The sequence below is a fragment of the Paenibacillus marchantiophytorum genome (genome assembly GCF_014640555.1).
GTDB lineage: Bacteria > Bacillota > Bacilli > Paenibacillales > NBRC-103111 > Paenibacillus_E > Paenibacillus_E marchantiophytorum.
In genome coordinates this window covers 57,672-115,342 of record NZ_BMHE01000011.1, presented here as the reverse complement: position 1 = coordinate 115,342, position 57,671 = coordinate 57,672, and the positions used below count along the sequence as shown (strand labels likewise).

54 protein-coding genes and 2 pseudogenes (2 of these 56 cut by a window edge) are annotated in these 57,671 nt (G+C 46.6%); 46 read left to right on the top strand and 10 right to left on the bottom strand.

Annotated features, from left to right (window positions below):
- The 20 genes and pseudogenes from IEY34_RS13405 to IEY34_RS13310 form a co-directional block, all read left to right on the top strand.
- Positions 1-1,511, top strand: partial view of a peptidase C14 gene (locus tag IEY34_RS13405; RefSeq protein WP_189012309.1) — the 3' portion only. The gene continues 901 nt to the left of window position 1, outside the view; only the last 1,511 of its 2,412 coding nucleotides appear in the window; the start codon falls outside the window, past its left edge; its stop codon occupies positions 1,509-1,511.
- Between the two features lie 121 nt (positions 1,512-1,632).
- Positions 1,633-3,012, top strand: a complete 1,380-nt coding sequence (locus IEY34_RS13400) for an extracellular solute-binding protein (protein WP_189012307.1) — start codon at positions 1,633-1,635, stop codon at positions 3,010-3,012.
- Positions 3,013-3,052: 40 nt separating this feature from the next.
- Entirely contained in the window at positions 3,053-3,265 is a 213-nt protein-coding gene (tatA, locus tag IEY34_RS13395) for a twin-arginine translocase TatA/TatE family subunit (RefSeq protein ID WP_189012305.1), read from the top strand.
- Between the two features lie 249 nt (positions 3,266-3,514).
- Positions 3,515-4,804, top strand: coding sequence for an aspartate aminotransferase family protein (locus IEY34_RS13390; protein WP_189012303.1), 1,290 nt, complete (start codon positions 3,515-3,517; stop codon positions 4,802-4,804).
- Positions 4,805-4,828: 24 nt separating this feature from the next.
- Entirely contained in the window at positions 4,829-5,734 is a 906-nt protein-coding gene (locus IEY34_RS13385; protein ID WP_189012301.1) for a fumarylacetoacetate hydrolase family protein, read from the top strand.
- A gap of 166 nt (positions 5,735-5,900) precedes the next feature.
- A pseudogene (locus IEY34_RS38120) lies at positions 5,901-6,252 on the top strand (transposase zinc-binding domain-containing protein); the annotation flags it as partial.
- 1,331 nt (positions 6,253-7,583) lie between these two features.
- Positions 7,584-8,456, top strand: a complete 873-nt coding sequence (locus IEY34_RS13375) for a PHP domain-containing protein (RefSeq protein WP_189012297.1) — start codon at positions 7,584-7,586, stop codon at positions 8,454-8,456.
- Positions 8,453-9,085: a DapH/DapD/GlmU-related protein gene (locus IEY34_RS13370; RefSeq protein WP_189012295.1), complete on the top strand. Its 633-nt coding sequence runs from the start codon at positions 8,453-8,455 to the stop codon at positions 9,083-9,085. The genes IEY34_RS13375 and IEY34_RS13370 overlap by 4 nt, the downstream gene beginning before the upstream one ends.
- Before the next feature lie 23 nt (positions 9,086-9,108).
- Positions 9,109-9,810, top strand: a complete 702-nt coding sequence (locus IEY34_RS13365; protein WP_189012293.1) for a GntR family transcriptional regulator — start codon at positions 9,109-9,111, stop codon at positions 9,808-9,810.
- 91 nt (positions 9,811-9,901) lie between these two features.
- A complete protein-coding gene (gene phnG, locus IEY34_RS13360; protein WP_189012291.1) occupies positions 9,902-10,327 on the top strand; it encodes a phosphonate C-P lyase system protein PhnG in 426 nt (141 codons plus the stop codon).
- A 14-nt stretch (positions 10,328-10,341) separates the two neighbouring features.
- A complete protein-coding gene (gene phnH / locus IEY34_RS13355; protein ID WP_189012289.1) occupies positions 10,342-10,938 on the top strand; it encodes a phosphonate C-P lyase system protein PhnH in 597 nt (198 codons plus the stop codon).
- Positions 10,939-12,060: a carbon-phosphorus lyase complex subunit PhnI gene (locus IEY34_RS13350; RefSeq protein ID WP_189012287.1), complete on the top strand. Its 1,122-nt coding sequence runs from the start codon at positions 10,939-10,941 to the stop codon at positions 12,058-12,060. It abuts the gene before it with no gap.
- 5 nt (positions 12,061-12,065) lie between these two features.
- Positions 12,066-12,908 (top strand): alpha-D-ribose 1-methylphosphonate 5-phosphate C-P-lyase PhnJ, encoded by an 843-nt coding sequence (locus IEY34_RS13345; protein ID WP_189012284.1) that lies wholly within the window; start codon positions 12,066-12,068, stop codon positions 12,906-12,908.
- A gap of 14 nt (positions 12,909-12,922) precedes the next feature.
- Positions 12,923-13,768 carry an ATP-binding cassette domain-containing protein gene (locus IEY34_RS13340; RefSeq protein ID WP_189012282.1) on the top strand — a complete coding sequence of 282 codons (846 nt, stop codon included), beginning with the start codon at positions 12,923-12,925 and terminating at the stop codon, positions 13,766-13,768.
- A 25-nt stretch (positions 13,769-13,793) separates the two neighbouring features.
- Positions 13,794-14,975 carry a phosphonate metabolism protein PhnM gene (gene phnM, locus IEY34_RS13335; protein WP_189012280.1) on the top strand — a complete coding sequence of 394 codons (1,182 nt, stop codon included), beginning with the start codon at positions 13,794-13,796 and terminating at the stop codon, positions 14,973-14,975.
- A 13-nt stretch (positions 14,976-14,988) separates the two neighbouring features.
- Positions 14,989-15,714 (top strand): phosphonate C-P lyase system protein PhnL, encoded by a 726-nt coding sequence (locus IEY34_RS13330; protein ID WP_189012277.1) that lies wholly within the window; start codon positions 14,989-14,991, stop codon positions 15,712-15,714.
- Positions 15,715-16,773 (top strand): PhnD/SsuA/transferrin family substrate-binding protein, encoded by a 1,059-nt coding sequence (locus tag IEY34_RS13325; RefSeq protein ID WP_189012275.1) that lies wholly within the window; start codon positions 15,715-15,717, stop codon positions 16,771-16,773.
- A gap of 51 nt (positions 16,774-16,824) precedes the next feature.
- Positions 16,825-17,613: a phosphonate ABC transporter ATP-binding protein gene (phnC, locus tag IEY34_RS13320; RefSeq protein ID WP_189012273.1), complete on the top strand. Its 789-nt coding sequence runs from the start codon at positions 16,825-16,827 to the stop codon at positions 17,611-17,613.
- Positions 17,603-18,388 (top strand): PhnE/PtxC family ABC transporter permease, encoded by a 786-nt coding sequence (locus IEY34_RS13315; protein ID WP_189012271.1) that lies wholly within the window; start codon positions 17,603-17,605, stop codon positions 18,386-18,388. The genes phnC and IEY34_RS13315 overlap by 11 nt, the downstream gene beginning before the upstream one ends.
- 1 nt (position 18,389) lies before the next feature.
- Entirely contained in the window at positions 18,390-19,259 is an 870-nt protein-coding gene (locus IEY34_RS13310; RefSeq protein ID WP_189012269.1) for a PhnE/PtxC family ABC transporter permease, read from the top strand.
- Positions 19,260-19,284: 25 nt separating this feature from the next.
- Here the strand turns inward: IEY34_RS13310 and IEY34_RS13305 are convergent, their stop codons facing one another.
- On the bottom strand, positions 19,285-20,202 hold the full coding sequence (locus IEY34_RS13305) for a helix-turn-helix transcriptional regulator (RefSeq protein WP_189012267.1): 918 nt from the start codon (positions 20,200-20,202) through the stop codon (positions 19,285-19,287).
- Between the two features lie 182 nt (positions 20,203-20,384).
- On the opposite strand from IEY34_RS13305, the gene IEY34_RS13300 reads away from it, so the two are divergent.
- A complete protein-coding gene (locus tag IEY34_RS13300; RefSeq protein ID WP_189012265.1) occupies positions 20,385-21,407 on the top strand; it encodes a glycoside hydrolase family protein in 1,023 nt (340 codons plus the stop codon).
- A gap of 468 nt (positions 21,408-21,875) precedes the next feature.
- Here the strand turns inward: IEY34_RS13300 and IEY34_RS13295 are convergent, their stop codons facing one another.
- Positions 21,876-22,715 (bottom strand): TrmB family transcriptional regulator, encoded by an 840-nt coding sequence (locus tag IEY34_RS13295; protein ID WP_189012263.1) that lies wholly within the window; start codon positions 22,713-22,715, stop codon positions 21,876-21,878.
- Between the two features lie 168 nt (positions 22,716-22,883).
- Between IEY34_RS13295 and IEY34_RS13290 the strand changes: the two genes are divergently transcribed.
- The 8 genes from IEY34_RS13290 (at position 22,884) to IEY34_RS37845 (ending at position 28,437) form a co-directional block, all read left to right on the top strand.
- The gene (locus IEY34_RS13290) at positions 22,884-23,795 is read left to right on the top strand and encodes a DMT family transporter (RefSeq protein ID WP_189012261.1); all 912 of its coding nucleotides are present in this window, start codon (positions 22,884-22,886) and stop codon (positions 23,793-23,795) included.
- A gap of 293 nt (positions 23,796-24,088) precedes the next feature.
- Positions 24,089-24,214, top strand: coding sequence for a hypothetical protein (locus IEY34_RS37295; protein ID WP_268240127.1), 126 nt, complete (start codon positions 24,089-24,091; stop codon positions 24,212-24,214).
- A 53-nt stretch (positions 24,215-24,267) separates the two neighbouring features.
- Complete coding sequence (locus tag IEY34_RS13285) at positions 24,268-25,083, top strand: nucleotidyltransferase domain-containing protein (RefSeq protein WP_189012259.1); 816 nt, start codon at positions 24,268-24,270, stop codon at positions 25,081-25,083.
- 34 nt (positions 25,084-25,117) lie between these two features.
- Positions 25,118-26,077, top strand: a complete 960-nt coding sequence (locus tag IEY34_RS13280; protein WP_229757635.1) for a D-2-hydroxyacid dehydrogenase family protein — start codon at positions 25,118-25,120, stop codon at positions 26,075-26,077.
- 111 nt (positions 26,078-26,188) lie between these two features.
- On the top strand, positions 26,189-26,509 hold the full coding sequence (locus IEY34_RS13275; RefSeq protein ID WP_189012257.1) for an ArsR/SmtB family transcription factor: 321 nt from the start codon (positions 26,189-26,191) through the stop codon (positions 26,507-26,509).
- Positions 26,502-26,945: an SRPBCC family protein gene (locus IEY34_RS13270; RefSeq protein WP_189012255.1), complete on the top strand. Its 444-nt coding sequence runs from the start codon at positions 26,502-26,504 to the stop codon at positions 26,943-26,945. The genes IEY34_RS13275 and IEY34_RS13270 overlap by 8 nt, the downstream gene beginning before the upstream one ends.
- Before the next feature lie 548 nt (positions 26,946-27,493).
- The gene (locus tag IEY34_RS37850) at positions 27,494-27,775 is read left to right on the top strand and encodes an acyltransferase family protein (RefSeq protein ID WP_189012253.1); all 282 of its coding nucleotides are present in this window, start codon (positions 27,494-27,496) and stop codon (positions 27,773-27,775) included.
- Between the two features lie 2 nt (positions 27,776-27,777).
- Entirely contained in the window at positions 27,778-28,437 is a 660-nt protein-coding gene (locus IEY34_RS37845; RefSeq protein ID WP_373291243.1) for an acyltransferase family protein, read from the top strand.
- Positions 28,438-28,559: 122 nt separating this feature from the next.
- Here IEY34_RS37845 and IEY34_RS13260 read toward each other — a convergent pair whose 3' ends face one another.
- Complete coding sequence (locus IEY34_RS13260) at positions 28,560-30,878, bottom strand: beta-propeller domain-containing protein (protein WP_189012251.1); 2,319 nt, start codon at positions 30,876-30,878, stop codon at positions 28,560-28,562.
- A 921-nt stretch (positions 30,879-31,799) separates the two neighbouring features.
- Between IEY34_RS13260 and IEY34_RS13255 the strand changes: the two genes are divergently transcribed.
- Positions 31,800-32,906, top strand: a complete 1,107-nt coding sequence (locus IEY34_RS13255) for a diguanylate cyclase (protein ID WP_189012249.1) — start codon at positions 31,800-31,802, stop codon at positions 32,904-32,906.
- A 21-nt stretch (positions 32,907-32,927) separates the two neighbouring features.
- Here the strand turns inward: IEY34_RS13255 and yicI are convergent, their stop codons facing one another.
- Positions 32,928-35,249, bottom strand: coding sequence for an alpha-xylosidase (yicI, locus tag IEY34_RS13250; protein WP_189012244.1), 2,322 nt, complete (start codon positions 35,247-35,249; stop codon positions 32,928-32,930).
- Between the two features lie 130 nt (positions 35,250-35,379).
- Between yicI and IEY34_RS13245 the strand changes: the two genes are divergently transcribed.
- Complete coding sequence (locus IEY34_RS13245; RefSeq protein ID WP_189012241.1) at positions 35,380-36,285, top strand: AraC family transcriptional regulator; 906 nt, start codon at positions 35,380-35,382, stop codon at positions 36,283-36,285.
- A 37-nt stretch (positions 36,286-36,322) separates the two neighbouring features.
- On the opposite strand, the gene IEY34_RS13240 is transcribed toward IEY34_RS13245, so the two are convergent.
- From IEY34_RS13240 to cccB, 3 genes are all read right to left on the bottom strand, one after another.
- Entirely contained in the window at positions 36,323-37,402 is a 1,080-nt protein-coding gene (locus tag IEY34_RS13240) for a DUF418 domain-containing protein (protein ID WP_189012240.1), read from the bottom strand.
- A complete protein-coding gene (locus IEY34_RS13235) occupies positions 37,399-37,986 on the bottom strand; it encodes a TetR/AcrR family transcriptional regulator (RefSeq protein ID WP_189012239.1) in 588 nt (195 codons plus the stop codon). The genes IEY34_RS13240 and IEY34_RS13235 overlap by 4 nt, the downstream gene beginning before the upstream one ends.
- A gap of 374 nt (positions 37,987-38,360) precedes the next feature.
- A complete protein-coding gene (gene cccB, locus IEY34_RS13230) occupies positions 38,361-38,723 on the bottom strand; it encodes a cytochrome c551 (RefSeq protein WP_189012238.1) in 363 nt (120 codons plus the stop codon).
- 155 nt (positions 38,724-38,878) lie between these two features.
- On the opposite strand from cccB, the gene IEY34_RS13225 reads away from it, so the two are divergent.
- The 10 genes and pseudogenes from IEY34_RS13225 (at position 38,879) to IEY34_RS13180 (ending at position 48,232) form a co-directional block, all read left to right on the top strand.
- Positions 38,879-39,649, top strand: a complete 771-nt coding sequence (locus tag IEY34_RS13225) for a gluconate 2-dehydrogenase subunit 3 family protein (protein ID WP_189012236.1) — start codon at positions 38,879-38,881, stop codon at positions 39,647-39,649.
- A 32-nt stretch (positions 39,650-39,681) separates the two neighbouring features.
- On the top strand, positions 39,682-41,403 hold the full coding sequence (locus IEY34_RS13220) for a GMC family oxidoreductase (RefSeq protein WP_189012234.1): 1,722 nt from the start codon (positions 39,682-39,684) through the stop codon (positions 41,401-41,403).
- Positions 41,404-41,444: 41 nt separating this feature from the next.
- Positions 41,445-42,173 (top strand): twin-arginine translocase subunit TatC, encoded by a 729-nt coding sequence (tatC, locus tag IEY34_RS13215; RefSeq protein WP_189012232.1) that lies wholly within the window; start codon positions 41,445-41,447, stop codon positions 42,171-42,173.
- A gap of 34 nt (positions 42,174-42,207) precedes the next feature.
- Positions 42,208-42,405: a twin-arginine translocase TatA/TatE family subunit gene (tatA, locus tag IEY34_RS13210; protein ID WP_189012230.1), complete on the top strand. Its 198-nt coding sequence runs from the start codon at positions 42,208-42,210 to the stop codon at positions 42,403-42,405.
- A gap of 480 nt (positions 42,406-42,885) precedes the next feature.
- Positions 42,886-43,368 carry a hypothetical protein gene (locus IEY34_RS13205; RefSeq protein WP_189012227.1) on the top strand — a complete coding sequence of 161 codons (483 nt, stop codon included), beginning with the start codon at positions 42,886-42,888 and terminating at the stop codon, positions 43,366-43,368.
- 61 nt (positions 43,369-43,429) lie between these two features.
- A complete protein-coding gene (locus IEY34_RS13200; protein ID WP_189012225.1) occupies positions 43,430-44,167 on the top strand; it encodes a class I SAM-dependent methyltransferase in 738 nt (245 codons plus the stop codon).
- 188 nt (positions 44,168-44,355) lie between these two features.
- Positions 44,356-46,422 carry a methyl-accepting chemotaxis protein gene (locus IEY34_RS13195; RefSeq protein WP_229757633.1) on the top strand — a complete coding sequence of 689 codons (2,067 nt, stop codon included), beginning with the start codon at positions 44,356-44,358 and terminating at the stop codon, positions 46,420-46,422.
- A 236-nt stretch (positions 46,423-46,658) separates the two neighbouring features.
- Complete coding sequence (locus IEY34_RS13190; RefSeq protein WP_189012223.1) at positions 46,659-47,093, top strand: hypothetical protein; 435 nt, start codon at positions 46,659-46,661, stop codon at positions 47,091-47,093.
- A 147-nt stretch (positions 47,094-47,240) separates the two neighbouring features.
- A pseudogene (locus IEY34_RS13185) lies at positions 47,241-47,411 on the top strand (aspartate/glutamate racemase family protein); the annotation flags it as partial.
- A gap of 401 nt (positions 47,412-47,812) precedes the next feature.
- A complete protein-coding gene (locus tag IEY34_RS13180) occupies positions 47,813-48,232 on the top strand; it encodes a NucA/NucB deoxyribonuclease domain-containing protein (RefSeq protein WP_189012419.1) in 420 nt (139 codons plus the stop codon).
- 20 nt (positions 48,233-48,252) lie between these two features.
- Here IEY34_RS13180 and IEY34_RS13175 read toward each other — a convergent pair whose 3' ends face one another.
- Entirely contained in the window at positions 48,253-49,119 is an 867-nt protein-coding gene (locus IEY34_RS13175; RefSeq protein ID WP_189012221.1) for a phytanoyl-CoA dioxygenase family protein, read from the bottom strand.
- 129 nt (positions 49,120-49,248) lie between these two features.
- Between IEY34_RS13175 and IEY34_RS13170 the strand changes: the two genes are divergently transcribed.
- Entirely contained in the window at positions 49,249-50,112 is an 864-nt protein-coding gene (locus IEY34_RS13170; protein ID WP_189012219.1) for an AraC family transcriptional regulator, read from the top strand.
- A 10-nt stretch (positions 50,113-50,122) separates the two neighbouring features.
- On the opposite strand, the gene IEY34_RS13165 is transcribed toward IEY34_RS13170, so the two are convergent.
- Positions 50,123-51,019 carry an AraC family transcriptional regulator gene (locus IEY34_RS13165; protein ID WP_189012218.1) on the bottom strand — a complete coding sequence of 299 codons (897 nt, stop codon included), beginning with the start codon at positions 51,017-51,019 and terminating at the stop codon, positions 50,123-50,125.
- A 155-nt stretch (positions 51,020-51,174) separates the two neighbouring features.
- On the opposite strand from IEY34_RS13165, the gene IEY34_RS13160 reads away from it, so the two are divergent.
- From IEY34_RS13160 to IEY34_RS13145, 4 genes are all read left to right on the top strand, one after another.
- Complete coding sequence (locus tag IEY34_RS13160; RefSeq protein ID WP_189012217.1) at positions 51,175-52,020, top strand: sugar phosphate isomerase/epimerase family protein; 846 nt, start codon at positions 51,175-51,177, stop codon at positions 52,018-52,020.
- Positions 52,021-52,030: 10 nt separating this feature from the next.
- Positions 52,031-53,032, top strand: a complete 1,002-nt coding sequence (locus tag IEY34_RS13155) for a hydroxyacid dehydrogenase (RefSeq protein ID WP_189012216.1) — start codon at positions 52,031-52,033, stop codon at positions 53,030-53,032.
- Between the two features lie 186 nt (positions 53,033-53,218).
- Complete coding sequence (locus IEY34_RS13150; protein ID WP_189012215.1) at positions 53,219-54,757, top strand: sulfatase family protein; 1,539 nt, start codon at positions 53,219-53,221, stop codon at positions 54,755-54,757.
- Between the two features lie 6 nt (positions 54,758-54,763).
- Positions 54,764-55,612, top strand: coding sequence for an AraC family transcriptional regulator (locus tag IEY34_RS13145; RefSeq protein WP_189012214.1), 849 nt, complete (start codon positions 54,764-54,766; stop codon positions 55,610-55,612).
- A 399-nt stretch (positions 55,613-56,011) separates the two neighbouring features.
- Here the strand turns inward: IEY34_RS13145 and shc are convergent, their stop codons facing one another.
- A protein-coding gene (gene shc / locus IEY34_RS13140) for a squalene--hopene cyclase (RefSeq protein ID WP_189012213.1) crosses the window boundary here: on the bottom strand, positions 56,012-57,671 show its 3' portion. 284 nt of this gene lie beyond the right edge of the window; the window shows 1,660 of its 1,944 coding nt (coding positions 285-1,944); its start codon lies off the right edge, out of view — the gene reads right to left on this strand; the stop codon is at positions 56,012-56,014.

Genomic DNA, 57,671 nt, shown 5'->3' with positions numbered 1-57,671 from the left:
TAACGGAAATTTGCGATGCCACGCATGTTCGGTTCAATTACAAGTTGGGCTGGCTGCTTGCCAAGGGACGGCTGATTACTTACAAAAAAGTTAACCCTGCTTGCCGCTGCCACGTTCGCAATATGCATTTTATCGGCATACCGGTGCCTCCCAATGGTACAAGTGTTAGACCGTTCCCCACATGGGATCAGATAGGATCGAATCCAGTTGCCTACGAGTTCGCCGTCGAATGCGACGCATCGGGGATTAAGGCGACCAAGGTGTTCTGGCCAGTCGTCATGCGGAGATACAACACTCATTACGTGACGGAGCGCTGCCAATTGATGAACCCGGAAGAACGCGACTGGGGCGGTACCGGCTATTTGACGCAACAGCTCAACGTGCTGTACGGGCATGTCAGGGACTGCAATACGAGCAACGCTCGGCATTTGAACGATTTTACATGTGCAGCCTATAGTCTGGTGGAAAATTGTCACGGTGACGGCGACGAATACGGCCCGTTCGTTACCCATGGGCAATATGAGCACGATCTGACTTATCTGAACAACTCAGGACTGCTGTCGTTCGCGAACAGCGGCACGACTTGGGGAGACAGCGCCAAGCGGGTGACGGTGAAGAAGCATATCGCTTCCCGGATCGTCGCGAGCAAGCGCTTAACGGATCTGACGCTTGAGGATTGTCATGCGGTCGTAACGTATACGAAACCTGGTGTGAAGATGGCCAATTCCGGTTCCTTCTGGGTCAATATGGATGGGTTGCAAATGCGAGGCTGCACGGCGGAAGAGATGGTTACGATTTCGAAGGGCTCGTCTCGCGGAAAAAGGAGAAACATCATCGACAGCTGTTCCTTCGGCATGCTCAAGGGATACGAAATCGCCCGTCCGATCCGTACGGGAACGACGCAGGTAGGGTATACGCCAAGCAATGGGGAATTGACGATACTTAACAGCGAATTCTATAACATCGAAGACGTCAACCTCGGGAGCATCAATAAGCTGACGCTTGTTAATACGTGGTTCAAGGGGCTGCCTCAGACGGGTGGTACGGTTAGGGTAGGAACCCGTGAAATCATCATGCAGGGCGGCGGGCTCGTGGATTGCTGCTTCTTGTTCACGGGCGCTTGGGATAAAGTGGGCGATGTGAATAACGCCAAGAATAAGCCGGATCAGTCGATTACGATCGATGGCGGAGCAGTATTCAGCGGGACCAATAGCGAGCGAGCGTTCTTGAAGAGCGTAGACCCGACTAACGTGATGACTTGGAACTTCGGAAACTTGACGAGTAGCGCTGCCGATGTGAATATGGCGCATTTCCATATGCAGGACGGCGTGAACAAATGGAAAGCGATCGGTTCCCGTTTTATTGGAGGGAAGTATGTGACGGAAACTAACGCAGGCAGCGGGACTTACTTCTTGATGGCGTCTTGTGTGGAAGAAGGGGTTAACCGGACAGCGCTTCCGCCAGAAAGTGATACGGTGAAGCATACTGCTGGAAATTTTTTGTTTTCCTAATCCCAAGTACATTGACAGGTAATGGTGGAACATGGCTATAATAAAATTAGCAATGCAGATGCAGGAAGGGACTGTTGCTTCCTGATCTTGACAGTGTATCGGATGGAAATGAGGTCTAACGATGGAAGAACGGACAATACGCAAGACGTCCCGTGAACGGTTAAGCGAACTCGTCAGTACGCTGCGGGAAGACATATTGACAGGAAAGCGGGCGGTGGGGGAATATCTGCCTTCTGAGAAGACGTTCGCTGCGCAATTCTTTTTGAGCAACCAATCTGTGCGCAAAGGGCTCGAAGTTCTTGTCGCAGAAGGGTTGATTGAGAAAATACCGCGCGTCGGCACCAAGGTTGTCGGTCCACCGGACGGCGCCTTCGTTACTGTGAAGCTAGGCTTCCATAGCTCCGTAACTGGCGAAGCCGATTTGCACAGGCTGCTCGCCATCTTTCAAAAGGAAAACCCGCATATTCGGGTACAAGCTGTGCCTACCTCCAGCAACAATTACGGTTATATCAGCGAGTACTTGTCCAGCGGCCTGCTTGACGTGGTGATGATGAACTTCAAGAATTTTCAGGAATGCGCGGAAAATGGAGACGAAGGACTGCTGGAGCCGATGGAACGGAATCCAGAGCTGTATGCGTTCTTGTCAGATGCCTTTCAGGTGGAGGGCCGCCAGCTTGTGCAGCCGTTCATTTTCTCCCCACTCATTCTGTGCTATAACCGTGAGCATTTTCAAGCGGCGAATTTGTCCGAACCGGATAGCAGTTGGCAATGGAAGGACTTGATCGAATATTCGTCAAAGCTGGCCATTCCAAATGAACGGCTTGGTTTTCATTGCGACTTGTATTCATCTAATCGTTGGCCTTTACTGCTGTTGCAAACCGGTAAAAAGTTCGAGAGGCATGAAGACGGTCGGCTTAAACTTGCCGGAACGCCGATGATGGATGCGCTTCGCTACTGCGGGGAGATGAAACACAGTATTCCCTCCCTGTCAGAAGGGATTACGACAGGCGAATCGGAACTGCTCTTGGCTAAGGGCAAAGCGTCGATGATTATGACCAGTTATTTTTACTTGAACTATTTGCTCGGTGAGCGGCTGTCCTTTGACGTCGCGCCTGTGCCGCACTTCGGCACGCCGATGACCATGCTGCTTAACACGGGGCTTGCTGTCAACCGTCAGTCGAACGTCAAAGACGCCGCCGTCAAGCTGGTCGAATTTCTAACGAGCACGAAAGCGCAGCTATTCGTTCGGCAGCATACCTATAGTCTTCCTGCCAGAAAATCAGCCGCTGAATGGGTTGGGGAAGAAAAGCGGTACCTGCCTTCCCGATTTTCGCTGTTTCGCGAAACGATTCCGGGTTTTAGATATTTCACGGATTTGGCCATTAGTGCAAGAGAGTTGTCCGAGATTAACCAGGAATTGAAGATGTATTGGGCAGGTTTGGAAACGGAAGAGGCTTTGTGCGCGCAAATCGAGGAGCGCCTTACGCTTAGTACAACATAAATAGCAGCTATTTGAACCGTAACCAAGAGGGGGAAGTTAGGTGCCGCATTTTAGTGCTTCAACCATTCTGTTATTGCTTATAACGGCTCTTGTCTTGTTCGGGCCCAGCAAACTGCCGGAATTAGGTCGGGCGTTCGGCAAGACCTTGAAGGAATTTAAAAACGGAACCAAGGAATTACTGGGGCCTGATGATCCGCAATCACAGGCACAGCCTCGCAAGGAGTCTTCTGCTGACGATGTCAACAGGCGTTAATTAGCTTTTGAATCATGCAAGAGCATAGATCGTTTTCACGAAGGCAAAGGATGCCGGATGATTACGATCTTTTTTTTGGCTATAAGTTCAGTGTGATTCAATTAATATATGGAATGTTGTTCTATATATTGTTTTTAATATTAAAATACAGTTGAAATAAAGATATATAAGCGATATAATAACCGTAAATGAAATTCAGTATATTGAACTTTAGTTAACCAATTGATTTATTTTCGGGAGGGTCAACACATGTCCAAAAATGCAGAACTCTATGAAGAATCGAAGCTTTATTCGCCAGGCGGCGTGCATACGTCCATTCGCAACGTAAACCCCATGAAAGTCTTCACCAAAGGAGAGGGCGCTTACATTTATGATGCGGAAGGGAACAAGTACATTGACTATCAAGGTGCTTTTGGGCCTATCATTCTTGGTCATAGCCATCCTTATGTGAATAAAAAGGTCATTGAAGCGATTGAACGAACCGATTTGTACGGTGTTGGCTGTACGGATCTGGAAGTTGAACTGGCTCGTAAGATTTGCCAGCATGTTCCTTCATCCGAGCAAGTGCTTTTTTGCAATTCGGGATCTGAGGCTACGTATCATGCGATTCGCTTAACACGCGCGATTACTGGGCGCAACAAGCTGATTAAATTTCAAGGCTGCTACCACGGCTGGCATGATTATGTCGCTCGCAACATGCTTAGCTCTTGGGACATGATTGGCAAACGCGATCCAGGTTCGGCTGGCATGCTGGACGAAGCCATAGATAACACGCTGGTCTGCACCTTTAATGATCTTGATGATGTGGAAAGGACTTTCCGTGAGAATAAAGGGCAAATTGCTTCTTTAATCGTGGAGCCGATTCCGCACAACATCGGTTGTGTGATGCCGCAGCCTGGCTTCCTGGAAGGACTCCGTGAGCTATGCACGGCGCATGGAGCGCTGCTTATCTTTGATGAAGTGATCACTGGCTTCCGTCATGATATCGGGGGTTTCCAGAAGGTGGCAGGGGTAACGCCTGATTTGACAACGATGGGGAAAGCGATGGCAAACGGCTACCCTATTGCCGCAGTAGCAGGTAAACGTGACTACATGCAGCGTTTCAATACGTATCCGGGCGGAGACGTCTGGTTTGCGGGAACCTACAATGGTCATGCCGTAGGCACGTCCGCCTCTATCGCAACGCTTGAGCTCATGGAGAATGAACCGGTGCATGAGCACATTTTCCGCTTGGGCGAGAAGATGCGCTCCGGCATTCGTGGCATCCACGAGCGGCTGGGCATCGAGGCGTTTGTAGCAGGCTTCGGTTCGGTGTGGACGACGTATTTCATGACAAGCGAACCTAAAAACTACTCGGATTTGCAGCAAAATGATGCGGAGCTGTATGTAGCTTATCGGAAGAGACTTATCGAAAAAGGCATTTACAAGATGCCGATGAACATTAAGCGCAATCATATCAGTTATAGTCATACGGATCAGGATGTTGACACAACACTGGACATCATTGAATCTGTCTTGAAAGAGCTAATCAGCAAATAAGCGATAGTTAGGAGTATTTTGACTATGAAATTACTAACATTTATGCTGGATGGGACCTACCGTTTAGGTGTGAAAAAGGAGCAGGGCGTGCTTGACGTCTTGGCAGCACTCTCCGCTGTGCCTTCCGAAAAAGCAATACCGACTACCATTCAGGAAGTGATTGCCGGGGGTGCTGGAGCGTTAAATGATCTCCGGAATTACACCAATCAGGTGGTCGCCTCGGTAAACGACAAAACCGCATATGTAAGGGAGGAGTCGACTTTGGATCTTGGTCCTTGTGTCACGCACCCGAATAAAATCATTTGCGTAGGACTTAATTATCGCAGGCATGCGGAGGAAACGGGCGCTCCAATCCCGCAGTATCCGATTCTGTTCAATAAATTCAACAATACTATTACAGGCCATGGTGATGACATTCCGTTGCCGAAGGTTTCGGAGAAAGTAGATTATGAGGCAGAATTAGCAATTGTCATTGGTAGAACAGCCAAATCAATTTCCAAGGATGAAGCGTTGGACTATGTTTTAGGCTACTGCAACGCCAATGATCTGTCTGCTCGTGATTTGCAGGTGAGAACACAGCAATGGCTGCTGGGCAAATCTTGCGATAAATTCGCGCCGATCGGCCCATATCTGGTAACGGCAGATGAAATAGCTAATCCCAATGATCTTGAAATTAAGACCTATGTGAATGGAGAAGTGCGGCAGCAGTCGAACACTTCGGACATGATTTTCCATTGTGATGAGATTGTCAGCTACATATCCCAGCATATGACGCTCGTACCTGGCGATATCATTCTAACAGGAACTCCTGAAGGCGTAGTATTGGGATATCCACCTGATAAGCAAGTGTATCTCAAGGATGGGGATATCGTGTCGATTGAAATTGAAAAGCTCGGAACCTTGACGAATCGGATGGTTTCGGAGTCATAGGTGCCTGATTGTCCCTCATAGCAATCTCGCGCGTAATGCCATTCACAGGGGAGCTTAAGATTCAGCTTCGCAAATAGTTAAAGAACCTAGCCTGCGGGCTAGGTTTTTCGTGTGCCAGAAAGTATAAGTTTTGGGTGGATTTAAGGGATTCTCCCTTTTTAGTTTTATGGCACATTTAGAATATGAAACAGGACATCCTGCACCGAATTTTTTTGATGAGAATCGGTACTGAGAAGACTTTAAAAGCAAGCATGGCAAAAAGATACGTCCCGTAGTGCTGAAATTAATCCGGAAATTTCCGGATTGTGGAGACTCGAAAAAAGGGATTAAGCTGCTCGGATGTGAAGGGTTTCATGATCTTAAGGTGGTGCCTTTTTGGTGCAAGGGGTGTTTCTGCATGATGTGTTCATGCGCAGAAACGGAAGAGTGGAGCCCGGGTCTTGTCTGAGGACGTATGTCAAGTCAACCATCGACAGGTTATCTTGATAATCGACGTAGGTCTAAGAGATATGTTTTTGGGTTGGGGTGAGTGAAGCTTGCCCAGAATTTAAATGTTGGAGATTGACGCCAGTCTCCAGGCTTGGGTTGTAGGCGGCCCCATCACGATGGAATGGTTCGATGCGACAAGATGATGATGATGAGATGAGATGAGATGAGATGACGAGACGAGATGAGATGAGATGAGATGAGATGAGATGAGATGAGATGAGATGAGATGATGATGAGATGATGATGAGATGAGATGAAATGAAAACAAGGTAGCTGTGAACCGTACTTATTTGTTCGAATTGCTGCTGGTTTGGAGTTATATACAAGCTATGTGGCAGAATGAGATCTTCTAGCTTGCTATCGCGCGAAGATAAGGGAACGTCAAGCCGCGATTTTCGGAAAATGTTTCATGATAGGGATCCAGAGGGAACTACAGGGCGCTATAATTCTGAAAACCGCCATATTCCACGCCAGAGGGAACTACGATCCGCTATTGCACCATTTCCTGGTTGGAATCAGCAGGTTCCGCTTAAATAGCGGATCTCAGTTCTCTTTCATGCTACGTTTACCCCATTTCTCTCCATTTAGCGGATCATAGTTCCTTTTCACACGACACTCTTTGTCATTGCAAAGCCCAAAGGGAACTAGGATTCGCTAGATTGCTGAAAACCGCTATGAAGACGCTCATTTCTTAGGGCGGCAAAGCCGCTTTTCTTTCGGACTTTATATGTTTATGGGTTAGGGGTGAGCGAAGCTTACCCCTTTATTAGTGCTGTCCACCGCAGACTTCTTTGCTGCGGTGGTTTTTGGTCTCAAGGGCATCTAATGAACTGTATGATGCTTATTGACGAGAAGATGGCTACTTTGGCGATCTAATGAACTGGATTGGCGTTATCGAGCAGCTTTTAGGCGGAAAGGTGTTTGTTTTCTTGAAATAGCGCATCTGGAAATCGTTAGATTTTCAGAAGGAGCGATTATGATTGAATAAAGGGTATTGAGTTCGTAAGGGGGGGCTTGGGCTTGCCTCAAGGTGCATGGAATTGGTGACCTAGCCGCAGGCTAGGTTATTTGCATTCCCTCTATTTGCATTGTTATTTTGCATTCCCTCTATTTGCATTTTTTTGTATCCCCACCATTGCGGCGATTCTATTATCTTCTCCTTCAGAGGCACAGCTATTGGAAGGAATCCAGCAACTTTTGTCGATAATTTACAGTTTCTTAACGTGAGCATTACACTGCATTGACCCTTGCAACTTGGCATCAAGTTAGACTAGGTCCATAGACAATTACTAACGTGCATGCATGAGGCTTTGCGAGTCGCAGACCTTTCGTACCCATACCAAATTTCGTGGAGGTTTATATGAAAGTAGAGTTACACTGCCATACGAATTTGTCAGACGGTTCGTTCACTTTTGAGGAAATGTTGGAGTTGGCTGTTAAGGAAGATATTCGTCATCTAGCGATAACGAACCATGATACGACAATGGAGATCAGTGAGATGATAAATAGAGGGTTGGAACGGGGGATTGAGATTATCCCAGGTATTGAAGTTTCGGCCTATGACTTTAGAAGAAATCGCAGAGTGCATATTCTTGGTTATTATATCGAGCCTGGACATGCCGCACTTGAAACGCTGTGCAGTCCGCTGCTGGAGATGCGCCACGATGGCTGTCGAATGGCAGTGGATAGACTGATTGAAGCGGGCTATTCCATTACGTGGGAGCAAGTGCTCAAGTACGCCGCAGGAGGTACGGGAGTTTACAAACAGCATATTATGCATGCGTTAATAGATCAGGGTTATACCACGACAATCTATGGCGATTTATACAAAAAACTGTTCGCGCGCGGTCAAAATGGAGAATCGCAAGGCACGGCATATATTCCGACCAAGTATGTGGATGCTTGCGATGCTATTCGCGCCATTGTGGAGGCAGGCGGAGTCCCCGTCCTTGCCCATCCTGGTCAATATCGGAGCTTCGAAGTTGTGCCGGAGCTTGTGCAAGCGGGACTTCAAGGCATTGAGGTTTGGCATCCGCTGCATGGACCGGAGGATGAAGATCAAGCGCGAGAATTCGCTTTGAAATATGACTTAGTCATGACTGGCGGGTCCGATTTTCATGGTTTTTATGGAGAGAAAGAGGTCGAGCTTGGCAGTAAAAGTCCTGGTATAGACACGATCGGCCATCTCCACGCGCGTAAACAATCATCTGTCAAAGGAGGCATCGACGCATGAAACATATTCATCAAACACACAGCCATTCCCTGCAGTCAGCTGAGCCTGACATTCATGAGAGCAGTAATATCTTCAACAGCTTTGCAGGGGAGTGGACCTCGATCGGTCCAAACAACAAGATCATAGAAGCCTCAATTGGGGATTATACCTATACAATGGACGATGTCACGATCAATTACGCAGAGGTGGGTAAATTCACTTCTATTGCTTCCCATGTTTGCATTAATCCAGTTGACCATCCGATGGAACGGGTATCTCAGCATCATATGACGTATAGGCGAATGGACTACGGTTTCGCTGAGACCGACGATCAGGGGATTTTCGACTGGCGCAGGGGCAATCGCGTGACAATTGGCCATGATGTCTGGATTGGGCACGGGGCAATTGTCATGAAGGGCGTTAAAATCGGGAATGGCGCGGTTGTCGGTTCAGGTGCTGTCGTGACCAAAGATGTTGAGCCTTATACCATCGTGGTTGGCGTGGCGGCGAAGCCAATCAAAACCCGTTTTCCCAAGGAGATTTGTGATAAATTGCAGCAGATTGCTTGGTGGGACTGGCCTCGTGAGTTGTTGGAGATGAGATTTCATGAATTAAACGATGCTTATGGGTTCATCCAAAAATATGGCTGATTTCAGCTTCGGAGGTAACGAGCATGTCTGAAGAGATGGATATCATGGATTATCTGACTGCGGCTATCCAATCCGGCAAGTATGAGCCTGACGATAAATTGCCTTCGGAAAATGAGTTGGCAGACCGATTCAAGGTCCCCAGAATCACTGCGCGCAAAGCCTACGAACGCTTGCAGGAACTGGGCTATATCTACTCCAAGCAAGGCAAAGGCAGCTTTGTGCAGGATCGAAATCTTCGCATTCCTCTCGTTCTTTCCGGGAATATCAGCTTTAGTCAGAAGATGCGTGATTTGGGCTATAACTATCAGTCCAAGAACATATTTTGTGAGCCAATCTCGTTTAACAATAAAATTTATCAATCCCTTCGCGCACCTGAAGACAGCATGGTCTATCGAGTGGGCCGACTCCGAATTGTCAATGGACAGTCTATCGCCTTGCACATTTCGTATGTGACGGCATGCATGTTTCCTGAAATCAGTACCGAGGGAAGAGAGATTACTTCCATGTTTCAGTATTACAGAAGCAAGGGCTATCACAATTTTCGTTCTATCCAAACAATTCTTAGCGTAACGTATCCTTCTAAAAGCGAGAGGGATCTGCTAGCTTGCTCCAGCCTTATTCCGTTATTGGTGCTCGAATCCGGCTGCATGGATGGTGAATCAGGCAAAATGCTGGAATGCAGCAAAATTTTGTATCGTGGAGACTGTTTTTCTTACGAGATTTAAATTTACGTAATCTTAACAGCCATCAGCCTGGCAACAAGATAGAGTGAACTTCGAAGTGAATGATGACTTCTCAGAGCAAGGAGGTCCAAGGATGAAACGAAAGCAAAGAACAGAGATTTTAATAAATGGAACGGCTGACCTGGCGGTGTCGCTTTCGCAAGATATTGTGAGCCGTTACAACATTGTTGTGATCGAAGAGCCTAATTACGGACTGGTCATGGTCAAGGTGAGAGAAACCGCACAGAAAAGCCTGTTTTATTTGGGCGAAGTGTTGGTGACGGAATGCAAAGTGCAGATTGAAGGTGTAACCGGCGTTGGTTTTGTCAAGGGCGATGACCCGAACAAAGCCTATGACTTGGCTGTCATTGATGCAGCTTTCGGGGCTGATCTTAATGAAACTGCGGAATGGTCAACTCTGCTGCAGCAGGAAAGCGATCGGTTGGCTGCTCAACAAGCCGCATTTCAATCGAAGCTTCTGCAAACAAAAGTGAATTTTGAAACGATGGACACGGATTGAAAGGAGAGACTACCATGAGCTTGGATTTCATTCACGATATACAAAGAGCTTATAGAAAATTGATCGACTCCCAGTCAAGACCTGGGACTCTCTCAGATCTCGCCGAAGAAGCCGGAGAGCTAGCGTTGGATAAAGGCTGTTTGCCTGCAACGTTGGTACTGGCCGAGATGCTGCTGGATACGGAAGTCTCCTTCAACGTGTTCTCGGAGCGGAAAGTTCAAGTGACGCAATTGTTCAAACAAATGAGTTATGCCAGAGAAACGGAAGCGAGCGAGGCAGATTTTATTTTTGTGCTCAGCGACGCACAACAAGGTGATTTGCAACAAGCGCTTGAAATGGCGAAAATTGGTAATTTAAGTGACCCGCATTTCTCGGCAACGTTAATTATAGAAGTAGAAAGTTTGTCTGAGGGAAGGAAGCTGCGACTTTCTGGACCAGGTATCCAGTCCTTCACCAACGCTCAGGTACTTGCTAGTGAGGGATGGCTGGATATCCGAGCGGAGCGAAATGCCGAATACCCGCTTGGGTTGGATTGCCTCTTCGTGGATACGAAGCATCGTCTGCTTGCTTTGCCGAGAACGACGCAGGTTCTGGTTGAGGAGGTTAGTTGAATGGGGTATGTAGCAGTCAAAGGTGGCACGCATGCCATTGAAGAATCGTTAAAACGCATGCAGTTCGAAAGATTGAAAAGCAATAAAGTTCTGGATGTCGATGTGATTGAAGCCGGGATGCGAGGACTCATCGATCAAGTGATGTCAGAAAGCAGCTTTTATAGTGAGCAGCTAGCAGCTCTGGCTATTAAGCAGGCGGAAGGAAATCCCGAAGAAGCGGTGTTCCTGCTGCGCGCCTATCGGTCAACGCTGCCTAGAAAACACTACTCCAGAACCATCCAGCCTGAGGAGATGCGTGTGGAAAGACGAATTTCTGCTTCCTTCAAGGATATCCCTGGCGGACAGATTCTGGGAGCTTCTGCGGATTACTCTCATCGCATGCTGGACTTCGACCTCATGGAAGAAACGGAAGCTGATGTAAGAAGCTGGTTGCAGGACTTTGCATCTGGAGAAGGCGCCGAATTCATTGAAGCTGCAGAAAGTCGTCTTCCCAAAGTGCTGGACTATCTCAGGAAAGAGGGCTTGATAGCGGACTGTCCGACTGATCACACCGAGCCGGATGATGTCACGCGAACAAGCCTGACCTTTCCAGCTAGCAGGAGTGAGAAGCTGCAGATTTTGACAAGGGGTCAGACCGGAGCCGTAACTTCTCTCGCCTACGCTGTGATACGGGGATACGGCATGATTCACCCGACAGTGGGCGAACTGCGGGTAGGTCAGCTTCCAATTTACTTGGAAAATCCTCTGCATCCGACACATGATGAGGATGATGCTTACTACATCGGCGAGATTAAAGTCACGGAAGTAGAGATGCTCGTCCCAGCAACGGTTGAGAAGGAAAATGGCCATAAAGAGCTTCAACTGGCATTCGGCTATGGGCTCTGCTTTGGGCAGAATGAAACGAAAGCCATCGCCATGAGCATTTTGGATAAAAGCCTAGAGGCAGGTGACAAGAGCGTTCCGACGCAGAACGAAGAGTTCGTGTTATATCATATCGACTCCGTGGAATCGACAGGCTTCATTTCACACTTGAAAATGCCGCACTATGTGACCTTTCAATCCAAGCTTAACGATGTGCGCAAAACAAGGAAGATCCAGTCGAAGGAAACGGAAGAGGAGTAGAGCCCATGCAAATTCAATACAACTTCGCTTTTCTAGACGAAGGATCCAAAAGGGAAATTAGACGAGCCACGCTGAAAGCTATTGCGATTCCTGGCTATCAAGTTCCGTTCGCCTCCAGAGAGATGCCAATTGGACGTGGTTGGGGAACAGGTGGGCTGCAGCTTACACTCTCCTTGATCGGGAAATTAGACAGGCTCAAAGTGATCGACCAAGGCTCAGATGAATCCGTCAATGCAGTCAGTATGAAGAAGCTGATTAACAAGACGACGGGAGTCATCGCTGTGGAGGAGACTTCAGAGGCTACACTGATCCAATCACGGCATCGCATCCCAGAAGTTCCTCTGAGGACGGGACAAATTCTGGTCCTGCAGGTTCCGATGCCGGAGCCGCTGCGCATGTATGAATCCAGTGAACTCGAGACGAAGAGGCTGCATGGGGAGAAGGAATATAGCGGCGCGTGGCTTATGCTGTTTGAGCAGATTATGAAGTATCGCAGCGTCTCCACGGGCGCTGACCATCCCGTGTTCGTACATGATCGCTATGTCATGGCTCCTAGTCCGATCCCTAAGTTCGACAACCCTAAGATGAACAGCTCAGAAGCATTAATTCTGCTTGGCGCTGGCCGGGAGAAGAAAATTTACGCAGTTCCGCCATTCACCAAGGTGGTCTCCCTGGCCTTCGAAGATGTTCCATTCGAACCAGAGTCCTTTCCTGGCAAGAGCTGCAAGCAGTGCGGGGCTCAGGATGTGTTCATGGATGAACTTTACGATACGGAAAAAGATGCTAATTACTATCAATGCAATGATACGAGCTATTGTCTAAGCCGAATGAATCAGCAGTTTTCTTAAAGAGGTGAAGAAAAATGAGTGAATGTTCAACCCCGATCCTAAGTGTGAAAAATTTGAATAAACATTTTGGTGCAGGCTGCAGGGAATGCCGCGATGCAACAAAGCGCCAATTGGATAAAAATTATTGCCCTGTCTGCTCTACGGTGTATTCTTGCCAGGATATTTCGTTTGATTTATTTCCCGGCGAAGTTCTCGGCATCGTGGGTGAGAGCGGAAGCGGCAAGTCGACGTTGATGAGGTGCCTGTACTTTGATCAAGAAGTAACAGCGGGGGAATCGTACCTGACGCCCTATAAAGATGGCAGCAGCAACCTATTCGAAGAATCCTCCCAACAGCGAAGATTTATCCGCAACCAGCTCATGGGCAAAGTGTATCAAAATCCAGTGATGGGGCTTAGGATGAACTTTTCCTCCATCGGAAATATTGCCGAGAAGATGATCGCCGCCGGAAGCCGCAATGTGGCAGCGATGGAATCCCGAGGCAGCGAACTGCTGGAGCGCGTTCATATTCCGCTCTATCGGATGAAAGAAGCACCGAAAAACTTCTCGGGCGGCATGCAGCAGCGGGTGCAGATTGCCAAGGCGATGTCCAACAATCCGCCTATTCTCTTGCTGGATGAAGTAACCACCGGACTGGATTTATCTGTGCAAGCCAATGTTTTGGATCTAATCAAGCACCTGCAAAGGGAACTGAACATCAGCATTCTGCTTGTATCACACGATCTTGGCGTCATCCGGATGTTGGCGGACCGAACGATGGTCATGCTGGATGGACAGGTCGTAGAGCAAGGCTTGACGGATCAAATTCTTGAAGACCCCCAACACGCCTATACGCAGCAACTCGTTCATTCGATGCTGTAGCGAATTTACAGGAGGAGTTCATCCCATGTATCTGATAACGAACGGTATTATTATTACTGAAGAAGCGCTATTAGAAGGTTATGACCTGCTTGTCCAACATGATCGAATCGCTAAGATCGTAGGTCAAGGCGAGTGTATCGTAGATGCCAATACAGAAATTATTGATGCGTGTGGCGGATACATTGCTCCGGGGCTTATCGATATCCATTCCGACTATATTGAGCATATGACGGCTCCACGGCCTACTTCTTTAATCGATTTCCGTCTGAGTCTGCGCGAGACAGAGAAGGAGTTGATCGCTCACGGTATCACGACCATGTTTCATTCCTTGTCCATCTTCAAGTCCGTCGATTACAAATATCGGCCTATCCGAGAGCCTGAGAATGTGCGCAAGCTGGTTGACCTGATCGATGAGACACACAATAGCAAGCATTTGGTGCGTCACCGGTTTCATGCCAGATTCGAGATTGATAATCTCGATGAAATCGAAAGCTTAAAAAGCTACATTATGGAGGAAAAGGTCCATCTCCTATCCTTCATGGATCATACGCCAGGTCAGGGGCAGTACAGGGATTTGGAAATGTATAAAAAGACGATCCGCGGATACGAAGACGTTTCGGATGAAAATGTGGAACTCATTATTGCTAATCACCAGTCCAAGCAGAAAATGACCGTGGATGCCATCCGCGAAATCGCCGAGATGGCCAAAGCCAGAAACATTGCCGTTGCTTCGCATGATGACGATTCTGTGGAAAAGCTGGACCTGGTGCAGAGTTTCGGCACGACGATCAGCGAATTCCCGATTACGCTTGAGATTGCCCGGAAAGCGAAGGAAAAAGGCATGTTCACGATAGCCGGAGCGCCTAACGTTATACTGGGAGGCTCGCATAGCGGGAATCTCTCTGCTGCGGAGGCCGTCAACGATGGCTCTATCGATATTCTATGCAGCGATTACTATCCATCTGCAATGCTGCACGCCGTCTTTCAATTAGCCAATCAGTATGAGAAGAGCTTGGCCGAAATGTTCAAACTCGTCACCCTGAATCCTGCAAGAGCTGTCAACATGGATGAACAGTTAGGTTCGATTCGAGAAGGGAAAAAGGCGGATTTGCTCATTATTGAACGGCTGGAGCCTGATGATTTCCCTGTCATTACGGCAGTGATGGTAGATGGCAAGCTGATTCAGAAAACGAATTATAGAATTTAATGGGGGTGATGGCATGGATAGCCTCCTGTCAATCGAACAGTTGTCCAAATCGTTCATATTGCACAACTTAAACAAACAGATTCATGCGGTTGAAGACGTCAGCCTTAACCTGAAAGAGGGTGAATTTGTAGGGATTACGGGGAAGAGCGGAAGTGGCAAGTCGACCGTGCTGAAATGCATTTACCGAACATACCTGCCTCAATCAGGCAGGATCTGGTATCATTCGCAGCGCTTTGGCCTGATCGATCTGGTGACCGCTCCTGAGAGAATGATCATCGAGTTGCGGAAATTCGAAATTGGCTATGTCTCGCAATTCCTCAATGTAATGCCGCGAACGACAGCCAGAGAGTTGGTTCGTCATGCGATCGTAGAAATGGGACATGATGCGATTTATGCTGAAAATGAAACCGTCAAAATGCTGGAGCATTTTGAGCTGGACCGCAGCCTATGGGACAGCTATCCGGGAACCTTTTCCGGGGGAGAAAAGCTTCGTCTTAACATTGCCAGAGCCATGGTCAAGCGGCCAAGACTGCTGCTGCTGGATGAGCCAACCGCGAGTTTGGACCACGGATCCAAGATGAAGGTCAAGCTTCTGATTGAACAGTTGATGAAGGAAGGCACCACGATGTTGGGCATTTTTCACGATCTCGAGTTTATGCAGAATTTGTGCAACCGGGAGTATCAAATTAAGGACGGCATTGTCTATCAAGAAGCATTGAAAATCGGGAGGGATATGTAAATGAAGAAAGTGTTGACACTTGTTATTTCTTTAACTCTTGCTGCTGTCATAGCAGGCTGTGCGTCCAAAGCTGGCGAAGGCGCCAAAGCCGACGCCCCCGTAAAAACCAAGGATACGATCACGATCGCCTGGTACCCGAATGAATCCGGGGCTGACTTGAAAGATGCGCGTGATGAGCTGGGCAAAGTCATTGAAACGGCAACAGGCAAGAAAGTAGAGCATAAAACAACGACAGATTATATTATCGCCATTGAAGCCATTGCGAGCGGCAATGCCGATATAGCTTTCATGGGACCTCAAGGATATATCGAAGCCAATGCAAAGAATAAGAAGGTTCAGCCTCTGGTCGTGATGAGCGGTGAGTCCGGAACGCTGGATGATGCTGTGTATTACAGCTGGCTGAACGTTAAAAAAGGGGAGGAAGAGGCGTACAAAAGCGGCAGCAGTTTCTCGATTAATAACATTGCTGGCAAGAAAATCTCTTTCGTATCCAATTCTTCCACATCCGGATTCAAAGTGCCTTCCGCTGGAATCGTAAGCTACTTCAGCAAGATGGATAAATACAAGAGCTTGACTGCGGATGATCTTATTCAAGGCGGTAAGGACAAATTTTTCAGTGAAGTGCTGTTTGGCGGATCGCATCAAGGGGCAGCAGTCAATCTTTTGACTGGCAAAGCAGATATTGCCGCATTCTGTGATACTTGCGTGGGCAACTATGTAGAACTGTCTTCTGGAACGGCTAACAAACCAGGAGCAGTTTATAAAGTTAAACAAGGCGCGGCTGAGCCATTCAATACACTTATTGGCAAGGAATTTTCCCTCATTTCTGTCACACCGGTATTAAACTCCCCATTTGCAATCAACACAAGCACCATTAGTGCAGACGATCAAAAGAAGCTGAAGGACGCGTTCATCTCCGACATCGTGACCAAAAACCCGAAGATTAATCTGCCCAAAGATTCAAAGGAGTCCGGAATGTTCAAGCAAAAGTCAGGTAAAGAGAAATTTCTGACGGTCGAAGATGCTTGGTTTAACCCGGTTAGAGAGCTATCGAAGTAATTGTACCAACCGTACCAATCGTACCTACCTAATTTGCCAAAGGAGTTAACCATGACAACGTTATTGGAATTCAAGCAGGTATCGAAGCAGTATGGTGCGGATACAAGAGCGTTATTAGATATTAACTTCGCTGTGAAAGAAGGGGAATTTGTTTCGATCATCGGACCTTCGGGAGCAGGGAAATCCACGCTCCTTCGCTGTATTAACCGTATGATTGACGCTAGCAGCGGAGAGATTATTTTTGATGGTGCCAGTGTACTCGGTTTTAAGAAACGCGATCTGAAGAGGCTGAGAACACGGATTGGGATGATTTTTCAACATTATAATCTGGTTAATCGGCTGAGTGTCATCGAGAACGTTCTGCATGGACGGCTTGGCTACAAGTCAACTCTGGCGGGGATGTTCGGCATTTACTCCGAAGCAGAGAAGAGGCAGGCGTACAGCATCCTGCAAATGCTCGGTCTGGAAGAGCAGGTCTACAAACGCTGTGATCAGTTAAGCGGTGGTCAGAAACAGCGGGTTGGCATTGCGAGGGCTCTGATTCAGAACCCCAAAATGCTGCTGTGCGACGAACCCATAGCCTCCTTGGATCCGAATGCTTCCAAAATTATTATGGAGCATCTACGCAGCATCTGTTCCAAAATGGGTATTACCGTCATCATTAATTTGCACCAAGTGGACATAGCTTTGAAATACTCAGACCGTGTGATTGGTGTAAATAAGGGAACAATCGTCTATGACGGCCACCCGGCAGGTATTCATGCGGACCAGCTCAGCAAAATCTACGGGGCAGAGCTGCATGAGTTCATGGCTGATCAGGGAGGGCAGCATGCAGGCTAACTTTTTTGCCAGAAAAAGAAGGAATTCATTCATTTATTACGCCTTGCTCATTCTGGTCACTGTGGCCGCAATAACAATAACCGATTATAACGTGGTCAAGGGGTTCACCTCGATTCCCAAAGCAGCCGAGTGGGCGTTTCAGAATTTCTATCCCAACGAAAAAGCGATGAAGAAACTTCCTGCTATTATGGATTCTTTGATCGAAACCGTACTAGTCTCGATTGCAGCGACAACCGTTGCTTCTATATTCGCATTGTTGTTTGCCATTCTTGGTTCCAACACGACCGGAGTTGGTGGTGTAGTAAGCCTGATCAGTCGTTCAATCGCAACTTTGTTTCGCAATATTGATGTTGCCGCTTGGTCGATGATACTGCTGTTTTCATTCGGGCAAAGTGTAATGACAGGCTACTTTGCTCTTTTTTTCGGTTCTTTCGGATTTTTGACCCGCGCCTTTATTGAATCTATCGATGAAGTAAGCAACAGCTCCGTGGAGGCGCTAAGAGCGACTGGCGCCTCTTATTTCTCCATCATCTTCCAATCCGTCATTCCTTCAAGCATTCCTCAATTGCTGAGCTGGATCCTTTTTATGGTGGAAACGAATATCCGCCAAGCGACATTAATTGGTATTTTAACAGGGACGGGCATTGGGTTTCTGTTCAGCTTGTATTACAAAAGCCTGAATTATAGCTCCGCCTCATTGGTGGTACTCGTGATTGTGGCTGCCATTATGTTGATAGAAGCCATTTCCAATTATGTCAGGAGGGTGATTCTCTAGCATGGAACTCCATGAAATTGCCAGGAAAACCATTGACGGAACCAGAGGGCCGAAAGGGTTTCCAGATAAACACATTAAGGCTAAACCTTTCAGCCACGCAGCGCTTGTGATTCAACTTACCTTAGGTTTGCTGGCAGCTTTGAGCATATATGGGTTTGCAACTTTTGACTATAAGAATATCAATCTGCTGGACAGCATCCAATCAACCGCGTTGACGATCAAAACAATGTTCTTGGAACCCCATTTGAAGCACTTTACATTCGGCGAAGCCCTTAGGCAAGTTATCATCACATTGGGACTGGCTTTTCTGACCACGCTGTTCGGAGCTGTCATTGCCTTGTTTCTAGCTTTATTTGCGGCACGTAATCTATCTACAGGCACAGCTTCGGTCATCATTAAAGCTGGCGTAACTTTCATCAGAGCTGTTCCTACCGTGTTATGGGTACTGATTTTTGCAGTTGCTGCTGGACTGGGAAGTGTTGCGGCAGTTATCGGCATGACCTTCCATTCTGTAAGCTATTTGGTCAAAGCTTATTCGGAGTCGTTCGAAGAACTAGACAAGGGGGTAATTGAAGCGCTGAAAGCTAGCGGTGCTACTTGGTGGCAGATTGTGTTTCAAGCTGTCATCCCTTCGTCTGTTACGTATTTGATATCATGGACATTCACGCGCTTTGAGATCAACTTTGCGGTTGCTGTTGCTATGGGAGCGGCAGCCGGCGCAGGTGGAATTGGGTTTGATATGTTTATGGCTAGTGCTTTTTATTATGATGTTAGAGAAGTCGGGGTTGTTACCTATTTTATTCTCTTCTTTGCTATTCTGCTGGAGATTCTGGCCACAAGGATTAAGAAGAAGCTTAGAGCGAAGGTGTAGAAATGGTTAGCTGAAAGGGTACGGCTCACACTTGATCCGGTGGAGCCGTATTTGTGCGCGGGGGAGGACACTCAGCAGCTTCCGCATACAGGGAGGAGCGGTATTTGGCAGGAGGCATCCCTACGTGCTTGCGAAACAGCCGGAAGAAATAATTCATGTCGGGGATGCCGACTTTGGAGCTGATTTCCCGCAAGGAAAGGTCGGAGTGCTCCAGCAGATTTCGCGCCTTCTGGATGCGAATTCTATTCATATATTGGAGCGGCGTTAAGCCGGTATGTTTCTTTAAGCATTTGGATATATAATCAATTGAAAAATGCAATGTCTTCGCCATTTCTTCAAGCCGAAAAGGCTTTTCGCTATGTTCACTTAAATAGGCGATGATGTCGTCGCAGAGCTGCCTGCTGGATTGATTGTGGGAAGACTTGGCGAAATTCTGAAGCATGATGAGAAGCTGCCCGAACATGATTTGAAGCGGGAGCATCTTCTCAAGCTCGGAACGATTGTGAAGCTCAATCAGATCGTCCAAGAGAGACCATAATTGCCCTGTGTTAAGTTCTATGTATTTGGGCAGATAGATGACATGTTCTTGCGGTACATGGTCCTTATAGGTGCTGATGGGGAGAATGGCATGCCAACGGATTTCCTCGGCGGGAACCAGACGCTGGGCTGGTGGGTGTTGGATATGCAAATAGTAGACCAGCGTGTCTTGCTGGCAAGCTATATGGCTGTAGTGACGTTTGCCTGGTTCCAAGACCAGCATCTGATTTTCGCTGATTTCGTAGGGAATTCCGTCTTCTGTCATATACAAAGTGCCTCTGCGTACGATAATGATATCGTATAGAGGGAAAACCCGATCAAGATGGCTGTATGACTTAGGGAAATTCACTTTGTTGATCATGACCATAACGGGAAGAGGCGGTATAGAAAGCTCGAGACATAGCATGAAAATCAACCTTTGCTATTATTTTGTGGCCTAAGTATAGTACGTTGATTGGTAGGATGCAAGTGATAAAAACTGATTCTGTACTTAAATTCAATGATTCTCTGAATAGTAAGATGGGGGGAGTACTTCTATAATGAAAGAAGAACATGACCTTTTCCTACTAGAATGGAGTGACGTTGAGGATGACCAAAAACTTATACGGAAAATTGCTGCCAGCTCCCCGAAATGGCGGATTCCAGATGACAGACTACTGGGTCTGGTGCGGTTCGGTTGTGCAAGGGGAGGACGGACAATTCCACATGTTTGCCTCGCGTTGGCCCAAACATCTTCCCATGCATCCTGGATGGCTCGTCCATTCAGAGGTCGTGCGGGCCGTTGCCGCTGCGCCGGAAGGGCCGTATGAATTTGCGGAAGTCGTTCTTCCGGCAAGAGGAGCCGAGTATTGGGATGGCCGCAGCACGCATAACCCCCATATTGTAAAGCACGGCGATAAGTATCTTCTCTACTATATGGGGACAACGTATCCATTTCCTGACGTCTTGCCAGGCGAAGCGTATGGGCTGGATGATCCGCGCTGCATCGTTGCCAGAGCAAACAAACGGATCGGGCTGGCTATTGCGGATCATGTTGAAGGCCCTTGGGAGAGACTTGATTCTCCAATCCTAGGCGTTCGCCCTGGCAAATTTGACAGCTATCTAACGTCGAATCCGGCTCCATGCGTGCATGAAGACGGTTCCGTGCTGCTGATTTACAAATCCAGAGCTTACAAAGGCCATACATATAGTGATATGGCGCTTGGGGCGGCACGGGCGGATCTTTACAGGGGGCCATATCGCGTGATAAGCGAGGAGCCGTTGTTTCCTCCGGCTGATGTACATCTGGAAGATCCGTTCATCTGGCAGACAGAGAACGGCTACGCGATGATCGCCAAAGATATGAAGGGGAACGTCGGGGGTGAACGGCATGGCGGTATTCAAGCCTATTCCTCCGACGGTTTGAGCTGGCACATTGCCGCTCATCCTAAGGCTTATTCGAGACTTATTACCTGGAGCGATGGCACGACCAAACAGATGGGCAATTTTGAAAGGCCTTTTCTGCTTTTTCAAGAGGGCAGACCGACTCATTTGTTCGCCGCTACGGCTGATGGGGAAGGCAACTTCGGAGGCCGGAACACATGGAACATGGTTATACCGATTGGTGATTAGTTATTGGGGCTGCTGGGATTTTTCCTGGCAGTCTTTATTTTTGGCGTCAACTGCTGTTTTCTTCAACAGGCTATGGGCAAGCGGAATCTTTTATGAACTGTATTTATGAACTGTATGATGCTTATAGACGAAAAAATGGCGTGTTTAGAAATCTAATGAACTGAATTGGCGTTATCGAGTCGTTTATTGGCGGAATGGTGATCATTTACATGAAATAACGTCTCGGGGATTCATTAGAATTTGAAAATGATCTATTTTGATCAAATAAAGGTTATTGAGTTCGTTAGGCGACCCGGCACATAGTGCGAGAAGACTACGGTTGGATTAAGCCGATTGAGGCAGAGGGATAGAGGCAGCGCGATGAATTGCGGAGCAAATGCCGCAAAATCTGAATGACGGAATATTACAAGCACCCATTATCGCACGGAAGAAACCAGCAGCCCCTGAGACTGCTGGTTTTTGACGCTTCTAAGTAAAGCCGAGCTTCACCGCCATGCTATAGCCAGCCGGACCGAAGTTATACCTTTTGCGCAGTTCGATTAGGTTGGGACCGAATGTTTGTTCCAGCGTTTCACGGTGCACGTGCATAATCTCATAGATGTAGAGGTCATGGATAATGACCTCCGTGATCGGCATGACGAGACCTGGGTGCATGGTCCAAGCGGCGCGGCTGTCCGTTCCAAGAGAAACGATACCCGCAACCACTTCGCGGTCATCTATGCTCGCCACAATCCAACGGCCGCCGTATTCCCGTGTAATCTCTTCACTCGAATCGTGCGGGTACACTTGCGCAAAATCGAACTGCAGTTCTCCATAAACGACGATCAGAATTTCGACGCCTCGTTCCGCAGCCCTGCGCAGTTCCGGCTCCAACAGCTTGGCTTCTTCTGTCCAGATTTCAAGCAAGATACGACCAGTCGCCCGATTAATCGCTTCCGCTGCCCGGCTTAGAATGGCATCAAACCCGGTGATATTCCAAATGTTTTCCCGATTTAAGGAGACATATGAGTAGTGGGCTAGCGCTGTCTCAGCTGCTTCGAATGAGGAATCGATTTTGCTTTTCTTCAGCCGCATCAGCTCTTGCGGCGGCAGTGGCGTGTATAACGAAGGATCTTCGTGACTGACCATAACTTCGCCGCGCTCCACCATTCCGCTTAGCACTTCATAGATTTTGGAACGAGGGACACCCGAGTTCAAAGAAATCGCATACCCCGATAAAGGAGATTTATCTAGGAGCGCAAGGTACGCTTTGGCTTCATATTCGGTAAAATTCAAATCCTGCAACATCTTAATGATTTCTATTTTCATTTAGTAATTTCCTACCTCCATATCGTAGATAAGGCCGTTTCTTTCACTATATCCGATCTACTCCATTATTACACTTGACAGGAGATAGTGCCAATAGTGTACCATGATTGTAGTGGCTACAAAAGTAGCTACTATAGGAAGATCCTAAGAATTACTTGGAGGTAAAGCATGGATGCATCGAAAGAGATCCAAAAGGTACGATTAACAAAGGCGCAAACAAGCAGCAGTCTTTATCTAATCGCCGTCATTATCGCTATTTTGCTATGGAGCACCTCGTTTGTTGGGACTAAGATTGCCTACAATTCCTTTCCTCCTCTTACATTGGGGGCGGCTCGCTTTGTAATTGCATCAATCATTTTAGGAGCAATTATGCTGTCTAGAAAAGAATTTTTAAGGCCTGCACCTAAAGATCTGGGATTGATGGCCTTGAGCGGAATACTGGGAACGACGCTTTATTTTGCGTTGGAGAATATCGGGCTTGAGCAGACAACGGCATCGAGCGCTGCGCTGATTGTCGCTTCTTACCCTGCCATAACAGCGCTGCTTGAATTCATTTTTTATCGCGTGAAAATTTCCTGGCTGAAGGGGCTCGGGATTGTCATGGCCGTAGTCGGCGTGTATCAGATTTCGGGCGGCAGTTTAGGGGGGAGTTCAGATCAGCTGAAGGGCAACCTCATTCTAATTCTGGCGGGCGTTGTGTTCGCAGCTTATAATTTTACCACACGTAAAGTTGTCAAAAATTATTCAATGGTAACCGTTTCGTTCTATCAGACGATCGCAGGGACACTTGCATTCATTCCGCTTGCGCTAATTGAACGGTCAAGATGGCAGGTGCCTAGCACAGAGTCCCTCTGGATGCTGCTTTATCTGGGAGTATTCTGCTCGGTAACCGCTTTTATGCTTTATAATTATGGACTGAGGAAGCTCAGCTCGGGTACTGCTATGGCGTTGATGAACCTTGTCCCTCTCTTTGGCGTGTTATTGTCAACCGTATTCTTACATGAAGTCTTACATATATTTGATTTGATCGGTGGATTGATTATTATTGTTGGGGTTATTCTGAGTGTGAGGGACAGGTGAGACGGCGGTTTTCAGACTCAAAGGGCATCTAACGAACTGTACGATGCTAATTGATGAGAAAATGGCTTGTTTGGCGATTTAATGAACTGGATTGGCGTTATCGAGCAAAATTTAAGCGGAAAAGTGATCGTTTGCATGAAATAGCGCATCTGGAAATCGTTAGATTTTCAAAATGCGCTTTTTTGGCCGAATAAAGGGTATTGAGTTCGTAAGGGGCGCCATCCCAATTATTACCTTCACACAACAGACACAGTGACATTGAATTAACACTCGTTATCAATCGCAAAGAGGTGATGAAAGATGGCGTTATTCGAGAGATGGGCGAGACGGGCGCGGTTCTGTCCGACCCCAAGTCGGACTATACGAAAGCTCTGTTGAACGCGGTATCTTTTGCTCCAACGGAGTTTTATGTAGTCTAGGTTCCTTTATATGGTAAAATGAGTATATAGTGAGATGGGGGATGTGATTCTTAATGACTGAGCAAATTGAGAAAAGTGGAATCAGAGGACATCACAAGAAAGCAATCATCTACCTAGTGAATCGTTTGCAACAGGATTCCGATTACTTGGCTGTGATTATTACGGGCTCTGTGGCTAAAGGATTAGCACGGGAGGATTCAGATATTGACTGTTATCTGGTTGTAAAAGATGAGATATTCCAGGACCGGAAACAGCGGGATCATTTGTTTTATTATGCAGAAGATGGTTGCGATTACAAGGGGGGTTATTATGACGGGAAAATTATTAATTCTGATTTCCTGCAGGCAGCGGCAGAAAAGGGGAGTGAGCCGACACGCGCCTCTTTTGAAGGAGCGATCGTCGCCTTTTCTCGAATACCAAACTTGGACGAACTTGTTAGTCGTATATCGGTGTATCCGGAAGATCGGCGGGAGAGTAACTTCAAGGACTTCTTTGCTCAAGTGGAGTTGTACGGAGGATATTTCGCTGATCGAGCGTTAGCCTTGAATAACGCATACTTATTATCGCAAGCGGTTAGTCAAGTTGCGTTATTTGCAGGACGATTGATTCTTGCTTATAATAGAACACTCTTTCCCTGCCATAAATCAATGATGAGTACGTTGGAGAGGGTACCTGAAAAACCAAAATCCTATGTGCAATTGCAGAATGAGATGCTTGCTAGGCCAAACAAAGAAACAATCAGCACTTTCGTTGAGTGCGTTCGTTCCTTCCATGATTGGGGAATTTCACCGATTGAATCTGTCAGCCGCTTTATCGTGAACAACGAATGGAATTGGTTGGAAGGTGAACCTCCCCTCAGTGACCGCTAGGGAAAATTAGGGATATTATGAAGGAGGCAAATGGATGATGAAACTTCGCTGTGCCATTTTAGACGACTATCAGCAAGTGGCGTTGACTGCCGCGGATTGGTCCCGGATTTCGGACAAGGTGGAGGTCAAGAGTATTGATCGGCATATCGATCAACCGAGTGAACTGGTTGAACAGATTGCCGACTGTGAGATTGTCGTGATTATGCGTGAACGGACTCCTTTCCGTGCAGCGCTTCTTGCTCAGCTTCCCCGCTTGAAGCTGTTAATTACGACAGGCATGCGCAATGCGTCGATCGACATGACCGCAACCGCTTCGCAAGGCGTAATCGTTTGCGGCACGGGCGGCGCAGGCAACGCAACCGCCGAGCTCACGTGGGCTTTGGTGTTGGGGCTCGCCCGCAACATTGTGCAGGAGCATAACGCGATCCGCAGCGGTCAGTGGCAAAGTACCATTGGAACGGATTTGTATGGGAAGAAGCTTGGCTTACTTGGACTCGGCAAACTGGGCAGCAAGATCGCCAAATTCGGACAAGCGTTCGGCATGGACGTCACAGCATGGAGCCAAAATTTAACGAAAGAGCGTGCGGACGAAGTTGGCGTGCGATTAGCCGCTTCCAAGGAAGAACTTCTGGAGAGCAGCGACTTTGTGTCCATTCATCTTGTATTAAGCGACCGGACAAGAGGGTTGATTGGCGCCGCAGAGCTCAAACGTATGCGTCCTTCGGCATACCTGATCAATACGTCCCGCGCTCCAATCGTGGATCAAGCTGCACTTGCCGAGGCTTTGCAGAACGGCTGGATCGCTGGCGCCGCGGTAGATGTATTCGAGGTGGAACCGCTGCCTAAGGACGATATCTACCGGTCGCTTCCGAATCTTCTTACTACGCCGCATATTGGCTATGTATCGGAAGCGAATTATGAAGCTTTTTATACAGATGTAGTTGAAAATATTGAAGCCTATCTATCCGGATCTCCGGTTCGAACGCTTTCTTGATTTGTTGAAAGATGAGCTTTTCTAAGGTTTACGATGACCTAGTGCCTGTGGCCTATGCTGCAGGTTTTTTCATGATTTACATGCAACCAAATTATTGCATATAATTGAGGCATGGATAAACTCTTTAAAGCACTTGCTGATGGCACACGCAGAGAATTGCTCGACCAATTGTTCGCGAATAACGGACAATCCTTAGGAGAACTTTGTAAACAAATGACGATGAGTCGTCAAGCTGTTACGAAGCACCTTTTGCTGCTGGAAGAGGCAAATTTAGTGACTATCGTTTGGCAAGGTCGTGAAAAGCTGCATTATCTTAACCCGGTACCTATCGCTGAAATTTATGAGCGCTGGATCGGCAAGTTTGAGCGTCACCGGATCGAAGCACTAAACACACTAAAGCAAGCCTTGGAGGAGGATACTAATCATGAATAAAACTTCATTCGCGTATACGACTTACATTGCAACTACACCTGAGAAGCTTTGGGCAGCCCTAACTAGCAGTGAATTCACCAAACAGTATTTTTTCGGTCGTGAAATCGTCTCGGATTGGCAAGTTGGATCTAGCTTTAAATTGATGAATAAAGATAAAGTTGAACATTATGGTGAAGTTCTTGTCTATGAGCCGTATCGATTACTAACCATTTCCTGGAGCGTTAAGGACGTTGAAGTAGAGCGAATGTCTACGGTTACTTATGAATTAACACCCATGGACGCTACTGTGAAACTATCGCTCCGACACGAGGAATTATTAGACAAGGATATTCGCAAAGATGAAGGCAAGATAGAAGGGTTTAATAATGGCTGGCCAGTCATTCTAAGCAATTTAAAGAGCCTGCTTGAAACAGGCAAAACTCTGGCAGCCTTTTAGTTTAAGAACATCGAGAAGTTACCCCAGCTGCCTTGTGCGGGGGGAGGGAACTATAGTACGCTATTCTGGAAAAAAGTGTAATTATCACGGGGTTGAGGGAACTACAGTACGCTATTTTGCTGTTTCATGGGAATTTCAGCGTTTTTCGTGAAAATAAGACCCTGTAGTTCCGCTAAGACTGCGAATCCCTGCTTTTTGCCTAAATAGCGAACTGGAGTTCCCTTTCATAGGTTTTGTCGCTTTGAAGAAGTTGATTTCTCAGGGCAGCGAAGCCGATTTTCTCCATTCAGAGGTCCAAACGTTCGCAGACATTTCACTTATGAGGAATTTCCATTATCGCTATAATAACGAGATAGAAAGGATGATGGAAATTGCCTTCTCATTACCCTAAGACAAGTCTAAGAAGATATTTGTGATATGAAATTTATCTTACACTTGTAATAAAAAATGGTAATAATGAATTAACTCTTTTATTATCTTCCATAATTTTTTATATTCTTTATTAAGAACTAACTTGTTTTTAATAAAAATATTCGAGGGCACTCAAGGTGAACAAGCGATATGAAGAGTTAGATTCCCTGCGTGGTTTGGCAGCGCTCTGTGTTGTGTTTTTTCATTTGTATCAAGTAATTCCAATCAACAAACTTTTTAAAGTAATATTCGAATACAGTCCCCTCCGTTTATTTATTTCTGGTGGGGAGTCGGTGGTTATGTTTTTTGTTTTAAGTGGATTTGTTTTGGCGCTTCCTTATTTTGATTTTCTTAGTAATCTAAATCCTGTTATATGGTCGCTTGTTCATGAAATGAGAATATCCATTATTTCCCATTAATTATGATAATAATAGCGAAATTAGATTGGAAAAAGGCATTAGCTTTCAGCGCTTTGGTAAGTCTACTGGCAATCGTATTATTTATTATATTCAAGCCTGCAAGTACGGGGACAGAATATGTGGCATCACTTAATTACACAGCTTTGTTCATTATAGGTGCGTTGTTAGCGAAATATAGAAGTTATATCTCTCATAAATTCAATTCACTTAGCGTTAAAGTGAAAATTTCAGTATTCGCATTTGGAATAGCTACTTATTTATTTGTACACCCTTCATTTGTAATAAAAGCACTCTTATTTCAGAACATTCCCCCCTTCTATAGAACAGTTATAGATTCTTGGTTTATTACTTTAGGGGCTGTCATTTTGATAATTTTCACTTTAAACTCCGCACGATTGTCCCGTATGATGAGACATTTTTTCGTGATATTTCTAGGTAAAATCTCCTATAGTTTGTACCTAGTACATGTGGTGATAATTCTTACAGTGGTCCAAACATTATATGGCCGGGGTCTACCAATCGGTATCCTCCTGAGTGGTTCGCTGCTAGTCTCTCTATTTATTGCTTCTATGATGTACTTTTTCATCGAGAAGCCATCCATATGGCTCGGCAGAGTTCTAACAAAAAGTAAGAAGATGAAGCTAGATCAAATTAAGTCATAATCAGTTGCACAAAAAGCCATTTGAGTACAATCTCAAGTGGCTTCTTGAACTGTGAGTTGGTGCTGGGAGACCCGCCGCACGCAGAGTTACGGAATCGTCAAGCCGCTATTCAAGCAGTTCCGTTACGGAATGAGCACCGTGTTCTTCTCCTGCAGCGTGGCGAGATCATTCGCTTTGATCAAATCGTTCGAGATGGTGTACAGGGTATCCCCGATGTATAGCACGCGCCGTACCTGTTTATCGCCAGCCTGAACATATTGCCCCGCTTTTTTCAGATCATCCTCGCTGAGATGGGTGATACTGCCGCGGAGCTGGAAGCCTTTGTCCAAATCAAGTCTGTATACGTAAGCACCTTGAAAAGCAAAAGTACCATACGAGCTTACCGATTTAGTGTTACTGGAAGCATCAAATTTCATCACATTGACAGGAAACGAGAGTAAATTCTTTTCCTTGGAAAAGAGTAAAGCTCTATGATTGTGCAGCAGCTCCGAATCCGTTCCTCGGTCGCCAATCAGTTCCTTAAATTTCTCCTTAGGATGATTCACATCGGTGATATCGAAAAGCGCCATTTTCATACCTTGATAATAGGCGATAGACTGCGGTTCTTGCGAATTCTTGAGGTCAACCTCGATCGTATCTTTGCCGAAGCCAATTACATGGTTTTCATCATACGGATGCAAGTAATCGCTATAGCCGGGGATTTTTAACGCACCTAGTAATTTCGGTGCAGCAGGATCCTTCAAATCCATAACAAAAAGGGGATCCGTGTTTCTGAAAGTAACCATGTAAGCCCGGTCACCCATGAAACGCGCAGCATAGATTCTTTCCCCAGGCGCTATATTTTCAATCTTACCTGTCACTTTCAGGTTCGCGTCAAGGATGAAAACATGGTTCATCGATGTTCCTTCATCTGTCCGCCCCATTTCGCCAGTTGTCGTCGCGATTCGGAAATGCCCATTATGTTCATCCATGGAAAATTGATTGAGTAAACGGCCTGGCACTTTGCCGGTATTCGTGAACGATGCTTTCCCTGCTTTTAGCCCGAATTGATAAATAATCGTTTCCGGTTGGAACGATTGCTGTTCATAATTCGTAACGGCGATAGTTAAGTTTTCTTCGGAGGCGTACACATTTTGTCCAGAACCGAGATAAGAAGTGACGTTCATGGTCTGTTGCAACTCATTAAGATTAATGCTCCCGATGAGCACATAGTTAGGCTCTATGGCTTTTGGCAGGTAATAGACTTGATCTAATGGAATCTTTGTAAAAGCATCGCCTGAGACTGAATCTCGGTAGGCCGGAGCAAGGTCTGTTAAAGCATCATCATCATGCTTCTTTAATTTCTGATATCGATTGTAATTCACAAACTTATTGGAGATAAAGTACAGTGACGACCCGATTTTGCGGGAGGAGACGTAGTTTCCTTCAAGCTCAGCTTCTTTCACAAGCTTCAGATTGCTGCGATCCGTGAGATCGTAAACCATAACTTTAGCGTTGCCTTGGGACTTCATCGGCATGATTAGTCGCTTTTCTGTGAGGCCAGTTGGGCCGTTATAAGGAACTGATGTATCGTAGTTGAGAGAGTTGCCGATCACGATAAGATGCTTGTCATCCACGTAGATTTCACTAGGTTGGAACTGCGCGCCTTGATTTTTGGGGAAATCGAGAATGCTCAGCACTTTCATCTGATCGGCAGGATAAGCCTGAGTAACGACAATGCGTTGTCTGTTAACCGTATAGATATAGCTTCCGTCTGTTTTGACAACATCGGATTCATCCACGCCTTGCACTTGAACATTCGTGCTGGAATACTCGGGAACAACTGCTGTGGTCGATTCCTTCTTAGCACTAGATGAATCAACACTAATTGGAGATAAGGCTTCAGTGGACGTTTCGGTTACAACGGTTTTACCCTGGGAAATAACCCTGACATTCCCTATGCTTTGATTCTGCGATAGCAGAGTGAGCAAGTGGTCATAGGTGCCGACAACAGGCAAACTGTCCGTTTGCTTCGTGATATTCACAGAGTTGGTGGCAGTATCCCAGCGAACCACATAATTGGTGCTTTCCATAAAAAATCGCAGTGGAACGTACATCGCACCATTTACCATTTGTGTACTGCCGTAAATGGTGTTTGCTTTACCGTTCACATAGGCAACGTCTGAATTCATAGGCAGCTTGAGCTCGTACTCGTTCTGAGAAACGATTGCCATCTGATCAGTTGCGTTCCATGTAACATCCATCCCCGCAATTTTGGCTAGATCCCGAACCGATGCCATCAGAATGCCATCGATCTTCATCGGCTGCTGGGAGAAAACAATCGGCTGCCCTTCCAATAGGACAACGGGTTCTTGAGCGGCTTTCGAGGCAACTGGAGCAAACGTGGAAGTTAAGATCATTGCGCTAAGCAGGAGACCGATGGTCCATACTTTCTTCTTCAAATGTTTTCATCCCTTCATCTTTTAAATTGTATGGCAAATTTTTCTATATCTACTTAACGGTTTCACAGGGGAATATGTTTCAGCAATCGGATAATTGATTATCAAATGTTTTGTACCTTTTGAGAAGCTGACTGTGATGTTAAGATAGTTGTATTCAAATGAAAGAGGAGTCGCAACGTCAAACAAGACGAATGCATGCCGAATGCTAGATTCTCTCCGTATTCCTTATAAGCTTCAGGAGTATGATTGGGATGAGATGATTTAGCAGCAGCTTCGGAAGGGCAGCTTGTTGATATTGTTAATTAAAGGTGAGAGGATCTATTCACAGTCCTTTTTTGGGTGAACCAAATTGCCAATAACACCAAGAAGCCGCTATTCGGAGCCATCCGACGTCGGCTTTTTGGCAATATAAAAGTTTATATGTTTTGGAGTGAGCTCGGAGTTACTCCAGCCGCCTTGTGCGAACAGAGGGAACTACAGTCCGCTATTCTAGCCAAAAGTATCCATATCGCGGGGGTGGGGGAACTACAGTCCGCTATTTTGCTGTTTCAAGGCAAATTGAGCGTTTTTCGTGGAAATAAGACCCTGTAGTTCCGCTAATACCCTAGCATCCCTGCTATTTGCCTATATAGCGTCTTCTAGTTCCCTTAACAGGTTTTGACGCTACTAAGAGGCTGATCTCTCAGGGCGGCGAAGCCATTTTTCTTACGCAACTTAGTGCAGCATGCGAGATTGAGCAGGAGCGAAGGCTCGCAGGCCACTACTTTTAACTCGATGATTTGTCTGATGCGGGCAGATTTCCCGGGAAATGTCCCGGCGTCATCTGGCGCAGGTCCGACACACGAATCGGTGACGCTGCCCGGAACCTAATAAATTCTTGACATATTCGTGTTAAGTTATTAGTAACTAGGGGGTGCTAGAATGAATAATACACTAATCGGTATATCCAGAGATTTGATTGCGAATTTTGCAATCGTTACAGCTTATTTGTTTCTAACCAGCCAAGTCATATTTAAGAATAAGATTTTGGATTCCACGGCATCCATAAGCACCAAAGTTCTTATCGGGTTCTCGGCGGGCATACTTGGGATCGTATTGATGGTCTTTACTGTTGAGTTTGATGGAACCATTTTGGACTTTAGGCAGATTGCTGTTATTATTTCAGCGCTTTTTGGTGGCATATATGCTTCCATTCTAACGGGGCTCATGATCTTTTTTATGCGTTTGTTCGCTTTTGGCGTAGTAAGCCATACTTCCGTTATAGCAGCTTCAAATACTATTTTTTTATCCCTGGCTGTTGGCGTTATTAGTCGATTTAACTTGACATTTTGGAAGAAATGGATTTACGCGCTCGTTGTTTGTAATGTCTCTACAGCTATTGTATTTTTCATAAATCTTGGGACAAAAGGGGTCTTACCTGCTTTCATCTATGTGATTATGTTGACGGTTGGAGGGTTAATAGCCGGCTACTTGACGGCTTTCCTGGTCAAAGCGAAATCCCATTTTCAAAGGATGGAAAAGGCCGCAACGTTTGATTTCCTGACAGAGTTGAACAACCATCGAACATTTGATGAAGTATTCAATGTTTCATTGCAGAAAGCCATAGAGAAAAATGAATCTTTGTCCTTGCTGATGATAGATATCGACCATTTTAAGAAGATTAATGATACGTATGGACATTCCAATGGAGATGTCGTGCTAAAACAATTTGGGAAATTATTAAAGGATGCCTCTCGCTCCTTTGATATTGTCTCACGAAATGGAGGAGAGGAATTCTCGATTTTACTTTACGATTTGCCTCATAAACATGCACTTGTCGTAGGAGATCGGGTACGAAGTGCGATAAGTAAACATGCGTTTGTTCTTAATGATGGTCAGACCATCAAGATTACGGTTTCAATAGGTGCTGCTACGTATCCAGATACGAAGGAGGAACTTATTGAACAAGCAGATAAGGCACTGTACAAAGCCAAAATGAATGGCAGGAATAAGGTGATCTCGAACCAAGAGGTTCTGGGTGGGATCTAATTATCCATATCACCAAAGATTTTATAAATTTACCGAAATCACAGAAGCAGCCGGCTCAGGAGCAAGCACGATACCATTATCTGAATTCGTCCAAGATGCGCCTTCTAGCGCAGAGATTTGATGGATGCCTCTAAGCACGATCGTGTATGGTTGATTGCTCCCTTTAACCGAGATATCAATAAGATTAAGCCTGCGCGAAGCTTTCACCGTCAATTGCTTGTTTGCTTGCATGTCATAAATTGTTGTTTCCACGGCGGCTCCATCCGCCAATTCAAACAAATGAAGCGACACATCCTCCGCATAATTGTAATCTGGCTTCCGGTCGTTGGCTCCAATAGCCAGCAGGGTATTCGGTTTAACCAATAATGGAAGCGTCATGTAGCCATGCGTTTCCTGGTGCCATTTGCCTCCTTCAACCACATGACCATGGAAGAAATCGGTCCAGCGCCCCTCGGGCACATAATACTGTACAGTACCTAGCTCATTGAAGATGGGCGCGACGAGGAGGTTGTCTCCTAACATGTACTGCGTATCCAGGTGATGTGTGGTCGGATCAGCCGGGAAATCAAGCACCATCGCGCGCATCATGGGAATTCCTAACTCTGTGGATTGGATTGCACTTGCGAACAAATAAGGCATTAACTTGCTTTTTAGCTTGGTGAAATGTCGGAGCACATCGACGGCTTCATCGTCAAACAACCAAGGGACCCGGTAAGACTCATTGCCATGCAAGCGGCTGTGCGACGATAGCAGGCCAAAAGCGACCCAGCGCTTATAGATATCAGGCGGCGCGGTTTTCTCAAAGCCACTGATGTCATGGCTCCAGAATCCGAATCCGGATAAACCAAGGGAAAGGCCCCCGCGCAGCGATTCTGCCATCGAATCGTAGTTAGCCGAGCAATCGCCACCCCAGTGGACAGGGAATTGCTGTCCTCCAGCTGTAGCGGAGCGGGCGAACAGCATGGCTTCGTTCTTGCCGAGTTTTTCTTCCAATACTTCGAAAACGGCCTTATTGTATAGGAATGTATAATAGTTGTGCATTTTGAGCGGATCCGAACCATCGTGATACTGAACATCGGTTGGGATGCGCTCGCCGAAATCGGTTTTAAAGCAATCCACGCCCATATCAATGAGGCGACGCAAATGCCCTTTGTACCACTCTGTGGCTTCCGGATTGGTGAAATCCACCAGTCCCATGCCAGCTTGCCAGAGGTCCCACTGCCAAACATGACCGTCCAAAGTTCTGACCAAATAACCATGATCCATGCCCTCTTGGAAAAGCGGCGATTTCTGTCCTATGTAGGAATTAATCCAGACACAAATCTTCAGTCCCTTGTCTTTGAGGCGACGCAGCATGCCCACGGGATCTGGGAACATATCGGCATCCCACTCAAAGTTGGTCCATTGGTATTCTTTCATCCAAAAACAGTCGAAATGGAAGACATGAAGCGGGATGTCTCGTTCAAACATACCGTCGATAAAACGATTCACGGTTGCTTCGTCATAATCCGTTGTGAAGGATGTCGTTAACCACAGACCGAACGACCAGGCAGGCGGCAGAGCGGGTTTGCCCGTGAGTTTCGTATAATTACTCAGCACCTCTTTTAAAGTGTTTCCGCCTATAATGAAATACTCAATCTGTTCACCGGGTACGCTGAATTGGACTTTGGACACCACTTCAGAGCCGACTTCAAACGATACATGCTCGGGATGATTGACGAAAACACCATAGCCTTTACTGGATAAATAGAAGGGCACATTTTTGTAGGCTTGTTCGCTGCTTGTGCCGCCATCTTCGTTCCAGATATCAACGGTTTGCCCGTTTTTAACGACATTGGTGAAACGTTCTCCGAGTCCGTAAATATGTTCGCCAATGCCCAGCTCAAGCTGCTCGCGAAAGAAAACCGCTTTATCCGCAGTTGTAATATGCCCCGCACCCTTACTGTTGGTTCCGGTTAAACGACGGTCTTCGAAGTAAAACTCAGCGCCCCACGTCTGATGTTTGTTGACTTTCACGGTTATACGACCTGATTTCAGCGAAACTTGGTCATCACTTTCATCAATTGAAACGGGAGTTTGCTTATTGTCAGCGATTCCAAAAGCGGGTCCATTCGAACGCTTACCAGCATGATGGGTCCAACGTACGCGGATGATATCAGGAAGTGGGGAGCTTAATTCACAAGTCAACATGGCTCCATTCAAGGTATCGCCTTTACGTTGAATCCATCTCGCGGCAGCGTAGACAGTCAGGCTGTTCGCTTCTTGATGCACATCCCGGACATCGACTGGATTAAGGACTGTGTATCCGTCTTTGGCCATCCAATAACCATTCGAAAATTTCATTGCCATCATCCTCTCAAAATGTTGTAATATCATTATATTGATTTAATAATTATAGATCTTTCGGAATATTGCTTATTAATATCATTATTTTGACATTACGTTGATTTCTTGAGAAAAAGGAGATCCATCAATGGAGCAGGCACAATTCAAAGAGGACCGCATACACGGTGACCCGCTGTATCCGATCCGAGTTTATGAAATCAACTGCCAGCCAGGGGAGGAACTGCTTGAACTTCACTGGCATGACGAATTGGAATTCCTCATGCTTACCAAGGGAAAGGCTCTATTTCGCGTTTCCATGCAAGACTATGAACTGGAAGCGGGGGAAGCCATATTCGTGAATGGCGGTCAACTTCATTCCGGTCAAATCGTTACGAATGAGGGATGTTCTTTCACTGCGATTGTGTTTCATGCCGATATCTTGGGAGGGGACCGATTTGATCTCGTTCGTGAGAAATATATTAACCCGCTGATCCAGCAGAAATATGTTGTTCCCGTTCGAATTCGTCAAGATACAGTGGAAGAAAGAGAGATTCTGACACTGCTTGGGCAAGTGTTTGAGGTTAATCTTAACGAAAAGCCTTTCTTCGAACTTTCTACGAAAGCGTATCTGCCGTTGATAATTTCCAAGCTTATGATGCTCGGAGGGCCATCTTTCCGTGAACTTCCGCTTCCTGTTAACCCAGCGCATATCGATCGATTAAAGGATATTATTGCCTATATGCAGGCGAACTTCAGTTCAGCGATTCGATTGGAGGACCTTGCAGCGATTGCCTCTTTTAGCGAGTCCTATTTTTGTCGGTATTTCAAGGGTTTTACCGGTAAAAGCCCAATGGATTATTTAAATCAGTTGCGAGCAAAACGAGCGGCATTGTTACTGAAGGATACGGACAAGAAGATTACAGAGATTTCGTTTGATGTTGGATTCAACACGTTGAGTTATTTCATTGGTGTATTTAAAATGCATTTTGGTTGTACCCCATCTCAGTATCGCAAAAGATTAAACGAAGACATAAAGAAGCGGGAGCGTGGCTGAATGGCTGCACATTCATATCCTCATTCCCGCTTAGTATTCAACTAAGCCGTCGCATGACCGATTCGATCGGGCCACGTTTCATCCATTTTCTCCAGACATAGGAGAAGAGGACAGCGAGAATGAAATAGCCGCAGCCATAGGCAATGGAGAAGGAAAGATTACCATTTTCCAAAAAACGTATCAACTCCAGAAAGCCTAAACCGACGATGATGTGGCCGACATAATGGGTTAGCGATAGCTGGCCGGTATTGATAAGCATTCGCACTACAAGGAAGTTGCCGCATATGTCTACAATATAAAGACTGATAGCGATGACTGCTAAAGCTAGACAAGTTGCTGATAAAAGATACAGCATCGTAGGGGGCATCGGTTTGGTCGTAAATAAATAACTGGCAGATGCTAGATCAAGGAAGGGATAGCTCCATTTAATAAGAAGGTAGGAGACTGTCTCGAAGAAAACAGTTCCCAAGAGAGCATAAATCAGCAATTTCGCTCTGTTTTCCTTACCCAGCCAATGTTTTCTGCCAGTCCACATGCCAATTAGGAAAAAACAAAACCAGGGGAAAAAGGGATGAAAGCCATTGAGCAATAAATTGCGGCTGAAACCTGCCAAGGTCCAAAAATCGGTATAAACATGAAAACGCGAGTCCCAACCAAGACTATAATCAAAAACGATCAAAAAAAACTGTGATGTTACTAACAGCCCAACAAACAGCAAGAGTATTTTTTTATCAGATAAGGTGATCATCGTAGAGGCGACGAGCAGGAATAGCGCATAATAGTGCAAAATATCGGCATTCCAACCCATTAGAAGCAAGCCTGCACCTGCTAGTAGGAGGAAACCGGCTCGCTTCAACAAACTATTCCTATTTTGACGAATAAGGTCTTTATTGCATGAAAGATATGCTTTCGATGTCATTAATGACACGCCAATGCCTGCGAGGATGACAAAGAGGGCTGCGGCTCTCCCCTCAAACAGTCCTGCTACAGCGATTAACCATGCCGCTCCGCCATTATCGGCCTCCATGGCAAGCTTATAATTCACAATAATCATGCCGAAAATTGCCAGTGCCCTAGCAAAATCAAGCGCTGTGATTCGTTGTGCCGACGCGCTCATGTGGCCTCAACTCTCATTACAATCGTATGGACGGCCTTGGTCCATATGTCTTCATAATTACAATCAATCCCATAGCTGATAAAATTATCGATGCTCGATATGATCATATTCAGCAATTGCGCTTTCACAAGCACATCGGTGTCATGGATCACCCCAATCGCAGCCCCATGCTGCAGCAGCCCTGCAAACCCCGATGTAAATCCGTCGAGAACTTCGATCAATTTCTGCGAGTACTTCATGTTCCTGAAGCCAAGCGCTTGATACTGATGCATGATGCGTGAGTAATTTTCGTCTTCTTTTTGCTGTGCGATAATGTTCAGGCCATCTGAGATCAATCTCTCTTTAAAATTAGTCGCTGTATAGTTCGGAATGTGGAAAAAGCTAGTGAAACCGATGCTTTTACATATTTCATCAAACAGTACATCGATCATGGCTTCTTTGGATACAAAGTGATAGTACAGAGCAGGTTTGGAGATTTTCACTTCCTTGGCGATCATGGTCATGCTAGTTTTCTCGAAGCCGTGTTCAGCGAATAGGCGATACCCGGTATTTAAGATATCTTCATACGTCGAAGTTGGTTTCATTGATATTTCCTCCTCTATTCAGTTACTTACTTACCGTTCGGTAAGTAAACTATACCTTAAACGTGTGAGATAAAGCAATAGGAATATGAAAATAAGGCAGCACGCGCGCACAGTGAGTAAGGAAATGCAGCAGATAGTCTTGCAAAATGCGACTTTCGCGCATCGACATTCCTCATGGTTGTATTCATAACGACGATGAAAAGACCAAGTGTCCATAGAGGCATTACGATTTTATCATTCAAAAGGATATCATCCCGTCTGTTCAAATTTATTACTTTAAAATTATACGCTCATCTTGAGTGATTTCAAACCAAAATAAAAAGGCTCATCTTCAGGAATCCCCCTAAGATGAAGCCTTTGATCTGTTCACTGCCTTATTTCTTATCTGCGAGCCAAGTGGCTACGGAACTGATTTCATCATCCGAAAGCTTTCCTTTGAAGCTAGGCATCGCGCCTTTGCCATTCGTCACAATTGCTACGATCTGTTCCTTGGAAAGCTTGCTGCCTACCTTCTGCAAATTCGGTCCAACAAGCCCCTCCAGATTAGCGCCGTGACAACTTACACAGTTGGCTTTGAAGACAGCTTGAGCATCGACTTTTGTTGTGGTCCCACTGCTGGTTGCTGCTGGTGTTCCCGTAGTCCCCGTGGTTGGGGAAGGCTTGGTTGTGTTGCTCTTCCCACAAGCAGATAGGGAAACGGCAAGCAAAAGAGATAGACATAGAAATGATTTGTTCATCCTTGTAATTCTCCTTTCACATCAATCAGGTTCTGATACTACATTTCCCGACATCGCAATTTTTCATGCAAAGAATGAATAATAAATAAGGCCAATGCTCATCATATCCTCAACAACGCAAAGTTACATATAAATTCCAAAGGAGGAAAGAACAATTGGCTGAAGATCATAAAGGGAAATCGCCAGATCCGTCGCGGCGCAGTTTCTTGAAATATACCGGGACCGCCATTGGCGGGGTCGTTGTGGGAGGTGCTGTCGGAAGCGCCTTATCGGGTAAATTCGGCAACAAACAAGCAGCGCCTTCGCCATCTGCCTCACCACAGGCGCCGCAGCAGGCGGCAGACTACAATCAAGCCCCGATGTTCTTAAATCAAAGCCAACTGCAAATTACGGAAGCGGCTGCTGAGCGGATTTTCCCTAAGGATGATAAGGCGCCGGGAGCGACAGACTTGGGCGTCGCCTTCTACATCGACCATCAGCTGGCGAGTCCCTGGGGAGTGAATTCCCGTGAGTACCGCACAGGTCCTTTTGTCAAAGGGGAAATCACGCAGGGAGACTATCAAAGCATTAAGCGCCATGAGCTGATCACGATGGGGCTGCAGAGTATCGAAGATACCAGCAAGACCAAATACAGCAAATCGTTTGTGGATTTAGCCCCTGAGGAGAAGGATGCGATTCTAACCTCTATGGAAAAAGGCGAAATCATGGTCGTGAACGGCATTACGGGAAAAACCTTTTTTAATCTATTTCGCAGTCTGACGATAGAGGGTGTATATTCGGATCCTCTTTATGGAGGAAATAAGAATATGCAAGGCTGGAAATTGCGCAAATATCCTGGCAACCAGATGGCTTACGCGAACATTATGGACAAGGATCAATTCGTCGCCATGGAACCGCGCAGTTTGCATGACCATTTTGCCCATTAATAAGATCTATATAGTGAGGAAGGGAGAAGCTCATGGCTACAAAAATGCCAAAAGTTCCAGTAGTGATTGTTGGGATGGGCTGGGTCGGCGGAATCATTGCCGCGGAATTGTCCAAACAAGGGGTTAAAGTCGTGGGTTTGGAACGCGGGAAGCCGCGTGGGACTCAAGACTACTATATGGTGCATGACGAGCTTCGTTATGCTCAGCGCTACGATCTTATGCAGGATCTTTCCAAAGAGACGGTCACGTTTCGAAATACTGAGAAAGTCGCGGCAGTGCCCATGCGCGAATATGGTTCCTTCCTGCTCGGGGAGGGATTAGGCGGGGCTAGTATACACTGGAATGGGCAAACGTACCGTTTCCTGCCGTACGATTTCGAGATTTACAGCAAAACGGTTGAACGATACGGGAAGCAGAAAATACCCGAGGGGATGACCATTCAAGATTGGGGCATTACCTATGATCAATTAGAGCCGTATTTTGACAAATTCGAAAAGCTGGCTGGCATCTCCGGTGATGCGGAGCAGAATCCGATGGTGGGTAAGCGTACGAACCCTTTTCCCACGAAACCGATGACCAAAACGCCTGTCTTAAAGTTGTTTGAAGAGGCGACCAAGAAACTGGGGTATCATCCTTACATGATGCCTTCGGCGAATTTATCTGAGCAATATACCAATCCCGATGGGGTAACCAGGGCAGCTTGTCAGTATTGCGGTTATTGCGAGCGTTTCGGCTGTGAATACGGGGCCAAGGCAGATGCTGTGGTCACGGTGCTGCCAGTCGCGCAGAAAACAGGGAATTTCGAGCTGCGCTCCTATTCGAATGTCATTCAAGTGCTGAATGACGGCAAGAAAGCAAGCGGAGTCGTTTATGTGAACACGGTAACAGGTGAACAGTTCGAACAGCCAGCTGATGTGGTCATCATGGCTAGCTATGTATTCAACAATATAAAACTCTTGTTGACTTCCAAATTAGGCAAGCCTTACGATCCGGTTACAGGCAAAGGCGTGATTGGCAAAAATTATTGCTATCAGACCAATGGTGGAGCAGCAGCAGGTTTCTTTGACGATAAAGAATTCAACTTATATGCAGGCGCTGGATCACTGGGCATGGAAATCCCTGATTTCAATGGTGATAATTTCGACCATAGCGACTTGAATTTCATTCATGGCGCAGGCATCCGCATTTCCCAAACGGGGCAGCGGCCAATTGCGACCAACTCAGTTCCCAAAGGGACGCCGTCCTGGGGGAAAGCCTTCAAGGAGCAGTCCCTCAAATATGCGAACAGTGTATTGGCTGTTTCTCCGCAGGGCAGCAGTATGCCTTGGAAGCATCATTATGTGGATTTGGATCCGACATACAAAGATGCTTATGGGTTGCCGCTACCAAGGATCACCTTCGATTTCGAAGAGCAGGACCGGCAAATGATCAAGTTCGTGGCTGGCAAATCCGCAGAAATCATGAAGGAAATGAAGGCGACAACCATTGGATCGTCGGATCAGCTAGGACCTTACAATATCGTGCCGTATCAATCTACACACAATACAGGTGGCGTGATTATGGGCGCGCAGCCTGAAACTTCAGCAGTTAATTCCTATTTGCAAATGTGGGATGCTGAAAATGTGTTCGTTGTCGGTGCGTCAGCTTTCGCTCATAACAGCGGCTATAACCCTACGGGTACGGTTGGTGCGCTTGCCTATCGGGCTGTTGAAGGTATTGCCAAGTATTTGAAACAGGGCGGAATTATTGTGTAGTCGCCAGCAGCGTGAATCACATGGTTTAAAGGGGGGATGGGATGGAACAGGAAGATTGGATCTTACATTTGAGCGAAGTGCGCAAACGACTGATCATTATTCTTGCCTGGTTTGTACTAACGTTTAGCGCGGGCTTGTATGTGTCGCCGAGCATACTCAAGTACATGAAATCGCAGCCTATGGTGGGCGAAATTGCGTGGAACGTTTTTTCATTCACAGACGGGCTGATGATCTATATGAAATGTGCCTTCCTCGTTGCTTTGCTGTTCACGGTTCCGTTGCTGCTCTATCAAGTGTGGGCTTTCGTTAAGCCTGGTCTTACGGAGGTAGAGGCCAAGAGCACCCTTCCTTACATTCCCGTCTCATTCGCTCTGTTCATTATCGGGGTAGCGTTCAGTTATTGGGTGGTATTCCCCATGATGGTTCGCTTCATGATGAGCATGAACCGTAAAGTCGGCGCTGTGGAAACATACGGGATCGACCGTTACTTTTCATTTTTGTTTGAAATTGTGTTCCCCATGGCAATTGCCTTCGAGCTGCCTGTTGTCGTACTGTTTCTCACAAGAATTGGCTTGCTCACCCCGCAGCGATTGAAAATGACGAGAAAATACGCCTACGTAGGACTTGCGATTACAGGTTCTTGTATCTCGCCTCCCGATATGATCTCCCATCTCTCGGTCACGCTGCCGCTCATTTTACTTTTCGAAATTAGCGTGATGGTGGCGGGCTGGCAGTGGCGATCCATGCAGCAAAGTCCGGCAAACAGCTAGAAGCTAATCAGCATAAGAAAAGAGGAAGATACTCATGTTCAACAATATTGGTGTTTCAGGGTTAATCTTGATTCTGGCTATTGCTTTAATCGTCTTCGGCCCTTCCAAGCTGCCGCAGTTGGGACGGGCATTCGGGGATACCCTCCGCGAATTTCGCAACTCGACCCGCAACATCATTGAGGATATCGACCCCGAGCCGCGTATTGAAAGTGAAACGAAGAAACCGTTGTAACTTCGCGAACCAGCGAGGAGGAGCTGCTTTCGAGCAGCTCTTTTTGCGCGTTTTGGAGTGAATGCGGAGTTACTCCAGCTGCCTCGCGCGGATGGGGGAACTACAGTACGCTATTTTAGCCAATAGTGTCAGTATCGGGAGTTCGAATCTTTGCTTTGGAGGTTTTCTGTCCCAAAGGGCATCTTATGAACTGTATGATGCTTATAGACCGGAAAATGGCTACTTTGGAGATGTAATGAACGGAGTTGGCGCTACCCGGCACTTTAATGACCGGATGGTGATCAATTGCTTGGAATAGAGCATCTGGCATTCATTAGATTTTCAAAATGAGCGATTTTGGCCAATTAAAGGGTACTGAGTTCGTTAGGGGTTGTTTCCTACATTTACCAATGAATTTTAGCGAACTAACCAGCTTCCTCTGGAGTCCAATTAAATAAACGCCTAATCGGGCGTTAACAGATAGGAACGAAGGTGCACTTCATGAAAAAAAGATCATTCATTCGCTGGCATACCTGGATGGAGCAACTTGACACTTATGCGGCTGCCACCCTGTTGAAGTGGAAAAAACGTTTGAATCCATTGACGAACAAACTGGGCTTTGGCATCTACTTTTACAAGGATATCACGGTAAATCTGAATCGTTTGAACAAAGATATGCTGGTTATCGCTGCGGACTACGTCAAATTTTCGCATGTCAACACGCGTACGTTTCCCAGCTTTATTTCGGTGGCTGATGGGATCAATGCGACGATGTTCTCCCAAGTGCCGAACCATGTTATTAAACGGATTATCACGTTAGTTACTGCGTTGCCTGGATACAAAGCGCTGCAATCGGCATCCCGTTCGTACGGGTATAAGTGTGAGCTGCATTACAATCAAGGAAAAGCCTTTTTTGGCTCGTTGCAAATTCATTTTCAGAAAATGCAAAACGATGACATGGGGACAGCCTACGGCGCGGTATAATACGGCATCATGTGATAAAATAAACATTACCTTATACAAAGTTAGGAGTGTTGTGTTTATTATGAAACAGAACAAATATGATGATCCTGCATTCTTTGAAAAATATAGTGGAATGCCGCGTTCAATTGATGGGCTCAAAGCTGCTGGGGAATGGCCTGTACTCCGTACGATGCTGCCAGAACTTCGAGACAAGCGGGTTCTCGATCTTGGCTGCGGCTTTGGCTGGCATTGTCAATATGCTCGCGAGCAGAACGCTCGATCCGTGGTTGGGGTAGATTTATCTGAGAGTATGCTGGCCTATGCAAGGGCAACTAATAATGATCCCGCGATCGAATATCGGAGGCTTGCGATTGAAGACATCCAATTTGCGGCTGAGGAATTTGATATTGTGATAAGTTCGCTTGCGCTCCATTATGTGGAGAACATCGAAAGCGTATGCCGCAAGGTGCATCAGTACTTAGCTCCTGGTGGAACATTCGTCCTTTCCGTGGAACATCCGGTATTTACCGCACTTGCTGCACAGGATTGGCATTATGGCGCGAATGGTGAACGGATGCACTGGCCTGTAGACAACTACCAGAGTGAAGGTGTCCGGGAGGCAAGGTTTCTGGATCATGATGTCGTGAAATACCATCGAACGATTGCTACATACATGAATGCTTTGATTGAGGCTGGATTTAGGCTGACAAGGATTGCCGAACCTCAACCAACGCAAGAAGCACTGGAGCAGATTCCCGAAATGAAGGATGAAACCCGTCGTCCCATTTTCCTGTTGATGGCAGCGGTTAAGAAGAATTAGCAAGATGAGGCTCTCTCTCAAGGTTGACAACCTTGCAGAGATGGCCTTTTTTTTATTTCCAACAGGTTAAGATTACATGTTAGGAAATCTTTCGCATCATGATATGAATTTTTGTTCAGTTGCAACCGATAAAGATAGTGGATAGAAGTAGATTATAGACAACTATATGGTTTAAAAGAGGAGCCAACATGATGAAAACACAAGGTGCAAAGCGTCGAAGGTCATTTTCACAAGTCTCATTGAAAGTTAAACTGCCTGTTTGGATCAGCTTGTTAGTCATTCTTGTACTTGCAGCAACGAGCATATGCACGTATATGTTCGGGTCCCAAATTGTGATGAAGAAAAGCAAAGACGAGATCAATACGAATGTAGAACGAATCGGACAATATTTGCAATCCACTGCCGAGTTGGAGGAGCAGAGTCTTTACCTGGTGTCGGTCGAAGGTGAACTGAAGGATTTATTGAAACTAAGAAATCAGAAAACGTTGTCAGATCAAGACTTTTTCGCTCCCAAAAATGAACTGCAAGCCAAGACGAATGCCTTCCTTGCGCAAAGCATAAAAGGTACACAAGGTATCCAGACGATCACACTCGTTGATAATAAAGGCACGACGATTGCCAGCAACAATCCGGGGTCGTTGAAAGCCGATCTTTCGGAACGCGATTATTTCAAAGAAGCTATGCAGGGCAAATTTGCGATCAGTGACGCACTGATCTCCAAGACGACAGGTACGTTGGTCAATGTTTTCGCGCAGCCCGTAAAAGGTGAAGATGGCACAGTTCTTGGCGTGTGTATTCTTACCATTGATACATCGCTATTTGTCAATAAGCTAAAAGGGATTACCATCAACGGAGAAGGAAGGGTATTCGTCGTAAGCCGCCAAGGGACCATTATTTATCACTCGACAGTACCGGATATGATTGGGAAGAAATTAGAATCCGAGCAATATGCGGATGTTCTTAAGCAAAAAGCGTCGGACCAACTTTTGATGGGAAATCTCGATAACGAGGAAACATACATTCGTTATGCGAAGATCCCGAGAGCAGATTGGATGATTGTTGTTGCGGATGACTATAGTGATATTCAAAGACCTTTAGATGATTTGATGACAAAAATCGTTATGATTACGATTGCTGCAGTTGTTATTGCTTTGTTGGCTGGTATCTTGATTTCCAGAAGCATTACGTCTCCGATTACGAAGCTGGTAGTTCTGTTCAAGAAGCTATCCTCCGGGGATTTGACAGTGCGAACGGAAGGCAAATATAATGGCGAATTTGGCGAACTAGCCGATAGCTTTGATACCATGGTAGCAAAAAACAAAGAATTAATCGGTCATATGAACACCTCCATTGAGGTGTTGAATACAAGCACGAGCGAATTGGAACAAACGTCGAAGAAAACGGCGCAATCGATTCATGAAACGTCCGTAACCACGATGGAAATCGCAAGAGCCATGGATTCTCAGTCCAATGAGACGGAAACGATAGTAGGTAAGTTCTATGAATTGGGCGAAAAGATAGAAACGATCGGCAGTAAAACACAATCCGTGAAGGAACGCTCGGAAGCGATTCTTGAAGTTTTTGATACGAACAAGGAAATAATTGAGAATTTGATAGACATAAATCAAAGAAATGAACAGGAAGTCCAAAAAATATCGGCGATTACGGGATTACTGGCTGAAAGCTCGAACCACATTCGCACGATTACCGGGACGATAGGCGATATTGCCAAGCAGACGAACCTATTGGCGCTGAATGCCTCGATTGAAGCGGCAAGAGCAGGCGAGCACGGAAGAGGCTTCGCTGTTGTAGCGGATGAAATTCGCAAATTAGCGGAACAATCCTCCAAGCAGTCCGGAGAAATTAATGAAATTATTCGATTGACGCTTTCACATGTCGATGAGAACAATCAAAGTGTGGGTGAAATTCAGTCTATTGCCTTGAAGCAAGATGAGTTCGTTGGTAAAACGCAACAAGCGTTCACGGTGATTCAGGAACACGTAAAGGATATAACCGAACAAATTCAATCGATGGCAGGCGATGTTACTCATATGGAACAAGATAAAGATGATGTGCTGGAGTCCGCGCAAAGCTTATCTGCTTCCGGTGAAGAAGTTTCCGCATCTGTAGAAGAAGTAACGGCTACGGTACAAGATCAGTCTTCCATGGTTCAAACTCTTGCCGGCATGGTGGCAAGCATCGACAGCTTAACGAAGAATCTCGCTGATTTCTCGGCGCAGTTCAAAGTAAAATAACCCTTGTTGTGTGAAGAAGCTGCCCGGGTTGCAGCTTCTTTTTTTGTTGTTTGTTGGCCTATCCCAACTAATCAAATTATTTTGCGCAACCTAGCGGCTTATTTGCTCCAATTACTGCTGATTGGGACATATAAGCAAAGGAGAGATTGGGTTAGTAGATCCCTCGATATGCCCAATCACTTGCTAGATTAGCCGCATAGATTAGTATAAGACAAACAGAAAGGAGGCCAAATGGAATGACAACTTTCTTAGATTTGAAAACATCGCAGAATGCCAGTTATGCCAACTCGATTGCGATTCCGATTCTGGTTATCAATACGCCTCAGTTGATTGCTCAACAGACGCTTAATTTATCTGGAGGAACAGCCAATCTGACGCGCGTTGAATTCTCGGGCGTTGTCGCCGTGCAGCTGCCGCTACTGCCGTTGGCTACTACCGTATTGGTAAGCGTCGTGCGAGGGCTGACAGCAGAAGGCGTCATTGTATTTTCAGCAGCTCAGAATCTGGAACTGTCTCTGCTAGGTCCGCAACTAATCGCATTCTCCGGTTCCGATTTCAATGCTCCCAATGCGGCTGGTACCGCTTATAGTGTATTTATTCAGACATCTGCAATAGGCACTATTCGCGTGGGTCCTGAGAGCTTTAACTTTATCGGCGTAAGCGATGTCTAACTAGTTATATGAACCTAAAGCATGCTTGATCAATGATTAATCATTGATTGAACATGCTTTTTAGTAGGTTCTGTGAGTTAGTCTAGAGAACATAGACTGGGAATCATCCTTGCTGTATTATCAAATTATCAATCAGCGTAAGCCTTCTATATTGCGATCATTCAGGATCTTTTCCAAGAGGGAGCAGAGGCAGTGATTCTTGGCTGCACAGAAATTGGCTTATTACTATCCGCAAAGGATTGTATCGTTCCTGTATTTGATACGACTAGGATTCACGCTGAATATGCTGTGGATTGTGCTTTGCGGGATGAATCGTGATGGGGCTGCCTCGCGTGGATGTACGGGAACTACAGTGCGCTATTCTAGCAAAAAGTGGCATGATCGCGAGCGAGAGGGAACTACATTCCGCTATTTTGTCTTTTAATAGGAAATTCAGCGTTTTCAGTGGAAATAAGACCCTGTAGTTCCGCTATAACCCTTGCATTCCCGATATTGGCCTAAATAGCGGCCTGTAGTTCCCTCAGTAGGATGGGTCGCGTGGTAAAGGCTCATCGTTCAGGGCGACAAAGCCGTTTATCTCATGGTTGGTGCGAACCGAGTCTAGGGGATGAGATGGGAGATTTGAAAATAATGCTTGCTTAACACGCACTTCCTTGTTGTATAATACAAACAAATGTTCTATTTTTCATCATCTAAGAAGGGAACTCAATATGATCCGTATGAAGAAGAGTATTTTATTCCTGATTGTTGTGCTGCTGGCAGTTGTAACTTCTTATTATTTGTATCATAGTGAGATTCTGCAAGGAGAAGAAAGCGTCCGAGTGACTGTTACATTCCCAAGTGATCGCTATCCGGAAACGGCAGCGCACATTAGGGATGCCATCTCGAATGGCAAATCGTCTGTGTGTACGATAGATCGAGTTCATGCCGAAGAGCACCGCAAACTATCGCTGAAGGGCGTTGCGACCAAGAGCGGGTTCGATCGTGACGAGTGGCCGATGGCGATGTGTTCGGAAGGCGGCAAAGGCGCCGATATCCGGTATGTTTCGCCATCGGACAATCGTGGAGCAGGTTCGTGGTTCTCTAACCAACTGGAGAAATATCCGAATGGAACAAGGGTGGCTGTTCAAGTAAAATAGGCATTTACAGCCTAAACAGGCTATTCCGCGTGTTCAGGCTTATTCGCAAGCCAATCCTCCAAAGTAGCGGCAAGCGCAGGTTTTTTGCGGCTTCTTGCGAGAAAACCTGCACCGTGATTAAGCATAGGATCTTGATCCGTAGGCTGATAACGAAGATCAACGCTCCAGCGAACCTCATTAGACAGGTTCGGAGTGGACATATGCAGGCAGCGATCATTGAAAAGAATTGCGCTTCCTGCAGGTACAGGCAAGGCTACAGTTTCCGTTTTGCCTAGCTGGCTTTCCTTCAAAGCTGTGTAACCTGTTCCTGTATAGGTCTCTTGATGCCATTTGAGCACACGTTTGCGGTGCGTCTTGGGCTTGATATGCAGGCATCCGTTTATCTCATTGGCATCAACAAGCGGGATCCATACTGTAATAACGGGATTAGAATTGGCATCAGGCCAATACGATTTGTCTTGGTGCCAAGGTACGGCTCCGGCTGCTACTTTCGGAACTTTCGGGCGGACGTTGTACACCGGGTTCGAGAATAGCTCACCTCCAATCAAAGATTCAACAGCGTCCAGGATTTTAGGGTTGCTCATGAGTGTGAAGTAGCCAGGAATGCGGTCGCGCCAGCTCCGGCCATATTTCAGGAAGTGATCTGCTGATAAATCTTGGAAAAGCTCGGCCAATCGGTACGGAAAGGGTCGATCCTCCAGCTTGTCAGTAATAAGTCCATCCAGATAAAGCTCATCGGCAATGCTAGAAACCTTCTGGGTCATGGCTTCGCGAGCGGGCGCTAATTCTTCATCCGTCAATAAATGAGGGATAACGAGGTAGCCTTGCTCCTCATAAAACTCCGCTTGCTCCTTGGTTAAACTTCCGCCTTGTAGTTGTTTGTTCAAGCTGCTCAACCTCCAATATTTGTTGTAAGATAGATATATGGTATCATCTCATCGTGCAACTGTATTTGGTCAAGAGTTCATTAATTGATCAATTCTTCCGGTGAAATGAGTGAGAAAGCGAGGCGGAATATGTCCCTTATAACATCAGCTAATCCTTATGTAAGAGTGGCTCACTATTATCGTTTTCCTATCGTTCGAAATCAGGATGAGCGGGTTAGGATCGGTTATTGTTATGCTTTCCATTTCGTTGCCGGGGGCAGAGGAACCATTACGGTCGGAGGTCGAACATACCCAGTAAAAAAAGGGGATTTGATTTATTTTCCGCCTGAAGTCAGACATGCTTTTTACTCCAATGGGAATCATCCCTTATCTACGTATAATTTGTATTGTGAACTCTGGAACTGCAATGTCGCGACAAGTCAGCATCTAGTATGGGACGAAACCGATTTTAATCCTAAGCTGCTCACGCTTGTAAATCCTTGCCCGGAGTTAGAGTCGTTATCCGTCATTACGCCTCTGCAATACCACTCCCTGTTGGGACAAACCCTTATACATGCCGTGACCCAATTCAATAAAAAAGAACCTTATAGCGAATTAATTGTCAATAATCTGGTCAAAGTCTTCCTTTTAGAGTTAGTGCGAGCGGCTTCACGATCCCAGTTCACAGACTATCGAATTCTCCCAATCATCGAGCGAATCGACAAAGAAGCAAGCAGGAGTCGAGGCTATGAAGAATGGATGGCCGAATGCGGACTCCACAAAACGCAATTTCATGAATTGTTCAAGCAAGCAACTGGCATGTCTCCCAAGGCGTACTGGACCAAAGCGATCATGAGACACGTGGAAGCTGCACTTTGGGAGAGCAACCGATCTGTTACCGCCATTGCGGAGGATTTCGGGTATTCTTCGGTTCACCATTTCACGAAACAATTTACGCAATTCCATGGCGTATCGCCCACAGAGTTTCGAAAGCGCGTGCGTAATAGGCAGTAGACCGCCGCATTTAAGTTTGATGTTTACGATAATCGCCAGGCGTAACGCCTGTATGTTTCTTAAATGTGCGGTTGAAATGGCTGATGTGATTATACCCCACACGGAGAGCTATTTCGGTTACGCTAAGATCCGTTCCTCGGAGCAGCTCCATAGATGCCTGAATGCGGATGGCCGATAAAAGTTCGATGAATGATTTGCCCCTCACCAACTTCAGCATATGACTGAAATATGATGCGGCCATTAAGGCTTTGGCCGCCATTCCCTCCAAATGAAGCTCCTCCTGATAGTGGGTCTCCATGTAAGCAATAGCCTCATAGAAAGCTTCCCGATGATGAGCCACAATTTGACGTTCATTCGGACTTTGCATCTGAGAATAGCGTTGGTATTGTCGGCAGGTAATGACGAGCAGCTTGAGCAGCTCGGCTTTGATCGCCAGTTTATAACCCTCTTCCTTCTCTTCCCATTCCACAAGTGTGACTTGCAATAAATTCTCCACCACAGTCTGAGTAGAGGGTGGAAGCGTCATTTTTGGCATCAAATCGGCCTCGGATATAAGAGGACGAATATAGGCGAAATCGACAAAGGTTTGTATTTGGGACATGTCCCGAAAGCTTTCATTGATGGCATGGGGCATGAAATCGACCTGGATCATGACGAAATCCATCGCATTGCGTTCTTCCAAGCGATGCTCCTGAAAGGGGGGGATCGAGAACAGATCCCCTTTGGTCAGCACATATTGCTGACCTGCGGCCCAATGCAGACAACTGCCAGACAACATATAGCACAGTTGTAGATGCTCGTGGGCGTGTAGATGGCGATTCATCGTAAGCGGTCTGCGCACCTCAATTTTAAAAGGAAACTCCTCATCAAGCATCTCCTTGTACGCATAGATCGGATAATCAGGCATGATGTCCTCCGCGGATTGTCGTTTATTTGTATTCTAAGCATTATGGTACACGGATTCGTGGAATAGTTCAAAAAATACATGGAAAAGGGAAAGCGCTGCCTAAATGACCATGCCATAATGTAGAAGCATAGAGGAGAAGAAGCGGAGGGTACAGGATGAGACAACTGGCTTTCAGCACACTGCCTTGCGAGGGGTGGTCCTTGGACAAGATGATTGCCTTAGCACAGACGTGCGGTTTCAATGGTATGGAGTTGCGGGAAGGGCCGTATTGGGGCATTTCGACAGTAATGACGTCTGAGCAGCGAGAAGAGGCCGTTCGGAAATTCGAGAAGGCAGGTATTCGCATCACCAACATCGGCTCTAGTGTCATCTTGACAGGACGCCCTGAAGATGAAGCGCAGTTTGTTGATTTTCAAAACGTATGTTCATTAGCCAGCGATTTGAAGGCTTGTGGGATAAGAATTTTTCTGGGCTACTTTACTAGCCGCAGAGATGAGCCGGGGCCAAACATCGTATACGGCGATATCGTAGCACGGATTCAGCAGGCTTGCGACTATGCAGCCTCCTGCGGTGTTCAGGTATGGATCGAAACGCATAATGAATTTGCCACTGGCCGAGTGCTGCGCAAACTGCTGGATGACGTTAACCGTCCCAATTGCGCTGTCATCTATGATATCATCCATCCTTTGGAAGAGGGAGAATCGCCAGAAGATACGATTGTGCTGCTGGGCTCGGATTGTGTGCATGTACATATCAAAGACGGGATTCCTTACGAAGATCCGATCGAGACCAACTGGAAATATACGAAGGTCGGGGAGGGACAAATCCCGATTCATGAGATTATTGAGCTGCTTGAGAAAGCAGGCTACAGCGGCAGCTATTCCCTCGAGTGGGAAAGCAAATGGCGCAAGGAACTGCAAGTTCCCGGTATGGAGCCGGAAATCATATTTCCCAGCTATACCCGAATGCTAAGCGATATTTTTCAATCTATGGGGAAATGAGGATCACGACATGAAAACTTTAGTTGCCATATCTGACGCTGGATTACGGGAGTTGTTCTGGCAGGAGCACACATTGAGTAAATTGTTGCGTTGTTCAGAGGTTGATTTTGTCCCCATCAATGAAAGATTTGCGATAGAACAGTTGGCTGAGCGAATCAGTGAATATGATGCGTGCATCACCTCATGGGGATCTCCTTATTTTGCGCCGGAGGTGCTTGCGCGGGCAGATAGATTGAAGTTTATCGGCCATGGGGCCGGCAGTGTAGCGGCTATTGTCAATGAGGACGTGTTCGCCACTTCCATTGCTGTGACATCGGCTAATAAAGTACTCGCCCTCTCGACGGCAGAATGTGCCGTATCGCTTATTATGGCCGGAGCCTGGGACATCGCTGGATACAGCCATCGCTTGAAACAGGGGCAGTGGAGCCAGAACAATCGAGAAACGATTCTTGGCGTAACACGAAGAGTTGTGGGACTTGTTGGTTACGGTGAAATCTCCAAGCAGGTCATTCGGATGCTGCAGCCATTCCAAGTGCAGATATTGCTGACCTCTGGCTACTGTACTCAGGAGGAAGCGGCTGCGCTAGGTGTAGAACTTTGCGGTTTAGATGAGCTGTTTGAGCGCAGTGATATTGTTTCCTTGCACACGACATTGACGCCGGGCACGCAAGGAATGGTCGGTGCTGAGCAGCTCAAGCGGCTGCGCGATGGAGCGCTCTTGGTGAATACAGCGCGAGGACCCATCGTAGAGGAGAAGGCTCTCGTGGAAGAGCTGCGCACAGGTCGTATTTTCGCAGCGCTAGATGTTTATGACGAGGAGCCGCTGCCTGCCGATCATGCTTTGCTGACGTTGCAGAACGTTCTTTGCCTGCCGCACATCGGTGGATATCATGGCCTGCTGAAACGCGAACTCTGCGATTTCATCGTTGATGAGCTGCAGCGTTTTGTAAGTGGTGAAGAACTGCTTGGTCAAGTCACCTTGTCTCATTACCGCAGGCTAACGCCCAAATAAATAAAAAGATCACAATGTCACCTTGCCCTTGGGCTCAGTGGCTTGTGATCTTTTTCATGTTCCGCTGCCAAATCTCCCTGTTCTTAGCGTTGAAATCTAACAAAATGATAATAATAGACAACTTGAAGCCATTGCCAATTACACATATTCATAGCTATGATTGTCACAATAGGAGGCGAGTCTACGATGAAGAAACCTAATATTTTGCTAATTACAAGCGATCAGCAGCACTGGAATACGCTCGGAGCTTATAATCATGAAATTGCGACACCGAATTTGGATCGTTTAGTTCGAGAAGGTACGATGTTTAATCGAGCCTATTGTCCGAATCCGACCTGTACGCCAACGCGGGCGTCTATTATTACTGGGATGTATCCAAGTCAGCACGGTGCCTGGACGCTTGGGACCAAGCTGTTGGAGGATCGACATGTGATGACCGAAGATTTCCGTGCGGGTGGTTATCAGTCCGCTTTAATCGGCAAAGCCCATTTTCAGCCGCTGCGTTCTACAGAGGAATATCCTTCCGTTGAATCATATCCGGTTATGCAGGATTTGGAATATTGGCGAAATTATAAAGAGAGATTCTATGGATTCGACCATGTGGAGCTCGCCAGAAATCATACGAACGAAGCTCATGTCGGCCAACATTATGCACTGTGGCTAGAGGAGAAGGGATGTCTGAACTGGCGGGACTATTTCTTGCCTCCAACGGGTACGATGGACCCTTCAACGACGTATAAATGGCCTATTCCGGAAGAGTTTCACTATAATACGTGGATTGCGGAACGTTCAAATGCGATGTTGGAAACGTACAAAGACAAGGAGGAGAGTTTCTTCCTCTGGAGCAGCTTCTTTGATCCTCATCCGGAATATTTGGTGCCAGAGCCGTGGGATACGATGTATGATCCATCCCAATTGACGATTCCTGTGGTGACACCAGGGGAACATGACAAAAATCCACCGCATTTTGGATTAACCCAGGAGGATAATCCTGATTTCTCCTATCTGAAAGAGCCTGAAGGTCATGAGGCTCACGGATATCACTCCCATCTGTACTATGGCTATGGGGACAAGTTTCGTTTAACCGATGAGCATAAGGCGAAGATGGTAGCTGTGTATTACGGCATGATCAGCATGATGGATGCCTATATCTGCAAGATTTTGGATAAGCTCGATGAGCTTGGTTTGACAGAAAATACGATCGTGATTTTTACGACGGACCACGGTCATTTCTTTGGGCAGCACGGTTTGCAGGCCAAAGGCGGTTTTCATTATGAGGATCTTATCAAAATCCCTTTTATAGCACGTTACCCTGGTCATATTCCGCAAGGAAAAGAAAGTTCCGCTATGCAATCGTTAGTTGATTTGGCGCCAACGTTCCTCTCCTTCTGCGATATTCCGATTCCACGGACCATGACTGGCGTAGATCAGCGTGAAGTCTGGCTTGGTCAGAAGGAACAGGCAAGAGACCATGTATTGTGCGAATTCCATCATCAGCCAACGACAATTCATCAGAAAACCTATGTCAATGATAGATTTAAGATCACGATATACTATAATGAAACGTACGGGGAACTTTTTGATTTGGAAAATGATCCTGGAGAAATCAATAATCTTTGGGCGGATCAGGCATTTGCCGATTTGAAATCCGAATTGCTGCTCAAGTATGCATGGGCAGAACTTGGCAAAGAACCAATGCCGATGCCGAGGATATGGGGAGCTTAATGTGACATGCAGGAATTTGGAAATGAGTTTGCCGACTTCTGGTATTCAATTCCCCAAGACATACAAACAGCCGGAGGATGCTGGGTTGTAAGGGCTGGACAGAATATAGCCAAACCCAGCTATCATGTTGGACCTAAAGTTATTGAACAGATCAGCATCCATTGGATTCTTCAAGGAAGCGTGAGGGTTACGAACGGCCATCAAATCGTTATCCTCAGCAGGGGCGATTTGTTTTGTCTGTTCCCAGGTATTTCGTATGTGTATGAAACCATGGAGGCGTCGAACACGCTGCCTCTGCAGATGGCCTGGCTAGCTATGGAAGGGGACCAACTGCCCCTTATGCTTGCCGATTTAGGGCTTTCAACTGCTGTGTTCTGGACCAAAGGGATCGTGAATCCGACTGTCATTGGGGCCATCCACAGCGTGCTTGAACTATTTGAAAAGCAGGAGCATGATCCTTTGAGGGAACAAAGTTTGTTGTTTGATTTATTTTGGAAAATGAAAATAAGCGCGAAGGGTTCGACAAGTGTGGCAGGCACCCATTGGCTCGATCAAGTGAAGGCGTATCTGGATCTGCATTTTACCGAAAATATTCGGATTGAAGATGCAGCCCGCCAGGTGGGCATTCACCGCTCCCATCTTTCCGTCGCTTTCGTTAAGAAGTTCGGTTGTTCGCCGCAGCACTATTTGCAAAAGTTAAGGATGGAGAAGGGCGCTCGCCTGCTGCGGGAATGTGACTGGTCCGTGACGGAGGTTGCCCTATCCTTGGGCTATCCAGAGCTATATGCGTTCACAAGGACATTTACGAAGTATTATGGGGTTTCGCCCAGAGCGTATAAAGGCCAATTGGGGTGAAAAAGAGTTTGTCTGGGGGGCTCCCTGGACAAGCTCTTTTTTGGGAATAATTCGTATCAAGCCGCGATACTAGCAAAATGAATGAGGATCGCGAGTTTGAGGGAGGGAACTACAGTACGCTATAATTCTGAAAACCGCTATATTCCACGCCAGAGGGAACTATGATCCGCTATGTCACCATTTCCCCGTTGGAATCGGCAGGTTTCGCTTAAATAGCGGATCTCAGTTCCCTTTCATGCTACGTTTCCCCCAGTTTCCGCCATTTAGCGGATCATAGTTCCTTTTCACACGACGCTCTCTGTCATTGCAAAGCTCAAAGCGAGTAAATGCAAGAAAAACGAAATAACGCAACAGGAATTCGTTAGATTTTCAGAGTGAGCGATTTTGGCCCAATAAAGGTTATTGAGTTCGTAAGAGTTTCCTCGAAGTTTCCTTCGTATATTTGTTGTGATACTGATTCAGTGTGAGGAGCGGCCAAATATAGCGGTAACTGTGATAATCGGTGTATAGGCAGCCCGGCAACCCTGAGCCAGTGGGATAGCGAGTCGTCCAGTCGTCGAGATGCAGTAGACTGAGCAATCGCTCTATGCCTTTATCGATCTCCGGCGATGGTGCGGGACTTACGGCGATAAGGGCATCAAGTGCCCATGCTGTTTGGGAGGGAGTGCTGGCGCCGAGCGGCACATATCGTTTGCTGCGATCGCTGGTGCAGGATTCCCCCCAGCCGCCATCGGCATTCTGAATGCTAAGCAGCCATTGAACGCCGTTCCTAATAGAGGGGTGATCTGCTCCAAATCCCACAGCCGCTAGACCTGTCAGGGCTGACCATGTGCCATAGATATAGCAAATCCCCCAGCGTCCGTACCATGATCCGTTCGCTTCCTGGTTGCTGAGCAACCAATCGGCACCTCTTCCTATGAGAGCATGCTTCCTATCCAAACCCGCGGTTGTCCCAAGGAATTCCAACGTTCTTCCTGTTAAATCAGCCGTAGAAGGGTCGATAGCCGCGTCAGCCGCGCCGTCGATCGGGAACAAGGTGAGCAGCTTGTTGGTGACCCCTTTCTCGAAAGCGGGCCATCCGCCATCTTTATTTTGCATAGACAGCACCCAGTTTAAGCCCCGGTTCCACGCATCGCGGTATTCAGGGTCAACGAGCGATAATCCTCGTATAGCCCTCAGAGCAGCCGTACTGTCGTCTACATCCGGGTTGATCGAATTAGACTCGGAGAAGCCCCAGCCGCCGGGAAGGGGATGGGATACATGAAAGCTCCAGTCGCCTAACTGGGTATGCTGAACACGCAACAGGTATTCCAGCGATTTGCGAATGGAGGGGTGATTCGGCGATGTGCCGGCTTGCTGGAGAGCATAAGATAGCAAGGCTGTATCCCAAACCGTTGAAGGAGAATTTTGCAGATGAACGTGTCCGTTCAGGTTCCATAGAATCGCCGATAGGCCGCTAATTGCGTTTGTAATAACAGGGTGCTGCTTATCATACCCAAGGGCCAGCAAAGCCATAATCATGAGCAGCGTACAGGAGGAATAGCTATAAAGCGTTCCATCGGCTTCTATCCGTTTAAGCATATACTGTTCTGCATATTGCATCCCGCGATCACGCAGGAGCCATGGCAGTCCTGACAGTTCTTTCAGGCCGGATTGAATGGTCCTGAGCAGCTCCTTGAGCGTGCGAGTGGAAGTTAAGTCTTCCCACTCTGCGTTGTGCCTCTCAACAGACGCCCAGTCATTGCGGGTATACAAATCGGATAGATCAGGGGCAGCGGCGTTGCGCTTGCTGAAACCCAGATTCGCCATAATTAAAATTGGTGTAAAGTGCACGCGCGCATAGCCGGAGAAGTCGAAAAAACTGATCGGCGAGGAAGGAGGCAGCAGCAAGAATTCCGGTGGGATTTTTAGCGAAGTTGGCCATGGGGATTGTCCCGTAGCTGCTAGAAATGCATGGGTGAGGACCGTTTTTACCTGCTGGAGTCCACCCTTGGAGAGGATGAACCGCGCCGCTTTTAACATCGGTTCATCCGTTTTCTGGCTATAGCCGGAATACAAC

Bases quoted from the DNA above. Each gene is read 5' to 3' on its own strand.
- IEY34_RS13400 (WP_189012307.1), top strand. From the start codon at position 1,633: ATGGAAGAACGGACAATACGCAAGACGTCCCGTGAACGGTTAAGCGAA.
- IEY34_RS13390 (WP_189012303.1), top strand. From the start codon at position 3,515: ATGTCCAAAAATGCAGAACTCTATGAAGAATCGAAGCTTTATTCGCCA.
- IEY34_RS13385 (WP_189012301.1), top strand. From the start codon at position 4,829: ATGAAATTACTAACATTTATGCTGGATGGGACCTACCGTTTAGGTGTG.
- IEY34_RS13375 (WP_189012297.1), top strand. From the start codon at position 7,584: ATGAAAGTAGAGTTACACTGCCATACGAATTTGTCAGACGGTTCGTTC.
- IEY34_RS13370 (WP_189012295.1), top strand. From the start codon at position 8,453: ATGAAACATATTCATCAAACACACAGCCATTCCCTGCAGTCAGCTGAG.
- IEY34_RS13365 (WP_189012293.1), top strand. From the start codon at position 9,109: ATGTCTGAAGAGATGGATATCATGGATTATCTGACTGCGGCTATCCAA.
- phnG (WP_189012291.1), top strand. From the start codon at position 9,902: ATGAAACGAAAGCAAAGAACAGAGATTTTAATAAATGGAACGGCTGAC.
- phnH (WP_189012289.1), top strand. From the start codon at position 10,342: ATGAGCTTGGATTTCATTCACGATATACAAAGAGCTTATAGAAAATTG.
- IEY34_RS13350 (WP_189012287.1), top strand. From the start codon at position 10,939: ATGGGGTATGTAGCAGTCAAAGGTGGCACGCATGCCATTGAAGAATCG.
- IEY34_RS13345 (WP_189012284.1), top strand. From the start codon at position 12,066: ATGCAAATTCAATACAACTTCGCTTTTCTAGACGAAGGATCCAAAAGG.
- IEY34_RS13340 (WP_189012282.1), top strand. From the start codon at position 12,923: ATGAGTGAATGTTCAACCCCGATCCTAAGTGTGAAAAATTTGAATAAA.
- phnM (WP_189012280.1), top strand. From the start codon at position 13,794: ATGTATCTGATAACGAACGGTATTATTATTACTGAAGAAGCGCTATTA.
- IEY34_RS13330 (WP_189012277.1), top strand. From the start codon at position 14,989: ATGGATAGCCTCCTGTCAATCGAACAGTTGTCCAAATCGTTCATATTG.
- IEY34_RS13325 (WP_189012275.1), top strand. From the start codon at position 15,715: ATGAAGAAAGTGTTGACACTTGTTATTTCTTTAACTCTTGCTGCTGTC.
- phnC (WP_189012273.1), top strand. From the start codon at position 16,825: ATGACAACGTTATTGGAATTCAAGCAGGTATCGAAGCAGTATGGTGCG.
- IEY34_RS13315 (WP_189012271.1), top strand. From the start codon at position 17,603: ATGCAGGCTAACTTTTTTGCCAGAAAAAGAAGGAATTCATTCATTTAT.
- IEY34_RS13310 (WP_189012269.1), top strand. From the start codon at position 18,390: ATGGAACTCCATGAAATTGCCAGGAAAACCATTGACGGAACCAGAGGG.
- IEY34_RS13305 (WP_189012267.1), bottom strand. From the start codon at position 20,202: ATGCTATGTCTCGAGCTTTCTATACCGCCTCTTCCCGTTATGGTCATG.
- IEY34_RS13300 (WP_189012265.1), top strand. From the start codon at position 20,385: ATGACCAAAAACTTATACGGAAAATTGCTGCCAGCTCCCCGAAATGGC.
- IEY34_RS13295 (WP_189012263.1), bottom strand. From the start codon at position 22,715: ATGAAAATAGAAATCATTAAGATGTTGCAGGATTTGAATTTTACCGAA.
- IEY34_RS13290 (WP_189012261.1), top strand. From the start codon at position 22,884: ATGGATGCATCGAAAGAGATCCAAAAGGTACGATTAACAAAGGCGCAA.
- IEY34_RS37295 (WP_268240127.1), top strand. From the start codon at position 24,089: ATGAAAGATGGCGTTATTCGAGAGATGGGCGAGACGGGCGCGGTTCTG.
- IEY34_RS13285 (WP_189012259.1), top strand. From the start codon at position 24,268: ATGACTGAGCAAATTGAGAAAAGTGGAATCAGAGGACATCACAAGAAA.
- IEY34_RS13280 (WP_229757635.1), top strand. From the start codon at position 25,118: ATGATGAAACTTCGCTGTGCCATTTTAGACGACTATCAGCAAGTGGCG.
- IEY34_RS13275 (WP_189012257.1), top strand. From the start codon at position 26,189: ATGGATAAACTCTTTAAAGCACTTGCTGATGGCACACGCAGAGAATTG.
- IEY34_RS13270 (WP_189012255.1), top strand. From the start codon at position 26,502: ATGAATAAAACTTCATTCGCGTATACGACTTACATTGCAACTACACCT.
- IEY34_RS37845 (WP_373291243.1), top strand. From the start codon at position 27,778: ATGATAATAATAGCGAAATTAGATTGGAAAAAGGCATTAGCTTTCAGC.
- IEY34_RS13255 (WP_189012249.1), top strand. From the start codon at position 31,800: ATGAATAATACACTAATCGGTATATCCAGAGATTTGATTGCGAATTTT.
- yicI (WP_189012244.1), bottom strand. From the start codon at position 35,249: ATGAAATTTTCGAATGGTTATTGGATGGCCAAAGACGGATACACAGTC.
- IEY34_RS13245 (WP_189012241.1), top strand. From the start codon at position 35,380: ATGGAGCAGGCACAATTCAAAGAGGACCGCATACACGGTGACCCGCTG.
- IEY34_RS13240 (WP_189012240.1), bottom strand. From the start codon at position 37,402: ATGAGCGCGTCGGCACAACGAATCACAGCGCTTGATTTTGCTAGGGCA.
- IEY34_RS13235 (WP_189012239.1), bottom strand. From the start codon at position 37,986: ATGAAACCAACTTCGACGTATGAAGATATCTTAAATACCGGGTATCGC.
- cccB (WP_189012238.1), bottom strand. From the start codon at position 38,723: ATGAACAAATCATTTCTATGTCTATCTCTTTTGCTTGCCGTTTCCCTA.
- IEY34_RS13220 (WP_189012234.1), top strand. From the start codon at position 39,682: ATGGCTACAAAAATGCCAAAAGTTCCAGTAGTGATTGTTGGGATGGGC.
- tatC (WP_189012232.1), top strand. From the start codon at position 41,445: ATGGAACAGGAAGATTGGATCTTACATTTGAGCGAAGTGCGCAAACGA.
- tatA (WP_189012230.1), top strand. From the start codon at position 42,208: ATGTTCAACAATATTGGTGTTTCAGGGTTAATCTTGATTCTGGCTATT.
- IEY34_RS13205 (WP_189012227.1), top strand. From the start codon at position 42,886: ATGAAAAAAAGATCATTCATTCGCTGGCATACCTGGATGGAGCAACTT.
- IEY34_RS13200 (WP_189012225.1), top strand. From the start codon at position 43,430: ATGAAACAGAACAAATATGATGATCCTGCATTCTTTGAAAAATATAGT.
- IEY34_RS13195 (WP_229757633.1), top strand. From the start codon at position 44,356: ATGATGAAAACACAAGGTGCAAAGCGTCGAAGGTCATTTTCACAAGTC.
- IEY34_RS13190 (WP_189012223.1), top strand. From the start codon at position 46,659: ATGACAACTTTCTTAGATTTGAAAACATCGCAGAATGCCAGTTATGCC.
- IEY34_RS13180 (WP_189012419.1), top strand. From the start codon at position 47,813: ATGAAGAAGAGTATTTTATTCCTGATTGTTGTGCTGCTGGCAGTTGTA.
- IEY34_RS13170 (WP_189012219.1), top strand. From the start codon at position 49,249: ATGTCCCTTATAACATCAGCTAATCCTTATGTAAGAGTGGCTCACTAT.
- IEY34_RS13165 (WP_189012218.1), bottom strand. From the start codon at position 51,019: ATGCCTGATTATCCGATCTATGCGTACAAGGAGATGCTTGATGAGGAG.
- IEY34_RS13160 (WP_189012217.1), top strand. From the start codon at position 51,175: ATGAGACAACTGGCTTTCAGCACACTGCCTTGCGAGGGGTGGTCCTTG.
- IEY34_RS13155 (WP_189012216.1), top strand. From the start codon at position 52,031: ATGAAAACTTTAGTTGCCATATCTGACGCTGGATTACGGGAGTTGTTC.
- IEY34_RS13150 (WP_189012215.1), top strand. From the start codon at position 53,219: ATGAAGAAACCTAATATTTTGCTAATTACAAGCGATCAGCAGCACTGG.
- IEY34_RS13145 (WP_189012214.1), top strand. From the start codon at position 54,764: ATGCAGGAATTTGGAAATGAGTTTGCCGACTTCTGGTATTCAATTCCC.